General features: G+C 44.8%; 49 protein-coding genes, 9 tRNA genes, 1 rRNA gene, 1 pseudogene and 1 riboswitch (1 of these 61 running past the window's edge). Of the genes and pseudogenes, 52 read left to right on the forward strand and 8 right to left on the reverse strand.

What is annotated here, in order from left to right; all coding sequences use genetic code 11:
- The 11 genes from FPZ44_RS18985 to FPZ44_RS19035 all read left to right on the forward strand — a co-directional run.
- Positions 1–115, forward strand: a 23S ribosomal RNA gene (locus FPZ44_RS18985); the annotation flags it as partial.
- Between the two features lie 120 nt (positions 116–235).
- Positions 236–324: transfer RNA gene (locus FPZ44_RS18990), tRNA-Ser, on the forward strand.
- A 29-nt stretch (positions 325–353) separates the two neighbouring features.
- A tRNA-Met gene (locus FPZ44_RS18995) sits at positions 354–430 on the forward strand.
- A gap of 24 nt (positions 431–454) precedes the next feature.
- Positions 455–530: transfer RNA gene (locus FPZ44_RS19000), tRNA-Val, on the forward strand.
- 6 nt (positions 531–536) lie between these two features.
- Positions 537–612: transfer RNA gene (locus FPZ44_RS19005), tRNA-Thr, on the forward strand.
- A 9-nt stretch (positions 613–621) separates the two neighbouring features.
- Positions 622–698, forward strand: a tRNA-Asp gene (locus tag FPZ44_RS19010).
- Positions 699–747: 49 nt separating this feature from the next.
- Positions 748–823: transfer RNA gene (locus tag FPZ44_RS19015), tRNA-Phe, on the forward strand.
- Positions 824–833: 10 nt separating this feature from the next.
- Positions 834–919: transfer RNA gene (locus tag FPZ44_RS19020), tRNA-Tyr, on the forward strand.
- Positions 920–924: 5 nt separating this feature from the next.
- Positions 925–1,000: transfer RNA gene (locus tag FPZ44_RS19025), tRNA-Lys, on the forward strand.
- A 218-nt stretch (positions 1,001–1,218) separates the two neighbouring features.
- Complete coding sequence (locus FPZ44_RS19030) at positions 1,219–2,346, forward strand: PucR family transcriptional regulator (RefSeq protein WP_261378430.1); 1,128 nt, start codon at positions 1,219–1,221, stop codon at positions 2,344–2,346.
- Positions 2,347–2,544: 198 nt separating this feature from the next.
- Positions 2,545–3,666, forward strand: a complete 1,122-nt coding sequence (locus FPZ44_RS19035; protein ID WP_144992794.1) for an ABC transporter ATP-binding protein — start codon at positions 2,545–2,547, stop codon at positions 3,664–3,666.
- Positions 3,667–3,878: 212 nt separating this feature from the next.
- On the opposite strand, the gene FPZ44_RS19040 is transcribed toward FPZ44_RS19035, so the two are convergent.
- Positions 3,879–5,675 (reverse strand): fibronectin type III domain-containing protein, encoded by a 1,797-nt coding sequence (locus FPZ44_RS19040; RefSeq protein WP_144992796.1) that lies wholly within the window; start codon positions 5,673–5,675, stop codon positions 3,879–3,881.
- Positions 5,676–6,122: 447 nt separating this feature from the next.
- Between FPZ44_RS19040 and hprK the strand changes: the two genes are divergently transcribed.
- The 29 genes from hprK to FPZ44_RS19185 all read left to right on the forward strand — a co-directional run bounded on the left by hprK (position 6,123) and on the right by FPZ44_RS19185 (position 37,515).
- A complete protein-coding gene (gene hprK / locus FPZ44_RS19045) occupies positions 6,123–7,061 on the forward strand; it encodes an HPr(Ser) kinase/phosphatase (protein WP_144992798.1) in 939 nt (312 codons plus the stop codon).
- Positions 7,062–7,174: 113 nt separating this feature from the next.
- The gene (lgt, locus tag FPZ44_RS19050) at positions 7,175–8,203 is read left to right on the forward strand and encodes a prolipoprotein diacylglyceryl transferase (protein ID WP_144993662.1); all 1,029 of its coding nucleotides are present in this window, start codon (positions 7,175–7,177) and stop codon (positions 8,201–8,203) included.
- A gap of 139 nt (positions 8,204–8,342) precedes the next feature.
- Positions 8,343–9,005 carry a pyrophosphatase PpaX gene (ppaX, locus tag FPZ44_RS19055; RefSeq protein ID WP_144992800.1) on the forward strand — a complete coding sequence of 221 codons (663 nt, stop codon included), beginning with the start codon at positions 8,343–8,345 and terminating at the stop codon, positions 9,003–9,005.
- Positions 8,992–9,567, forward strand: coding sequence for an acyltransferase (locus FPZ44_RS19060; protein WP_144992802.1), 576 nt, complete (start codon positions 8,992–8,994; stop codon positions 9,565–9,567). Before ppaX ends, FPZ44_RS19060 begins: the two co-directional genes overlap by 14 nt.
- 194 nt (positions 9,568–9,761) lie before the next feature.
- Entirely contained in the window at positions 9,762–11,012 is a 1,251-nt protein-coding gene (locus FPZ44_RS19065; protein ID WP_144992804.1) for a polysaccharide deacetylase family protein, read from the forward strand.
- Positions 11,013–11,407: 395 nt separating this feature from the next.
- Positions 11,408–12,622: an ATP phosphoribosyltransferase regulatory subunit gene (locus tag FPZ44_RS19070; protein ID WP_144992806.1), complete on the forward strand. Its 1,215-nt coding sequence runs from the start codon at positions 11,408–11,410 to the stop codon at positions 12,620–12,622.
- 26 nt (positions 12,623–12,648) lie between these two features.
- Entirely contained in the window at positions 12,649–13,287 is a 639-nt protein-coding gene (hisG, locus tag FPZ44_RS19075; protein ID WP_144992810.1) for an ATP phosphoribosyltransferase, read from the forward strand.
- 179 nt (positions 13,288–13,466) lie between these two features.
- Positions 13,467–14,771, forward strand: a complete 1,305-nt coding sequence (gene hisD / locus FPZ44_RS19080; protein ID WP_144992812.1) for a histidinol dehydrogenase — start codon at positions 13,467–13,469, stop codon at positions 14,769–14,771.
- 6 nt (positions 14,772–14,777) lie between these two features.
- Positions 14,778–15,401: an imidazoleglycerol-phosphate dehydratase HisB gene (hisB, locus tag FPZ44_RS19085; RefSeq protein WP_144992814.1), complete on the forward strand. Its 624-nt coding sequence runs from the start codon at positions 14,778–14,780 to the stop codon at positions 15,399–15,401.
- Between the two features lie 3 nt (positions 15,402–15,404).
- Positions 15,405–16,037, forward strand: coding sequence for an imidazole glycerol phosphate synthase subunit HisH (gene hisH, locus FPZ44_RS19090; RefSeq protein WP_144992816.1), 633 nt, complete (start codon positions 15,405–15,407; stop codon positions 16,035–16,037).
- A 55-nt stretch (positions 16,038–16,092) separates the two neighbouring features.
- Positions 16,093–16,839, forward strand: coding sequence for a 1-(5-phosphoribosyl)-5-[(5-phosphoribosylamino)methylideneamino]imidazole-4-carboxamide isomerase (hisA, locus tag FPZ44_RS19095; protein ID WP_144992818.1), 747 nt, complete (start codon positions 16,093–16,095; stop codon positions 16,837–16,839).
- A gap of 113 nt (positions 16,840–16,952) precedes the next feature.
- A complete protein-coding gene (hisF, locus tag FPZ44_RS19100) occupies positions 16,953–17,711 on the forward strand; it encodes an imidazole glycerol phosphate synthase subunit HisF (RefSeq protein ID WP_144992820.1) in 759 nt (252 codons plus the stop codon).
- A complete protein-coding gene (gene hisIE, locus FPZ44_RS19105) occupies positions 17,708–18,499 on the forward strand; it encodes a bifunctional phosphoribosyl-AMP cyclohydrolase/phosphoribosyl-ATP diphosphatase HisIE (RefSeq protein WP_144992822.1) in 792 nt (263 codons plus the stop codon). The genes hisF and hisIE overlap by 4 nt, the downstream gene beginning before the upstream one ends.
- Before the next feature lie 374 nt (positions 18,500–18,873).
- Positions 18,874–20,784: a tetratricopeptide repeat protein gene (locus FPZ44_RS19110; RefSeq protein ID WP_144992824.1), complete on the forward strand. Its 1,911-nt coding sequence runs from the start codon at positions 18,874–18,876 to the stop codon at positions 20,782–20,784.
- 136 nt (positions 20,785–20,920) lie between these two features.
- Entirely contained in the window at positions 20,921–21,880 is a 960-nt protein-coding gene (trxB, locus tag FPZ44_RS19115) for a thioredoxin-disulfide reductase (RefSeq protein WP_418789192.1), read from the forward strand.
- Positions 21,881–22,077: 197 nt separating this feature from the next.
- Positions 22,078–23,031 (forward strand): ROK family glucokinase, encoded by a 954-nt coding sequence (locus FPZ44_RS19120; protein WP_144992826.1) that lies wholly within the window; start codon positions 22,078–22,080, stop codon positions 23,029–23,031.
- A gap of 96 nt (positions 23,032–23,127) precedes the next feature.
- A complete protein-coding gene (rapZ, locus tag FPZ44_RS19125; protein WP_144992828.1) occupies positions 23,128–24,024 on the forward strand; it encodes an RNase adapter RapZ in 897 nt (298 codons plus the stop codon).
- 15 nt (positions 24,025–24,039) lie between these two features.
- Positions 24,040–25,038: a gluconeogenesis factor YvcK family protein gene (locus FPZ44_RS19130; protein ID WP_186786147.1), complete on the forward strand. Its 999-nt coding sequence runs from the start codon at positions 24,040–24,042 to the stop codon at positions 25,036–25,038.
- A gap of 7 nt (positions 25,039–25,045) precedes the next feature.
- Positions 25,046–25,978 (forward strand): DNA-binding protein WhiA, encoded by a 933-nt coding sequence (whiA, locus tag FPZ44_RS19135; protein ID WP_144992831.1) that lies wholly within the window; start codon positions 25,046–25,048, stop codon positions 25,976–25,978.
- Positions 25,979–26,120: 142 nt separating this feature from the next.
- Complete coding sequence (locus tag FPZ44_RS19140; protein WP_028594383.1) at positions 26,121–26,387, forward strand: HPr family phosphocarrier protein; 267 nt, start codon at positions 26,121–26,123, stop codon at positions 26,385–26,387.
- Between the two features lie 591 nt (positions 26,388–26,978).
- A complete protein-coding gene (locus FPZ44_RS19145) occupies positions 26,979–29,147 on the forward strand; it encodes an anthranilate synthase component I (RefSeq protein ID WP_144992833.1) in 2,169 nt (722 codons plus the stop codon).
- 205 nt (positions 29,148–29,352) lie between these two features.
- Positions 29,353–30,468, forward strand: coding sequence for an aminodeoxychorismate synthase component I (gene pabB, locus FPZ44_RS19150; RefSeq protein WP_261378455.1), 1,116 nt, complete (start codon positions 29,353–29,355; stop codon positions 30,466–30,468).
- Between the two features lie 114 nt (positions 30,469–30,582).
- The gene (locus FPZ44_RS19155) at positions 30,583–31,329 is read left to right on the forward strand and encodes an SIMPL domain-containing protein (RefSeq protein WP_144992837.1); all 747 of its coding nucleotides are present in this window, start codon (positions 30,583–30,585) and stop codon (positions 31,327–31,329) included.
- A gap of 309 nt (positions 31,330–31,638) precedes the next feature.
- The gene (locus FPZ44_RS19160; RefSeq protein WP_144992839.1) at positions 31,639–32,607 is read left to right on the forward strand and encodes an ABC transporter ATP-binding protein; all 969 of its coding nucleotides are present in this window, start codon (positions 31,639–31,641) and stop codon (positions 32,605–32,607) included.
- Positions 32,604–33,458, forward strand: coding sequence for an ABC transporter permease (locus FPZ44_RS19165; RefSeq protein ID WP_144992841.1), 855 nt, complete (start codon positions 32,604–32,606; stop codon positions 33,456–33,458). The genes FPZ44_RS19160 and FPZ44_RS19165 overlap by 4 nt, the downstream gene beginning before the upstream one ends.
- Positions 33,455–34,267, forward strand: a complete 813-nt coding sequence (locus tag FPZ44_RS19170; RefSeq protein WP_144992843.1) for an ABC transporter permease — start codon at positions 33,455–33,457, stop codon at positions 34,265–34,267. Before FPZ44_RS19165 ends, FPZ44_RS19170 begins: the two co-directional genes overlap by 4 nt.
- Before the next feature lie 102 nt (positions 34,268–34,369).
- Positions 34,370–35,416: an ABC transporter substrate-binding protein gene (locus FPZ44_RS19175; RefSeq protein ID WP_144992845.1), complete on the forward strand. Its 1,047-nt coding sequence runs from the start codon at positions 34,370–34,372 to the stop codon at positions 35,414–35,416.
- A gap of 235 nt (positions 35,417–35,651) precedes the next feature.
- Positions 35,652–36,188: an NADPH-dependent FMN reductase gene (locus tag FPZ44_RS19180; protein WP_144992847.1), complete on the forward strand. Its 537-nt coding sequence runs from the start codon at positions 35,652–35,654 to the stop codon at positions 36,186–36,188.
- A gap of 430 nt (positions 36,189–36,618) precedes the next feature.
- A riboswitch (cyclic di-AMP (ydaO/yuaA leader) is annotated at positions 36,619–36,743 on the forward strand.
- Positions 36,744–36,747: 4 nt separating this feature from the next.
- A complete protein-coding gene (locus FPZ44_RS19185) occupies positions 36,748–37,515 on the forward strand; it encodes a CAP domain-containing protein (protein WP_261378431.1) in 768 nt (255 codons plus the stop codon).
- Between the two features lie 146 nt (positions 37,516–37,661).
- Here FPZ44_RS19185 and clpP read toward each other — a convergent pair whose 3' ends face one another.
- The 5 genes from clpP to FPZ44_RS19210 all read right to left on the reverse strand — a co-directional run bounded on the left by clpP (position 37,662) and on the right by FPZ44_RS19210 (position 40,072).
- On the reverse strand, positions 37,662–38,261 hold the full coding sequence (clpP, locus tag FPZ44_RS19190) for an ATP-dependent Clp endopeptidase proteolytic subunit ClpP (protein ID WP_144992849.1): 600 nt from the start codon (positions 38,259–38,261) through the stop codon (positions 37,662–37,664).
- A 307-nt stretch (positions 38,262–38,568) separates the two neighbouring features.
- Positions 38,569–38,643: transfer RNA gene (locus FPZ44_RS19195), tRNA-Arg, on the reverse strand.
- A 111-nt stretch (positions 38,644–38,754) separates the two neighbouring features.
- Positions 38,755–39,072: a DMT family transporter gene (locus FPZ44_RS19200; RefSeq protein ID WP_144992851.1), complete on the reverse strand. Its 318-nt coding sequence runs from the start codon at positions 39,070–39,072 to the stop codon at positions 38,755–38,757.
- Complete coding sequence (locus FPZ44_RS19205; RefSeq protein WP_144992853.1) at positions 39,072–39,395, reverse strand: DMT family transporter; 324 nt, start codon at positions 39,393–39,395, stop codon at positions 39,072–39,074. The genes FPZ44_RS19200 and FPZ44_RS19205 overlap by 1 nt, the downstream gene beginning before the upstream one ends.
- An 80-nt stretch (positions 39,396–39,475) precedes the next feature.
- Positions 39,476–40,072: a TetR/AcrR family transcriptional regulator gene (locus FPZ44_RS19210; protein WP_144992855.1), complete on the reverse strand. Its 597-nt coding sequence runs from the start codon at positions 40,070–40,072 to the stop codon at positions 39,476–39,478.
- Between the two features lie 495 nt (positions 40,073–40,567).
- On the opposite strand from FPZ44_RS19210, the gene FPZ44_RS19215 reads away from it, so the two are divergent.
- The 6 genes from FPZ44_RS19215 to eno all read left to right on the forward strand — a co-directional run bounded on the left by FPZ44_RS19215 (position 40,568) and on the right by eno (position 48,125).
- Positions 40,568–41,623: a sugar-binding transcriptional regulator gene (locus tag FPZ44_RS19215; protein ID WP_144993670.1), complete on the forward strand. Its 1,056-nt coding sequence runs from the start codon at positions 40,568–40,570 to the stop codon at positions 41,621–41,623.
- Between the two features lie 42 nt (positions 41,624–41,665).
- Positions 41,666–42,670, forward strand: a complete 1,005-nt coding sequence (gene gap / locus FPZ44_RS19220) for a type I glyceraldehyde-3-phosphate dehydrogenase (protein ID WP_028594400.1) — start codon at positions 41,666–41,668, stop codon at positions 42,668–42,670.
- A gap of 469 nt (positions 42,671–43,139) precedes the next feature.
- Positions 43,140–44,321 (forward strand): phosphoglycerate kinase, encoded by a 1,182-nt coding sequence (locus FPZ44_RS19225; protein WP_144992857.1) that lies wholly within the window; start codon positions 43,140–43,142, stop codon positions 44,319–44,321.
- Positions 44,322–44,438: 117 nt separating this feature from the next.
- Positions 44,439–45,191, forward strand: coding sequence for a triose-phosphate isomerase (tpiA, locus tag FPZ44_RS19230; protein ID WP_144992859.1), 753 nt, complete (start codon positions 44,439–44,441; stop codon positions 45,189–45,191).
- Between the two features lies 1 nt (position 45,192).
- On the forward strand, positions 45,193–46,731 hold the full coding sequence (gpmI, locus tag FPZ44_RS19235; RefSeq protein WP_144992861.1) for a 2,3-bisphosphoglycerate-independent phosphoglycerate mutase: 1,539 nt from the start codon (positions 45,193–45,195) through the stop codon (positions 46,729–46,731).
- Positions 46,732–46,838: 107 nt separating this feature from the next.
- The gene (gene eno, locus FPZ44_RS19240) at positions 46,839–48,125 is read left to right on the forward strand and encodes a phosphopyruvate hydratase (protein ID WP_144992863.1); all 1,287 of its coding nucleotides are present in this window, start codon (positions 46,839–46,841) and stop codon (positions 48,123–48,125) included.
- 154 nt (positions 48,126–48,279) lie between these two features.
- Here the strand turns inward: eno and FPZ44_RS19245 are convergent, their stop codons facing one another.
- Both FPZ44_RS19245 and FPZ44_RS19250 read right to left on the reverse strand, forming a co-directional pair.
- A complete protein-coding gene (locus tag FPZ44_RS19245) occupies positions 48,280–48,975 on the reverse strand; it encodes a class I SAM-dependent methyltransferase (protein WP_144992865.1) in 696 nt (231 codons plus the stop codon).
- A 247-nt stretch (positions 48,976–49,222) separates the two neighbouring features.
- On the reverse strand, positions 49,223–49,666 hold the full coding sequence (locus FPZ44_RS19250; RefSeq protein ID WP_272482995.1) for an exosporium protein C: 444 nt from the start codon (positions 49,664–49,666) through the stop codon (positions 49,223–49,225).
- A gap of 206 nt (positions 49,667–49,872) precedes the next feature.
- Here FPZ44_RS19250 and FPZ44_RS19255 point away from each other — a divergent pair, with 206 nt between their 5' ends.
- From FPZ44_RS19255 to FPZ44_RS19280, 6 genes and pseudogenes are all read left to right on the forward strand, one after another.
- A complete protein-coding gene (locus tag FPZ44_RS19255; protein WP_144992867.1) occupies positions 49,873–50,205 on the forward strand; it encodes a PadR family transcriptional regulator in 333 nt (110 codons plus the stop codon).
- A complete protein-coding gene (locus tag FPZ44_RS19260) occupies positions 50,202–51,512 on the forward strand; it encodes a DUF4097 family beta strand repeat-containing protein (protein WP_144992869.1) in 1,311 nt (436 codons plus the stop codon). Before FPZ44_RS19255 ends, FPZ44_RS19260 begins: the two co-directional genes overlap by 4 nt.
- Positions 51,513–51,670: 158 nt before the next feature.
- Entirely contained in the window at positions 51,671–52,504 is an 834-nt protein-coding gene (pdxK, locus tag FPZ44_RS19265; protein WP_186786148.1) for a pyridoxine/pyridoxal/pyridoxamine kinase, read from the forward strand.
- Between the two features lie 150 nt (positions 52,505–52,654).
- Positions 52,655–52,891: a preprotein translocase subunit SecG gene (gene secG / locus FPZ44_RS19270; RefSeq protein WP_144992871.1), complete on the forward strand. Its 237-nt coding sequence runs from the start codon at positions 52,655–52,657 to the stop codon at positions 52,889–52,891.
- A gap of 401 nt (positions 52,892–53,292) precedes the next feature.
- Positions 53,293–55,569: pseudogene (rnr, locus tag FPZ44_RS19275) on the forward strand (ribonuclease R); the annotation flags it as partial.
- A gap of 1,574 nt (positions 55,570–57,143) precedes the next feature.
- A protein-coding gene (locus tag FPZ44_RS19280; protein WP_144992876.1) for an MgtC/SapB family protein crosses the window boundary here: on the forward strand, positions 57,144–57,671 show its 5' portion. Its footprint extends 315 nt past the window's final position; the window shows 528 of its 843 coding nt (coding positions 1–528); its start codon is at positions 57,144–57,146; the stop codon falls past the right edge of the window.

A 57,671-nucleotide genomic window follows, 5' to 3' on the forward strand; every position in this document is an offset into this window, starting at 1 on the left:
GATGAGATTTCCCAATTAGTAAGACCCCTTGAAGACGACGAGGTTGATAGGTTCGGGGTGGAAGCACAGTAATGTGTGGAGCTGACGAATACTAATAGGTCGAGGGCTTATCCTAATGAATATGAAGAAGCGTTTTAATCACTTTGCGATCAGTTTTCAAGGTATAACCTTGATTATCAACGAAGATTCACATATAATACGGTGGACAAGCCTTAATTAAGCCTTACCGATTTGTGGGGAGATACCCAAGAGGCCGAAGGGGACGCTTTGCTAAAGCGTTAGGGTGTTACAGCCGCGAGGGTTCGAATCCCTCTCTCTCCGCCAGTGAACCTTAATAGATACAACAATAATATGGCGGTGTAGCTCAGCTGGCTAGAGCGTACGGTTCATACCCGTGAGGTCGGGGGTTCGATCCCCTCCGCCGCTACCATATTACCTTTATTTCACAAAACATGGACGCTTAGCTCAGCTGGGAGAGCATCTGCCTTACAAGCAGAGGGTCGGCGGTTCGATCCCGTCAGCGTCCACCATAATATGCCGGTGTAGCTCAGTTGGTAGAGCGGCTGACTTGTAATCAGTAGGTCGTGGGTTCGACTCCTATCGCCGGCACCATTGTAATACGGAGCTGTGGTGTAGAGGCCTAACATGCCTGCCTGTCACGCAGGAGACCGCGGGTTCGAATCCCGTCAGCTCCGCCATTACATCCCTTTTTTGAGGGAATCGGTGTTTAAGACAATTGCATATTATGGTTCGGTAGCTCAGTCGGTAGAGCAGAGGACTGAAAATCCTCGTGTCGGCGGTTCGATTCCGTCCCGAACCACCATTGTAAATATGGAGGATTAGCGAAGTGGCCAAACGCATCAGACTGTAAATCTGCTCCCATCCGGGTTCGGTGGTTCGAATCCATCATCCTCCACCATTTACGAGCCATTAGCTCAGTTGGTAGAGCACCTGACTTTTAATCAGGGTGTCGTAGGTTCGAGTCCTACATGGCTCACCAGTTTTATCATTAACAACTTCAGTGAATAACTGAAGTTTTTTTGCGTTTATTTTTATATATTGTATTACAATTTTTATTATACTAACTATTTATATTCATAATGCGTCTATTGGGTATAAGCTAAATGGGATGCGTGATGATGTATGAATACTGGTTACTTGATATGCTAAAATAAAAGTAGATATAGATAGAACAAGAAGAATGGGCGGAGTGATCGAATGATGATAGAGAAGCCATCTTTGCAGTTGCATATTGAACGTATACTGGGTAGAACCTTGGAGCTGGTAGCTGTCCCGACATCCCTATGGAGGGAATGGACTCAATCTTCCGTTGCAGGCATTGATTCAATGTCGCCTTCAGGAGTTGTTATGCATCAGAGTGATGATGCATGGTACTTACTTTGGAAGCAGGGTACTGAACAATCTACTTTGATGAAGTTGGAGTCTAGTTCATTAAGTAGTCAAGAACAGCAGTGGATCGAGCTTGTACTTATGCTGGAACACGGTGAGCAGCTCGAGCAAAATATACTGACTGCGAGTGAAGAACAAGAAGCTCAACGAGTCGGTTCATGGATATTGTCTTCTATTCATGAGCGAGACTGGAAGGTAGAAATTCCTGAGCATATTCCTTGGAATAAACAACTTTTAGGTATGATCACGCCATTTCTTCTTGTTACGGAACATATTCATCGGGAAGGTCCGCGCTATCAACTGCTGAAGAAATTAGTAGATTCTTATTTTGATGGCCATACATTTCTCATACCATTATCAGAGCAGGAATGGCTTATTCTTGTCCCGTTGGCGTTAACAACAGCGGATTTAGAGGACGATGTAGATAACGGCGAATCTCAGGAAGAGTTATTAACTTCATACTGCCTAGGATTACATGAACTTCTCACTGCCGAATGGATCGGTGAAAGCCATATGACTGTAGATTACTCTTTTATTGGTCAAAAGGGCATTCCTGCTACAGTAGCTCATATGAGGGAAACGATATTCTTAGGACGTACTTTCCATCTAACAGAGCATATTCATTTGCCGTGGGAGCTGCACATAGAGCATCTGGCATACAGTATTCCTGATCATGTGCGAGCTGAATATTTAAAGCGAATTGTGAAAAAGACAGAAGTGTTCCATGATGCAGAGACGTTGGCAACCTTGGAAATGTATTTTCAACAAAATTGTAGTGTTAGTGAAACTGCAAAGCGCTTATATATTCATCGTAATACGTTGTTGTATCGACTTGATAAAATTAAGCAGGAAACTGGACTTGATATTCGCTCATTCTCAGACGCGCTGCTTATAAAGCTCGTGCTGTTACTGTATAAGGTAGCTCATTCACAATAACTCTGAAGTATGCGTATATACATTTTGTACAAATATGATTTGTAATCGCCTTCATTTTTGTGAATGTATCCAATGAGTGATGGATAGTTAGGGGTACTTTTTTGTGCACGTTGACTATAGTCAGGGGCCCGGCTGTGAATTATGATAGATATATAGTAAGAAACCGATTACATTGACAATCGTGGGGAGGAAATAATTATGGCAGGCGTACGCTTAGAACATGTATATAAAAAATATCCGGGGTCTGACAAGCCAACTGTTATTGATGTTAACCTTGATATTAAAGATAAAGAGTTCCTTGTATTGGTTGGTCCATCCGGTTGTGGTAAATCCACGACGCTTCGTATGATCGCAGGTCTTGAAGAGATCTCTGAGGGACAGCTTTATATCGGTGATAAGCTCGTTAACGATGTTGCACCTAAGGATCGCGATATCGCCATGGTATTCCAATCTTACGCTTTGTATCCACATATGAACGTATTTCAAAACATGGCTTTCGGTCTTAAGCTTCGTAAAGTTCCTAAGGATGAGATCGATAAGCAAGTTAAAGAAGCGGCTCGTATTCTTGATATCGAGCATTTGCTAGAGCGTAAGCCAAAAGCACTTTCCGGTGGTCAGCGTCAGCGTGTTGCCCTTGGACGCGCGATCGTTCGTAACCCACAAGTATTCTTGATGGACGAACCGCTTTCCAACTTGGATGCGAAGCTTCGTGGTCAAATGCGCTCGGAAATTACGAAGTTGGCTAAACGTCTTGAGACGACTGTTATCTACGTAACGCATGACCAAATTGAAGCAATGACGATGGGTGACCGTATTGTTGTTATGAAAGATGGCTATATTCAACAAGCAGCTTCTCCGGACCAATTGTACAATCATCCGTTGAATTTGTTCGTTGCAGGCTTCATGGGCTCTCCTACGATGAACTTCATCCACGGTAAGTTGAATGAAGAGGCTGGTGAGATTCGCTTCAAGACAGATGGCTTGAATGTTGTAATCCCTGCAGGCAAAGCACAAGCTTTGAAAGATAAAAACTATATCGGCAAAGAGGTTATCCTCGGCGTACGTCCAGAAGATATTCATGAAGAGCCTGTATTCTTGGAAGCTTCTCCAAATAGTATCTTCTCAGCTTCTATTGATGTGACAGAGAACTTGGGTCATGAAATGCTATTGTACTTGAAAGGCGTTGGCTCTGAAAACGTTATTGGACGTGTAGACGGCCGTTCTAACGCTCAAGAAGGTCAAAACGTGAAATTGGCTATCGATATGAACAAAGTTCATGTATTCGACAAAGAGTCCGAATTGAACGTTTTCGAAAACTAATTATGTAGGGTAGAGCCCAGGGTGTGTAATCACTCTGGGCTCTATTTTGTTTGTGTTAATTTTATGGAAGCAAGTGAAGTAGAAAGGCGAGTATAACGACGACGATAAATACCAAGGGCTGAATGAGATGGAGGCTAGAGTATTTGAATTCACTATAAGTTAACTGTAATTTTCATCTTTAAATTAACTATAAGAAAATGAAAACCGACTAGTTAATTTAAAGAGTTTAAGGATGAACGTACTGGGTTGGAGAAGCCGAAGTTAGCTACTTTATCCCAATTAATCGACCAAGTCATAACACCACGGAAGTTAGGATAGCCAGTTGGCTTTCTTAATACATAACTACCGCCATAGCTAATACCTTTCGTAATATACTTTAAAGCTTTGTCGATATCTGCCGGATTGGTGTAGCCTCCGCCGGCAGCACTTTGATTGGCGGGAAGACCAATAGCAACTTGATCTTCACGCAAGGCAGGGAACATGTTGTTAGGGTTGTTGCCAATAGGAAAGCCAGCTAGCAGCATCTCAGCCATTGCGACTTGAAAGTCTGTTGTGCCTTGGGAATAAGAGCGGCCATCTAAAGCTGTCATGGAACCTGTATTGTAGTGCTGTACATGAATAAAATTCATCCGATCCCTAAATGCATGGATAACAGGCAGATAAGCTCCCCATGGACCGCCATAGGCAACTAGCCCTCCTTGGACATACGCTGTCTCAGGAGCCATTGTTAGCTGGAAGGCAGCACTTTTTGTGGATAGGATTTCTCTTACTGCGGCTATAAGATTGACAATCTTAGGTGTAGTCGGACTTCGGAAGTTGGTATCTCCCCCAGCAAGGGCAAGAGAGCTACCCTCTAGGTCGATATCCAGACCGTCGAAGTTATATTCCGCAATAATCGCATTCATGGTACGAATGAAGTTTTGCTTGTCTGCTTCTGTATTCATTTCAACCGTGCCTTCTGCACCGCCGATGGAAATTTGAACTTTTTTTCCTTTTGCGCGGAGTTCAGCGATGTCGGCCTTGAACTGCTCTTTTGTAGCGTTGTAAGGCGTGAATGCCATCGTAGCGCGGTCCCCGACTGGTTCAGCGAAGGCTACGTTAATAACATCAAAGTTTGGAGAAATGTCCCGTAATCGAATGTTTGTGGAGCCATTGTTGAAGTTATGCCAGTACCCAACAAGAACTTTGCCTGCTACAGCAACGGTATCTTTTGTGGTAATAGAAGCGATCGTGCTGTTAGCAGAGCGATTATTTGCTTCATCTACAGCGCGGACGGCAATAGCATAAGTGGTGCTAGCGGTAAGGCTTGTGATCGTAAAGGTCGTTTGCGCAGATGTACCTGCAACCTGACCGTTAACGATCACCTCATATTGACTGACGCCGATATTGTCTTGGCTTGCATCCCAAGCAAGACTGATCGTGGTATTTGTGGTGTTGGTGCTGCGTAGATTAGTTGGAACGGTAGGCGGTTGATTGTCCACGACAGGCACAGCTGTGCGCACTTGAATCGTATTGCTGTCAGTGGACACATTACCAGCAGCATCTACGGCTCTGACGGTGTATGAGTATAGGGTATTAGGAGATAATCCAGTTATTTGATAAGGTGAGTTAGCAGAGGTCCCCACTTGTGTTGTGCCACTGTAGACACGGTATTGCTGAACACCTATATTATCCGTTGAGGCTTGCCAAGTGAGTGTGATCGTGGTGGTAGTTTGTGAAGGTGACTGTAGAGATGAAGGCGCAGTTGGTGGTGTGGTATCGACAGGAGCAGAGGATAGTTTCCATAGCGCTGGTGTATTAGGTGGCTCCCATCCATTCAATGAAGTGTGCGTTTGTGTACATTCATAGTTGATGTTTTGATACGTGACGACGGTTCCCTTTTGATAAACGGTATTAGGTGCCCAAGCTGAAGCACCGAAAGCCTGAAAGGGGATCAGCAACACAAAAAGCACAGCGACAATCATAACAGACAGTGGCCGAATTGCTCGGCGATGGATAGATGAATACATAACAAACCTCCTTCGTAAATTGAAATCAGGGAAAGATTTGATAACGATCCCTTCTGTTCGTACAAACAAGGAGTCAGGTTATTATCCTGTTCTCGTGCTCTCACCACCTTTCATTCAGCCCAAGGCATAGATGGATTCGTGATTTGTGAGGTTTGATCCTGCAAATGTCTAAAAAATAGGGCTTACGTAGGAAGTGTATGTTGGGGTATGCGTTGATTTCAATGCTGTTTTCCATTACGATGGTTACATTGAGACAGCTAATAGCTGCTGCTTAAAAAAGCTTGTATGAATAATAAGGTGAGATCATACATACGAGATAGAGCTCACAACTTTACCTACTTGAGCGAAATGATTAGTCATACTAAAACTATTTGGTTCCTGTGATCAGAAATGAATATTTCGTTCAAATTGTATAGATGTTGAGCAGGAGATAAGGAGTGAAAGTCGATGGCTAAAAAGGTGAAAGTGTCTGAGCTAGTAGAACAATTCCAAATGGAAGTGCTTGCTGGTGAACAAGGCATGAAGCGCCTTATCACGGTGGATGACTTGCATCGCCCTGGTTTGGAAATAGCAGGTTACTTTGATTATCATCCAACTGAGCGTATACAGTTGCTGGGCAAAACAGAGCTCACTTTCCTAGAAACGCTACCAGAGGAAACAAGGGTAGAACGGTTAAGAAGGTTCATATCTCCAGAGCTGCCAAGTATCATTATTACACGTGGTCTGGATGTGCCAACCGAGCTCGTGCAAATTTGCGAAGAGAACGAGGTTCCATTGCTGCGTTCCCCATTGGCATCAACGACCTTAGTAAGTCGAATTACGAGCTTCCTTGAAAGAAAGTTGGCACCAACGGCAACTATTCATGGCGTTCTGGTCGATGTCTATGGTGTTGGTATGCTCATTACCGGTGGAAGCGGAATTGGTAAGAGTGAAACAGCGCTTGAGCTGGTAAAGCGCAGTCACCGTCTTGTAGCGGACGATGCGGTAGAAATTCGTCAGACATCTGATAATCAGCTGCACGGTACGGCACCAGATTTGATTCGCCATCTATTAGAAATCCGCGGAATCGGAATTATTAATGTGATGACGCTGTTTGGGGCGGGTGCGGTTCGCAACAACAAGCGAATTAGCGTTGTTATTAAGCTGGAAACATGGCAGCAGGATAAACAATATGATCGTCTTGGGCTCGATGAGGAGACGACACGTATTTTGGATACCGATGTGCCGCTTGTTACGATTCCAGTTCGCCCGGGACGTAACTTAGCCGTTATTATTGAAGTGGCAGCGATGAATTATCGCTTGAAGCGCATGGGTTACAATGCAGCGCTGCAGTTTACAAACAAACTGACAGAGCAAATTAATGAAGATAGTGATGATTTCGATTGATTGATCGTTAAGGATGATTATCGTGGGTGTAGTGAGTATTCATATTTTGAAAAGTTAATTGAAGTAAGTAATGTGCAAGGAACTGAATCGAGGGAGAGTGAACAATGGATACGATCGCATCAACACTGTTGGATCCAATTGCCTTTAAGCTCGGACCAATTTCGGTATACTGGTATGGCTTAATTTTGGGCTCAGCGGCTCTGGCAGGCTTGTTAATTGCTATGCAAGAAGGCAAGAGGTTTAAAATTTCCCAAGATTTCTTTATGGATTTACTGCTGCTTGGTGTTCCATCGGCCTTGATCGGTGCAAGAGCCTATTATGTGGCATTTAAATGGGATGAGTACAAGCATGATCCGATCAAAGTATTTGCGATATGGGAAGGCGGTATTGCAATATACGGCGCGTTGATAGGTGCTGTTATTTGTGCGATTATTTATGTGCGTCGTAAAGGATATAATTTCTGGCGTATTGCGGATATTTGTGCTCCAGGTCTTTTGCTTGGACAGGCAATTGGACGTTGGGGGAACTTTATGAATCAGGAAGCTTATGGCGGTCCGGTTTCAGAAACTTTCTTACGCGATACCTTGAACTTGCCGAACTTTATTGTTAATCAGATGAATGTCCAAGGGACGTTCCATCATCCAACGTTTCTTTATGAATCCATATGGAACATCGTAGGTGTACTGCTTATATTGGCCATTCGTCGCCTTCGCTTCGTAAGAGCTGGTGAGATTTTTATCGGTTATTTAATGTGGTATTCGATTGGCCGCTTCTTTATCGAAGGCTTGCGTACAGATAGTCTTGCTTATCAAGGCTCTGAGTGGATGGCTTCGTTCATGAATACATTGTGGCAGCCAATGACAGCAGTATTCGAAGCTGGTTATCTTGATCCGAACTATGGGAATATACGTATTTCACAATTGATTGCCGTAGTACTTGTTCTCGTCGGCATTGTATTCATTATCTTCCGTCGTGTGACAGGGCGTGCTCAAGCACGCTATCTGGATCCAATTGTTTCTACGAAGGCTGATGCGGCAACTAGCACAGCTACAGACAAGTCAGCAGCAAAGACGGTTCAACATTCGGATCATGCAGTTGCAGAAAATAGGGCAAATGAAAAGAAGAAAAAAGATGAGCAATAACCATAACTAAAGAGCTAGACGTGTAAGGTGAAATAGAAGCTTCAATAGGCTCAGCTTAATTTAATATTAGGGCTCTATTGGGGAAAACATAGCAGTGAAATCTATTGCAGCAATGTAGTAAAAAGGAGAATGAAGCAGCATGATACGAACAGTTCTGTTTGATTTGGATGGTACGATTATCGATACGAATGAGCTCATTATTGAGACATTTATTGAAATCTTGAAGGATGTCGTACCGGCTCCGTTCAACAGAGAGCATATCATCCCTAGTATGGGATTGACGCTTGAGCAGCAGCTTCAAATCTTCACGAAGCAGGATGATGTAAATGACTATGTAAATGCCTATCGAACGTATAATCGTACTCGTCACGATGAGATGGTCAAACCATTTCCTCACGTAAATGAGGTCGTACATACTTTGGCAGAAGCGGGTATTCGGCTTGGCGTAGTTACGACCAAGGTGCGTGAATCTACTGGTCGTGTACTTCGGATGTTTGAGTTATGGGACAAGATGGGCACCGTTGTAACGGTACAAGACGTAACGCATGCGAAACCTCATCCTGAGCCTGTCTTAAAGGCGATCGAAGCATTGGGAGCTGATCCTGCGACTACGATAATGGTGGGCGATAGCCCTGCTGATATCCAGTCTGCAAATGCAGCGGGAGCCATTTCTTGTGGAGTTGCTTGGTCTTTGAAGGGAGAAGCGGAACTCAGAAAGTACGAGCCGCGTCATATCATTCATGACATGCGCGACTTATATGCGCTTGTTGGATTGGAGCGTAACGCAGGTGAGAAACGTTGAGCGTTATCCAGTAGAAGGTCCTAACAGCCTATGGCATATTTATCGTACAGTTAGTCCGTGGAAGGGTGTTAAGAACTTTATTTTCATTCAGTTGGCGAGATATTGCCCTGTTTTGCCGCTCAAAAATAGCATTTATCGTCGTATGTTGAAAATGAAGGTTGGCCAGCATTCTGCATTTGGATTAATGGTGATGGTAGATGTGTTTTTCCCTGAACGTATTTATGTAGGGCGTAATTCAATCATCGGATATAATACAACGATATTAGCTCATGAGTATTTGATAAAAGAGTATCGTCTTGGAGATGTGCGGATTGGCGATAACGTGATGATTGGTGCCAACTGTACTATTTTGCCGGGTGTTACAATCGGGGACAATGCTGTTGTAGCAGCGGGGTCCGTTGTCCATAAAGATGTTCTTCCAGGCCAAATGGTCGGAGGCAATCCAATGCGAGTGATTCGTGAAGCGGCTGCGCAGGGATTAGAGGCATCAGTTGAACAGAATGAATCTACGGAATTAACAGATAGATCTTCTGCTCAAAAAAACACAGTTGAATCAGCGTGATGCGAAAGACGTTTGCGAAAGCAAGCGTCTTTTTTTGCGCTTTTTATTTATGAACACAAAGGTGATGAAGAATAGCTTGTTTATTTTTTCAGTATGATAAATACCAAATATAAAATTAACTCGAAAACTAATGGTGTATTGTGGTAAATTTTATATATTGCTGACTATGAGAAAAGATAAGGAAGTTTGAGAGCATGAAGATAAAATATGTCGTCGCTGTATTCCTGATATTTATACTGCTGGCTATTGGATGTACGCCTCCCCTGAGAGCCTACACAGAGTATAGCGTTGAGTTTGCTGGTCATAATCACGCAGCGGGTAAGGCAATACAAAGGGATGATGAATGGTATATTCCTACACGATTGTTGATGCAAGCCTTTGGGAATCAAACGATAAAGACGGATAACGGAGAAATGCTGCGCATATATACGGCTGATGAGAAGGGAATGCAGCGGGTCGAAAAACCTATTTATTATCGGGATGAGGTTGTCGTGTTAATGTATCATCACATTACATCAAAGCCTAGACGATCCTGGGTGATTACACCTGAACAGTTTGAAGTTCAAATTCAAGAAGTGCTGCGAGCAGGGTTTGAGTTTATTACGATAGATCAATACATAGATTACATGCTGCATAATAAGCCGGTTCCACCCAATGCAGTACTATTAACTTTTGATGATGGATATGCTTCATTCTACACCGATGTTTTTCCGATTTTGAAAATGTACGGCATCAAGGCGACCAATTTTGTTATCATCAACACAATTGGGAATGACAAAAGTGACAGTGTAAAAAAGCTGACGTGGGAACAAATGCGTGAGATGAAGAAAGCAGGGATGAGCTTCTACAGTCATACTTACGATTCTCACAAATATGTTCCAATTAATAAGGAAGGGACAAAGGAGCGTCCCATGCTCATTCGTCCTATGTATCGCGAGGATTTGAAGCGTGTAGAAACACGCAGTGAATATTTAGCTCGGGTAAAGCAGGATTTGCTTATGGCAGAACAGAAATTGAAGCAAGAACTAGGCAATACCAACAGTGTGATTGCTTTTCCGTACGGAGCTTACGATAAGGATGTATTAGACATATGTAATCAGCTTGGTATCAATATATCATTTACGGTGAAGCCAGGTATTAACAATCGCGAGCAGCGCAATGGATTCCGAATTAATGGCGGCGATCAAAAGATTGAAGTAGCTGAGCTAATTGAAAGAATGGCGCATCGCGGGGAAGAACGTGCAGATGACAAGAGGGATGTGGTATGGCGGAACAGCATAAGCCGTGAAAGGGTTGTTTTTAAACAGTCTCCTATTTTACAGAACGATCAGGTATTCATCCCAATGAATGAAGTTATGGAACTGCTAAATATACAACCATCCATCAATCATCAAGGCCGAACAATTACATTGTCCCTGTCATCTGATGATAAGCGCTCACGATAGATAAGATTGGTCCGAATGGTAATAAGCATGGAGCAGGTTCTGTCTGTTCAATCCGTATTGCAAAAAAATGAGTGTGAGATATTTATAGACGGAAGAGAAGAGAATCAATCGAAATGGTTGATTCTTTTTTTATAGTGGTGCATTCACTTTGGAGTACAGACTGCTGGCTGTTGGAAGTACGTAGACAGTAGTCGTAATAGGTAAAATTTGTGTCTGGAAAGGATTGACGGTACATAGGGAAAGTGATAAGATTATCGATAATTTCCTTTTGTTTGCTAATAAATTAACTTGGTAGTACATTAACCCACTAAAGGATCATGGCGTTTGGAGAATGATAGAGATCCAGCCTGGAATCCTGTTAATAGTAGGGATCGAATAGAACGGCGGTGAAGCGTATGACGAAGCCTAAGATGTTTGAGAAACCCTCTGGTGTACGAGATTATTTACCTGAGATGGTGCAGAAGCTGCGCTATATGGAGCAACAAACCCTTCATTGTATGTCACGTTGGGGGTATGCTCAACTCATTACACCTACAATGGAGTTCTATGATACGGTCGGAACGGCAAGTTCGACATCCGATCATAAATTGTTTAAGTTGTTAAATCAACGAGGCACGACGATGGTGCTGCGCTCAGATTTGACGGCACCTATTGCACGCGTAGTCTCTTCGTTACTGGTAGATGAGCCGCTTCCGATTCGACTATCTTATCATGCGAATGTGTTCCGTTCCATGGAAGAAGAGGCTGGCCGTGAAGCTGAGTTTTATCAAACAGGTGCTGAGTTAATTGGCGATAGTTCTGCTGAAGCAGATGCAGAAGTAATTGCGTTGTCGATTGCTTGCTTGCAATCGATAGGAGTCGAGGCATTTCAAGTAGCTATTGGGCATCATAGCTTCTTGCATGCCTTGTTCGAGCATTTGCTGCCTGGTGATGTTGAAGTTCAGCAGTATTTAAAGCAATGCCTTTTGCAGCGAGATGTTGTTGGCTATCGAGAACACATCCAGACGCTGTCTATTGAAGCAGAGCGCATTGAGAAATTGGAAACCGTGCTGCGATTGCGCGGCAAACGAGATGTTATCGAGCAGGCCCGTCAGCTTGTGCCTACAGAGCCCGCGGCTCATTCAGCACTTCATCATCTTGAACAGCTATGGAGTGTTCTGGAGTCTTACGGCGTTGATTCTCATTTGATGCTCGATCTGACAATGGTCGGTGACTTTACTTATTATACAGGGACGATATTTGAGGGGTATGCAGCGGACCTTGGTTCGCCCGTTATGAGCGGCGGTCGTTATGACAATCTATTGCAGCAGTTTGGCCGTCCCGCACCTGCTACTGGATTTGCCATTAAGACGACAAGAATGCTGGATATGATCGAACTGCAAGCTGAGAATGAGAATGTTCCCATTCTGGTGCAGTATGACGATAACCATCGGTCTGAAGCGATTGCAGAAGCGACCCGATTGCGCAATGAAGGGGCCTGCGTCATTACACGCCGGATCGTGCGGGAGGAACAGCTTGCAGAAGTAGACCAACAGAACCTAGAAGCGCTGCATTGGAATGGACGGCGCCTGAAGCGTGTATTGACGTTTGCTGATTGCATAGTTAGCTAACTTTCAGATAAGAAAGGGAGAGCGTTATGAATGATTGGTTGAAGGTAGCGATGCCGAAGGGGCGCATCTATAAACAGGCTTCGACCTTATTCCGTGAAGCAGGGTTGCTTGTTCCTGAAGATGAAGATCAGTCTCGCAAGCTGATTATTGATATTCCTGAAGTGAAGATGCAATTCATTATGGCAAAGCCTGTAGATGTGCCTACTTATGTAGAGTATGGCGCTGCAGATATCGGAATTGTAGGTAAAGATGTGCTGCTCGAAGAGAAGCGAGACGTGTACGAACTGTTAGACCTAGGCATTGCTCGCTGTCGGATGTCGGTAATCGGCTTGCCAGATTGGAAGCCGTTAACGAATCCTCGTGTAGCTACGAAATACCCGAACGTTGCTTCACAATATTTTCGTGAACGTGGGCAGCAGGTTGAAGTGATTAAGCTGAATGGCTCTATCGAATTAGCACCATTAATCGGCTTAGCGGATCGGATTGTCGATATGGTGGAGACAGGGAAAACATTGCAGGAAAATGGACTGATCGAGCTAGAGGAAATGTTCGGTATTACAAGTCGACTTATTGCCAATCGCGTCAGTTACCGGATGAAAAACGAAGCGATTCAGCAGCTGTGTGATCGGCTGCAGGTGCATCGCAATGTTCAGGTAAAAGGATAGTCTTCATATGAGTGAATGGTTTAAATAGGTTTAAATACAATACCTTGTAATGACTAAGCAGGTATATGTTTAGGCATCATCTGGGCCATTCAGCTGTTAAAGGTAATTGGGTCGTTGCTGTGATATGACACAGAGAGTCAAACGTTCAAGGGGCTTACATGTGGGGGAGGGAAAGAAGAATGCAGATTGTTAAGGCGAGTGAATTCCGGCTAGAGCGGGAAGTAGACTATGGTACAGCCGAACAAGTGGCCGTTGTAAAGCGAGTGGTTCAAGATGTGCGCCAGAATGGCGATGCTGGACTGCTTCGTTATACGGAGCAGTTCGATAAGATGGTGCTGACTGCAGAGCAGCTACGAGTAAGCGAGGCAGAGATTCAGGCGGCTTATCAGGAAGTAGAGCCTGCGTTTGTGACGGCGATACAGGAAGCGTCGGCCAACATTCGTGCCTTTCACGAAAAGCAGAAACGAACGTCCTGGATGGATGTCCAATCGGACGGAACACTGCTGGGGCAAATTATTAAGCCGCTAAAGCGTGTCGGTGTCTATGTTCCAGGAGGGAAGGCGGCGTATCCTTCCTCTGTGCTTATGAATGTAATCCCCGCTCAAGTTGCCGGGGTAAAGGAGATTGTGATGGTCACCCCGCCGGCTACTGGCGGCGTTGCAGGGATCGACCCTTATATTCGGGTCGCGGCTGCTGAGGCAGGGGTGAAGGAGATGTATCGCGTTGGCGGCGCACAGGCGATTGCTGCTCTTGCTTATGGCACGGATTCTATCGCTCGGGTCGATAAAATATGCGGCCCCGGTAATATTTACGTCGCGTTAGCGAAGCGAGAAGTATACGGCACGGTTGATATCGATAGTATGGCGGGGCCTTCGGAAATAGTAGTATTGGCTGACGGTAGTGCCAATGCCGCTTATATAGCAGCGGACCTACTGTCGCAGGCGGAGCATGATGAAATGGCATCTGCTGTCTTGGTGACAAGCTGTCCAGAGTTAGCAAAGCGTGTACAGGCAGAGGTAATTTCGCAGCTAGCCTCGCTGCCGCGGCAAGCGATTGCTGCACAGTCGATTGAGCAGCATGGCGCGATTATTGTAGTTGAAGACTTGGAGCAAGGAGTAGATTTCGTAAATGAAATGGCTCCCGAGCATTTAGAAATTATGACGGAGGATCCAATGGAATGGTTAGGTCGTATTGAGAACGCGGGAGCTATTTTTATTGGTCCATATAGCTCTGAGCCCGTTGGAGATTATTTTGCAGGACCTAATCACATTATCCCTACAAACGGAACTGCGCGGTTCTCGTCACCTGTAGATGTGGATATGTTCTTAAAGAAATCTAGCTTAATCCGCTACAGCAAAGAAGCACTCTTGCAGCATGGGGAGAAAATTATGACGATTGCTCGTCACGAAGGATTAGAGGCACATGCACGTGCAATCGAAATTCGAATGAAACAGGAGCAATTCGAAAATAAATCACAGGGGTGAGGGACGATGAGTCAATCTGTATCAGGAGCCGAGACGGTAGAGCGTCAACGTACAGCATCTATTGAACGAGTTACAAATGAGACGAATATTAAGTTGCAATTGGCTGTCGATGGAGAAGGTAAGAGTGATTTTAATACAGGCGTGCCTTTTTTAAATCATATGCTCGATTTGTTTACGAAACATGGTCAGTTTGATCTTAGCGTGCAAGCGAAAGGCGATATTGAAATTGATGACCACCACACCGTTGAGGACATCGGTATTTGTCTTGGTCAAGCCTTGTTGAAGGCGCTTGGCGATAAGCGCGGCATTAAGCGCTATGCATCGGTATTTGTACCTATGGATGAAGCATTGGCTCAAGTTGTAATTGATTTAAGCAATCGTCCACACTTGGAGTATCGCGCGCAGTATCCATCTGCTCAAGTGGGTACGTTCCAGACAGAGCTGGTGCATGAATTTCTGTGGAAACTGGCACTGGAAGCGAGAATGACACTGCACGTAATCGTTCATTATGGCCACAATACGCACCATATGATTGAAGCGGTATTCAAAGCGCTTGGACGTGCGCTTGATGAAGCAACTTCTATTGACCCGCGTGTGAAGGGTGTTCCTTCCACGAAAGGGGTGTTGTAGCGCATGATAGCAATTGTTGACTATGGCATGGGCAACTTACACAGCGTCAGCAAAGCGATAGAGCGCCTAGGCAGAGAGGCGACTATTGTTTCCGAGGTCCAGCCATTGCACAGTGCAACGGGTATTATTTTGCCTGGTGTCGGGGCGTTCGGGGACGCAATGGATGCGCTGCATGCAACTGGTTTAGGCGAGGAACTGCGTAAACTCGTGCAGCAGGGGAAACCTTTGCTTGGCATATGCCTTGGTATGCAATTGCTGTTTGATAGCAGTGAGGAGTATGGTCAGCACAAAGGGCTGGGGCTGCTGCCTGGCAAAGTAGTGAGATTCCCGCAAACCGGCTATAAAGTGCCGCATATGGGCTGGAACTCATTGGCTTGGAAAAATCCTAATCATACCCTTGTGAAAGAGCTTGAGGAGGATTATGTGTATTTTGTGCATTCCTATCATGTGGAAGTGGAAGAGCCTTCTGATCTGTTGGCAACAACGGAATATGCTGATCGTGAAGTGACTGCCATAGTTGCTCGCGATAATGTGTACGGAATGCAGTTCCATCCTGAAAAGAGTGGGTCACTCGGTCTAAAGTTGCTGGAGCAGTTTCTAACGAAAGTCGTAGCGGTGTCTATTTCAAATAAGTAATGGGCTAATGACTCATCGAATAGATTAATGGGTTAAGAGGCGAGGAGGAGCGAATATGTCTGCTGCATTTACGATATATCCTGCGATTGATATTCGCGGTGGGAAGTGCGTACGTCTTGTCCAAGGGGATTATGGACAGGAGACCGTTTACAACGAACATCCGGCTGAAGTAGCACTAAAATGGAAAGCAGAGGGTGCTTCATGGATTCATTTGGTTGATTTGGACGGAGCTAAGGAAGGAAAGCCGATCAATGATGCAGTAATCGGCGAGATTGCGCAGTCTGTAGATATTCCTGTACAGGTAGGGGGAGGACTACGGACGGAAGCAGACGTGGAACGTTTGCTAGAGCTCGGTGTCCGTCGAGTTATTCTTGGGACGGCTGCGATCGAGGATCGCGTATTTGTGCAGAACGTACTGAAACGTTATGGCAGTCAGATTGCAATTGGACTGGACGCGCGCAATGGCTATGTAGCAACTCGTGGATGGTTGGAGACTTCTAATGTCCGTGCGGTAGACTTGGCACAGGAGCTGGCTGGCGAAGGTGCGGAAACCTTTATTTTCACTGATATCTCACGGGACGGCATGATGCAGGGACCTAATGTCGAGGCTATCGTCGAGCTTGCGCGTACATCCGGGCAGCAAGTCATTGCATCTGGTGGGGTAAGCAGCTTGGCTGATGTGGAAGCACTTGCCGCATTTGCGAATGAAGGTGTGAGTGGTGCAATTATCGGCAAGGCATTATACACAGGCGCGGTTGACTTATCGCAAGCGTTGAATGTGTCAGTTGTCCAAGGTAGTTGAGAGAGTAAAATGGAATTTAGATCGTTAATGAAAGCTGTTTGTTAAATTGTTAAATAGATGAATAGTCATACAATTATTGAGTTGTTGCGCTTAGAGGGGAGGAGAAGCCGGGGATGTTAGCGAAGCGAATTATACCTTGCCTGGACGTAAAGGACGGTCGTGTTGTAAAAGGCGTTAACTTTGTTCAGCTAAGAGATGCGGGAGATCCAGTGCAATTAGCCGCGCTATACGATGCTGAAGGTGCAGACGAGCTTGTTTTTTTAGATATATCGGCCTCTGTAGAGGGTAGAGCAACGATGATTGATGTTGTACGCGAAACAGCGGGAAGTATTTCGATTCCTTTCACTGTGGGAGGCGGCATTTCGAAGACAGACGATATGATGCGTTTACTGCGGGCAGGCGCAGATAAGATTGGAATTAATACTGCCGCAGTGCTTAGACCAGAGCTTATTGCAGAAGGTGCGAAACGGTTCGGCAGCCAGTGTATCGTTGTAGCGATTGATGCGAGGTTCAATGAGGAATGGCAGGACTGGGAAGTGTATACACATGGCGGACGTACACCAACTGGAATTCGAGCTATTTCATGGGCGCAGGAGGCTGCTCAGCTCGGAGCTGGAGAACTACTGTTAACGAGTATGGATGCGGATGGCACGAAGGATGGCTTTGATGTGAAGCTTACTCAGGCAGTCTCACAAGCCGTTACCATTCCAGTTATTGCATCTGGTGGTGCAGGCGCAGTGGAACATTTTGATGAGGTATTAACCTCGGGCGGAGCTGATGCAGCCTTGGCGGCATCTATTTTCCATTACAAAGAAATCTCGATTGCACAAGTGAAAGGGCGCCTGCGCGAAAAGGGAGTGACAGTGCGATGAAGCTTCAACAGATAGCATTAATCGAAGATAATGAGGCTTGGGTACAATCTCTTCGTTGGAATGAGCAAGGTCTTCTACCTGTAATTATACAAGATGCAGAAACAAAGGCCGTACTGATGATGGCTTATATGAATCGTGAATCGTTGGAGTTGTCATTGGAACGAGGAGAAACGGTCTTCTGGAGCCGTTCCAGGAAAGAGCTGTGGCATAAAGGAGCCACTTCCGGCAATACACAGCGTATTGTGGAGCTTGCCGTAGATTGTGATCGCGACACGCTGCTCATCCAAGTCAACCCGAATGGGCCAGCTTGTCATACGGGGACATATACTTGCTTTGATGAGGAAGAACGAACTGATTCCGGTAAAGACGAGCAGGGCGTATTCAAGCAGGAGGCGCCCAATAAGCAGCTAAAGGTACAAGTTCAACCAGTTGTGGCCGATGCTGTTGATGAGGAATCTGAATCTGTTCATGTTCTGGAACAGCTAGCTCGAACGATTGTGGAGCGGGAGCGTGAACGTCCAGAAGGAGCATATACAACTTATTTGTTCAATCAGGGACTAGATAAAATATTAAAAAAAATCGGTGAGGAAGCGGCCGAAGTCATTATTGCTGCTAAAAATAATGATGCCAAAGAGCTAACTAGTGAAGTGTGCGATTTGATGTTCCATCTGCTTGTGTTGTTACAAGAACGCAAAGTGAGCTTTAATACAGTTTTGTCTGAAATATCCCATCGACATGCCAAGCCTCGTCGTGATACCTATAGTGAATTGGGTAAAGTGAAGGAATAAACAATAAGTTGAGTAAAAGGAAGTAATTATGTTAGTCATTACTTATAAGCTATATGTAACAAACACAGACCTCTAGTCGTTCGAAAGCGGCTAATAGAGGATCTGTGTTTTTTTATCCCTAAAATCTACAAATGACCGATTGCGAAATATAGGGTAAGGGGGTATAATGATAATAATAATTATAAATTAAAAATAAGTATTAATTAAGTGTGTCAGGTAGCTGTTAGTTGTTGTTTAGATAAAGAGATGTAAAGGGGTGATGAGCCTTCCTTTCGGTTCCCTTACAGTAATTGAGGGAAATAACTGTCGTTGTGTTATACTGGAGATTGTACTATCCAAATTAACACTAGTTACAGTTAGGAGGTGCCTTGGCGATGGCAGATAATAAGCCACAATCAACCGGAACTGACCTTGTATCTACTGCGAAGATTGTTGCGTTTCCGGTGGATGGCGCAGCGTATGCAGAACGTGGAATGAAGGCGTTAGAGCGGCTGCGTTACGACAAGGCGTTAACATATTTTCGTAAGGCCGTACAATGTGAACCAGACAACCCTTTACATCAATGTAATCTAGCAGGCGTTCTTGCTGAGAGCGGGCAATTTGAGGAATCGAATCGAATCCTTGAACATGTCGTCCATCATGTGGAGCCTGAGATGACAGATTGTTTTTACTATATGGCAAATAATTGCGCGTATTTGGAGCAGTTTGAGCAGGCAGAATCTTTGCTGCGGCACTATTTAAAGGAAGATCCGTATGGAGCTTATGCGGAGGAAGCAGAAGAGATGCTGCAGATGCTGATGAATGATATGCGCCATTCTAACCAGCCTGTACTATCTAAAGCTGAGCGTCTTAAAGGAATGAAAGCACAGTTATCTGAATCATTTTCGTCCAAAGAGTTGGAGTTGGATGATGATGCGGTTGAGGAGCAAGAGAACCTCTACTCTGATAATGAATCCGAGATCAGCCATGAACGAGCTCGTGCTTTATTAGAAGAAGGCAAGTTCACTGAAGCGGAACGAATGCTGCTTGAAGTTCTGGAGCAGGATCCAGATTACTTGGCGGCTTGGAACAATCTAGCCCTTGCTTATTACTATATGGGACGCTTTGACGAGGCTGTCTCCACATTGGAAAATGTACTAGATCGAGATAGCGGGAATCTACATGCACTATGCAATCTTGTTATTTTCGAAAAACATGCGGGTAATGATGCTCGTGTAGCTGATCTTGTACAGGTCCTATCTAAGACGGAGCCATTCCATCAAGAGCACGCATTTAAGTTGGCTACAACGATGGGAAGTTTAGGTGAGCATAGTGAAGCTTATCGCCATTTGAAGCGAATCATAATAAAAGGGGCAGTTAGCGATGCAAGTGTATACCATTACGCAGCAGTAGCAGCATGCCACGTGAATCGTTATGATGAAGCTGGTCGTTGGTGGGCAACATGTCGAAGATTGGATAATGAGTCAGGTGTAGCTGCTTACTATATTGAGCAGCTGCAGCAAGTAGTGGATGGCAAGCTAGATCCTATGCCAAGCTATCATTATCGTATCCCTTATGAGGAAGAAAGACGCCGACAAGAGCAGAAGCTGAAGCGTCAGATGAATACGTTACATTTCAAGTCGCCAGAAGGATTGCAAGCTGTTGGACGAGATGATGCAGCAGCACTTGAAACGGCTTGGGAGCAGCAGTTGAAGACGGATCCGCTCGTGCGGTCCTCCTTGTTCTGGGCGTTGCGCTTTGGAGAAACAGGAACGAAGCTTCAAGCATTGCAGGCGATTCACATGCTTCATGATGAAGAAGCAAAGGAAGCATTGCACAGCTTGCTGCTTGATCCGGCACAAGAACTATATTTGAAGCAGGTTGCTTTTTATATGTTGCGCAAGATGGGTGTTGAAGGGCCGATTCAGTTCGAGCTGCAAGGTGAAGAGCTTAGCCAATCGAACAACCATTTAGCTAATCATCTGCCAGAGTGGAAAGAGGTGTGGCAGAAGGTTCTCACAACTACAGAGTCACACATGCAAGGACGATATAATGTATTTATGCTCCATGATGTTGAGACGATGTGGATTGAATTCCTGACACAGCTGTATCCTGACGTCCCTCGACTTCAAAAAGCGGAATCTTGGTCGGCTGCCCTAGAGTACCGAGTAGCGCAGCTGTATCAATGCGACGTTACTTTGGAACAATTGGCGGAGCGGTATGGGACATCTTCAGCCACAATAAGCAAGCATGTAAAGCGAATGGATGAAGTAAGTGAAATTGATACGATGAATGTTACGCAGTAGTAGTTAACTTACTGGGAAGTGTGTTGTGCCAGCTGCATATACGTACGTTCAATTATCAAGCTAGCTTTACGAAAATGCGATATTTCTGATAAACATGATATATGAGAAGAATATTTTTTAATAGGAGGAAGTTACAATGGAGAAAAAAATACACAAAGTTGTCGTAATCGGAACAGGTCCTGCTGGTTATACGGCAGCTATCTACTTGGCACGTGCGAACATGGAGCCGCTCGTTATCGAAGGTCCTCAACCAGGCGGACAGTTGACTACAACGACAGATGTAGAGAACTTCCCAGGCTTCCCAGAGGGCATTATGGGTCCAGAATTGATGGACAATATGCGCAAGCAAGCTGAGCGTTTCGGGACGACTTTTAAAACAGGCTGGGTTACAGGCGTAGACGTGTCTGAGCGTCCATTTAAGCTGCAAGTTGAAGGGATTGGCGAGATTGTTGCGGAGGCTGTCATTGTAGCGACAGGTGCTTCTGCTAAATATATGAACATTCCTGGTGAGCAAGAGAACTTGGGTAAAGGGGTTAGTGCATGCGCAACATGTGACGGTTTCTTCTTCCGCAATAAGAAGATCGTCGTTGTTGGTGGTGGAGATTCCGCCATGGAAGAAGCTAATTTCTTAACTCGTTTCGGCTCTGGTGTTACATTGGTGCATCGTCGTAACGAACTGCGCGCATCTAAAATTATGCAGGATCGTGCTCGTGAAAACAGTAAAATTAGCTGGGATCTCAATGTAACGCCAATCGAAGTAGAAGCAACGGGTATGGGTGTTACGGGTCTTCGTGTTAAAGACAACGAGACAGGTGAAGTGCGCGTTATTGAGACAGATGGTCTATTCGTAGCGATCGGTCATAAGCCGAACACAGACTTCTTGCGTGGTCATGTGAATCTTGATGAGAACGGCTATATCGTTGTTACGCCAGGAACAACAGAAACTAGCGTTCCAGGTATTTTCGCTGCAGGCGATGTATTCGATACGAAGTATCGTCAAGCGATTACGGCTGCAGGATCAGGCTGTCAGGCTGCCTTGGATTGCGAGAAATATCTTGAAGGTAATATGGTGCATGACTGGAGCAAAAGCTTGTAATGGCATAACTAGCATTAACAGGTAATATTTATGTTATAGATAGGTTTTTTATTTATGGATGACAATCAAGATTAGACGGAGTCGTAGTGGCTCCGTCTCTATGCGTTCAGCTAGTGGGTTCTCTTGACCTCACTAGTGGGTTCGCGTATATTGGGTACAGAAGTACCATACGATTATGAATAAAAGGTGGATGACGCATGTCTGAGCAAATCTACGTGGGTGTCGATTTGGGAGGAACGGCAATTAAGGTCGGACTCGTAAATGCAGAAGGAAATCTATTGCAAGTTTTTGAGGGTCCAACTGAAGTGCCGAAAGGTCCTGAAGCGGTAATCGATAACATCGAGAAATATGTTCGTCAGATCGTAGAGGAATCACCCTACGATTGGAGTCAGGTTGCTGGAGTCGGCGCAGGTGTTGCTGGGTTCACGAATGTGAAGGAAGGCGTTATCTTGCTAGCGCCCAATGTAGGATTTAAGGATGTGCCGATTCGTTCCATATTAGAAGAACGTTTGGGCAAGCCGATTAAAATTGACAATGACGCGAATGTAGCGGCATTGGGTGAAGTATGGAGCGGAGCAGGCAAAGGTATCGATTTCTGCGTATGCTATACACTTGGAACAGGTGTAGGCGGCGGAATCATTATCGATGGCAAGATTGTTCAAGGATTTAACGGACTTGCTGGAGAACTTGGACATATGTCGGTTATTCCAGATTTGGAAGCGATTCAATGCGGCTGTGGCAAGATGGGATGCTTGGAGACAGTGTCTTCCGCGACAGGCATTATTCGTATGGCTGATGATGCAGTTAAACGTGGAGATCGGACATCCTTGTCATTGCTGGAAGAAGCTATTACAGCAAAAGATGTATTCGATGCTGCTAAAGCAGGAGACGAAGTGGCAATTCGCATCGTAAGTCGTGCTGCTTACTATATCGGCAAGTCAATGGCCGCTGTAGCAGTGACATTGAATCCGCAGCGCTTTATTATCGGCGGCGGTGTATCTAAGGCGGGCGAATTCTTATTCGAGCAGATCCGTGAGTCGTTTATGAAATTTTCACCTGAGCCTGTTACGCGTGGTGTTACGATCGAAGCAGCTCAACTAGGAAACGATGCAGGAATGATCGGCGCAGCTGGATTGTTTATTCGTTCATAGTGTGATGTTTTGCAGTTGAATTTGATTTTGTATGCTATAGGTATGTGTTGAATCAGATTCGGTTCGTAATCGATTCGGACAAGGAGGGGACGAACGATGAATGAATCAACGGAAACAACTGCATTAGCGAAACTAGTCATTATTACCGGCATGTCTGGTGCGGGGAAGACGATCGCGGTGCAGAGTCTAGAAGATTTGGGTTTCTTTTGTGTGGATAATTTACCCCCTGTCTTAATTCCGAAGTTTGCAGAACTTATCGAGCAATCAAAAGGAAAGATTGGCAAGGTAGCGCTAGTTATCGACTTGCGTGGGCGGGAATTTTTTACGGCCTTATCGGAATCATTAAATCATATTCGAGATCATTATACGATTAGTTGTGAAATCTTATTTTTGGATGCCACAGATGGTGTACTTGTACGTCGATATAAGGAAAGCCGCCGACGTCATCCCCTTGCTCCAGATGGTATGCCGCTTGATGGGATCCATCAGGAACGCAAATTGCTTGAAGAATTGAAGGGTTGGGCGACTCAAGTCATCGATACTAGCAACTTGAAGCCTGCACAGCTTAAGGAACGCATTATTTCACGCTTCAACCATACAAATCAGCAAGTTATGCCGATTAACGTAACTTCGTTCGGATTTAAGTATGGAGTGCCGATAGATGCAGACCTCATATTTGATGTGCGCTTTTTACCCAATCCTCATTACGTAGATGCTCTCCGCCCTCGGACGGGGCAGGATGCTGAAGTGTACGATTATGTGATGAAATGGCCTGAGACCCAAGCCTTTCTTCAGAAGCTGTTGGATATGCTTAATTTCTTAATTCCACAGTATCAGAAAGAGGGCAAGGGACAAGTAGTCATTGGTATTGGATGTACAGGCGGCAAACATCGTTCAGTGGCTATCGCCGAATACTTGGGACGCATGATTGGTTCAAGTGATACGGAAGTCGTACGTGTGAGCCATCGTGACTCTGAGAGGGATCGTCACTAACAGGAGGTCGCTGCGATGACGCATAAGGATGGAGACTTGGAAGAAACGCGCAATCGACCGCGTATTGTCGTTATGGGTGGAGGAACTGGTTTATCCGTTATGCTGCGCGGACTGAAAGAAAAACCGCTCGATATTACCGCTATCGTAACAGTAGCTGACGACGGAGGCAGTTCAGGCATTTTACGCAGTGAGCTGCAAATGCCTCCGCCAGGTGATATACGCAACGTATTGACGGCACTGGCTGATGTTGAGCCCTCTTTGTCTGAGATGTTGAAGTACCGTTTTCATCAAGGCAGTGGCCTTGCAGGTCATAGCTTAGGTAATTTAATTTTGGCTGCAATGACGGATATTACAGGTGACTTTGTTGCTGGCGTCAGAGAGCTAAGCCGTGTCCTAGCTGTTAGAGGTCGTGTGCTGCCTGCTGCTAATCAAGCTGTTTTGTTAAAAGCGGAGATGGCAGATGGAACAATTGTAGAAGGCGAGTCCAATATCCCTAAGGTAGGCAAACGCATCAAGCGCGTCTTCATTGAGCCGCACGATGTTCGTGCGCTGCCAGAGGCGGTTCAGGCTTTGAAGGAAGCGGATGCGATTCTGATTGGACCTGGCAGTTTGTATACAAGTATTATGCCGAACTTACTAGTGCCCGAATTGGCAGAAGCCGTATTAAATTCGCAGGCAGTAAAGCTATTTGTGTGTAATGTGATGACTCAGCCTGGCGAGACCGACAATTACACAGTAGGTGACCATTTGGATGCGATTCAAGAACATATTGGTCATCAGTTATTTGACTATATCATCGTGAACGATGGTGAAATTCCGCCTCAAGTACAGGATAAGTATGCTGAGAAGGGCGCTCGCGCCGTTCATTTGGATCTTGAAGAGGTGAAAAGCCGTGGATATCAAGTTATTGCTGATTCCTTAGTGCTTTTCCGTACGTATTTGAGACATGATGCGGATAAATTAAGCCACCATATATATCAGTTGGTGGAAAATTGGATGTTACGAAAGAGGTGAATGGACGATGTCTTTCGCGGCACAGACCAAGAAGGAATTAACGCTAATTGAAGGGGACGGGTGCTGCGAGAAGGCGGAACTGTCAGCGCTTATGCGTATGAATGGTTCGGTCCAGTTATCTTCTAACCGTAAAGTAATACTTGATGTGTCGACAGAAAATGCCGCAATTGCGCGGCGTATATATAAACTAGTAAAGGCGCATTATCAAGTGCATACCGAATTGCTGGTGCGTAAAAAGATGCGCCTGAAGAAAAACAATGTTTATATTGTGCGGATACCTGCTTTTGTGCAGGAGATGTTAACAGATCTGCATATCGTTTCGGAAGGTTTTATGTTCACGGATGGTATAGATAAGCGAGCATTGGCAAACAATTGCTGTAAGCGAGCTTACTTGCGAGGAGCGTTTCTTGCAGGAGGATCGGTGAATAACCCCGAAGGGTCGTCCTATCACTTAGAGATCTACTCGATGTACGAAGAGCATTGCAAAGCGCTTGTCGATCTTGCCAATGGATTTGAGTTAAACGCTCGATTTATTGAACGGAAGAAAGGCTTCGTGTTGTATCTCAAGGAAGGCGAGAAGATTATCGAGTTCTTGAACATTATTGGCGCTCATCAAGCCTTGTTTAAGTTTGAGGATGTTCGCATTATGCGCGATATGCGCAATTCGGTAAACCGAATCGTCAACTGTGAGACGGCAAACTTAAATAAGACGATTGGCGCAGCCGTTCGTCAAATTGATAATATCAAGTTGATCAAGAGCAAAGTGGGGCTCGACAGCTTGCCAGATAAGTTGAAGGAAGTAGCTGAGGTTCGATTAGCACATCCGGATATTAATCTAAAAGAAGTCGGAGAACTACTGAAGGGGAAGGTCAGCAAGTCGGGGGTTAACCACCGATTGCGTAAGCTTGATGAATTGGCGGAGCGTATTCGTAATAGTTAGCGACTTAACGCTAGTGAAAACGCTATAATAATGCTATAATGTGATAAATTGAACAGATTTGTTGCAAGAAAAGTAACATTTAGGTATGTTAGAATAAAGATTACAAATAATAATCGGAATTTAAGTAGGGGGTATAGTACGCATGGCTCAACAACCAGTTGTTGTACGACTGAAGACAGGCTTACACGCTCGACCTGCAGCTTTGTTCGTTCAAGAGGCTAACAAATATTCCTCTGATATTTTTGTTGAAAAAGAAGATAAGAAAGTGAACGCGAAGAGCATCATGGGTATCATGAGTCTCGCGATCAGCTCTGGAACTTCTGTTACGATCACTGCTGATGGTGCTGATGCAGACCAAGCGGTAGCTGCTTTGGTTGCTTTGGTAAGCAAGGAAGAATTAGATAACTAATAGAACGATTAAATAGGCCCGTCTGTCTTGTGCAGGCGGGTTTCTTTATATTCATATCATATTCATATCGTAATCGGTATGGCGGATTCGGACATAATAAACCTAGTTGACTTAACGGCAATGCCGATCGAGGGAATGGATATAAAAGTAAGAGAAATGCGTAGTTGCTGGGTAGATCTTTGGTGAGCTTGCGTATATTTATGAAGGCGAAACCTAACGTAACTGTAACGTTTTCCTATGTACATCATGACTGATCTTATGACCATAATCAACCTTCTTTAGAAAAACTTTAGAATACAGCCCATATATATAGCTCCTCTATAAAATCAAATTATAGCGCGTGTTGTGCACGTTAAAATAAGGTGAAATCTACACAATCTATGGAATTAATGTGGAAACCGAGAAATGTTTGGTTTATTCGTTAATGGTATTGTGAGTCTGAGTTGGCGATGATATGATGAGGATAGTTTAGATTAGTTTAGATGAGACGAGACAGGTTGAGTTGAGCTGAGTGAAGAGTTAAAAAATGCATATCTTTTTCTCCACTGAGACTACCCTGTTCTCCTCTGTTCAGAAACGGAGGCCAACATTATGAGTAGTATTTTATCCCACATCACTTACAACCCTAAGCAGCAGTCCTACAAGACGAAAGGCAATATTCAGGTGTACCGTACCATTGAAATGGTAGAAGAAGAGCAAGCGATTCATAGCATTTTGAGCCAGATTGATGGTGCAAGAGGTGCGCTTTATTCCAGTTCTTATGAATATCCAGGAAGGTATTCGCGCTGGGATATGGGGTTTGTTCATCCTTCTTTGCAGCTGCGATCTTCAGGGCCGCGATTCTATATCGAGCCATTGAATGAGCGTGGCGAGGTGCTCGTGCCAGCTATTTATCGAGCGCTCTTGCAGCTTGATACGATCGAAGTGATAAGAACAACGGAGCGTATTGAGGGCAGCATATTAAAAACAGACACCCCTTTTAACGAAGAAGAGCGAACGAGCCAGCCATCTATTTTCCAAGTGCTGCGACAAATTAAGAACTTATTCTACTACGAAGATGATTCTTTTTTAGGTTTATACGGTGCCTTTGGTTACGATCTCGTCTTTCAACTTGAGCCGGTGGCCAGTAAGCATGAACGCCAAGAAGGTGACTCAGAAATTATCCTATTTCTTCCTGATGAGCTAGTTGTCGTGGATCACCAGATGTCTTGTGCCTATCGCATGTCTTACGAGTTCGAAGTCGATGGCCAGATGACTGCTGGGCTACCTAGAATTACACCTGCTGTTCCAACCCAAACTACTAATCCAAATGTGAATGTTGAATATAAATCAGGCGAGTATGCGGACTTAGTTCGTGTAGCCATCGAGGAATTTAGAGTCGGGAATATGTTCGAAGTTGTCCCCTCTCAAACATTGTATGAGCCTTGTTACGACAGTCCTTCGCAAATCTTTTTACGCCTAAAGGAATTGAATCCTAGCCCTTATGGATTTATCGTAAACTTGGGAAGTGAGATGCTTGTCGGTTCTTCCCCAGAGATGTATGTCCGCGTTGAGAACGGTCGGGTTGAGACATGTCCGATATCAGGTACAATCAAGCGTGGCAGCAACGCTATTGAAGATGCGAACAACATACGTGAACTTCTCAATTCTGCTAAAGATGAAGCGGAGCTGACCATGTGTACGGATGTGGATAGAAATGATAAGTCTCGTATTTGTAAGCCTGGTTCTGTCCGTGTTATCGGGCGCAGGCAATTAGAAATGTATTCCCATCTCATTCATACCGTAGATCATGTAGAAGGTTATTTAGAACCTCAGTATGATGCCTTGGATGCCTTTATGACCCATATGTGGGCAGTAACTGTAACAGGGGCGCCTAAGCGCGCGGCTATTCAATGGATTGAACAGCACGAGCAGTCGCCTCGTGGCTGGTATGGAGGAGCTGTAGGTGTATACAGTTTCAATGGTAATTTAAATACAGGATTAACACTGCGTACGATTCGCATAAGAAATGGAATGGCTGAGATTAGAGTTGGCGCTACGTTGTTATACGACTCAATTCCAGAGCTGGAAGAGGAAGAAACGTTAACGAAAGCTGCGGCACTAGTGAAAGCAATCCGTGGGTGGAATCAGAAGAAGGAAGCTCCCCCTGCTGATATTCAGGTCGGTAAAGGCAAGCGTATTTTGCTCGTCGATCATGAGGATTCCTTTGTGCATACGCTAGGTAATTATTTTAAACAGACGGGGGCAGACGTCATTACGTATCGCTCTTCGGCAGCTAGAGAGCAGCTCACGAAACAATCCTTTGATCTTGTTGTATTGTCACCGGGTCCAGGCAGACCAGAGCAATTTCAGCTGAGCGAAACGATTGAGCTATGTTTGCAGCGCAATATTCCGATATTCGGTGTATGTCTTGGTCTGCAAGGCATTGTAGAGTACTTTGGTGGCTCGTTGGGTACACTAGATTATCCGCAGCATGGTAAGGGTACTGTGCTAGATTTCGTTAAGCCGTGCCATCTATGGAACGGTCTAGAAAGTGGAATCGAAGTCAGTCGTTATCATTCGCTGTACGCTAATACGGTGCCGGAATGTCTAGATGTAACCGCGATGTCCGAGGATGGAGTAGTCATGGCAGTACGTCATCATTCACTTCCGATTACAGCGGTGCAGTTCCATCCGGAATCCATTTTATCGCTGCGTCATAATGCAGGAGTTCAGATGATTCAGAATGTTGTTGCTTCTTTGTCGGCACAAAAGGAATAACATTTCTCATTTTAAAAGAGATTTTAAGATGGGATGGACGAATGAAGTTGTAAAAGTAGTTTGTATGTAGACGTTTATACGATGCAAATAGTCAGGGTGCTGAGGCAAGGGGAACGGAACCTCTTGTTTCAGCGCTTTTTTGTTAGTTATTATAGTATTTAAGAAATTTGAAATTGTTGAATATTAGGAGTGTTTTTAGGTGGAGATGGAGCATGTACCTTACATCGTGATGGATTTCGATCAAGAAACGTTGGTATTTGAGCGTCCATTGCAAGTGTTGCAAACGAAGCGAATAGAAGAAGTGGAAGCTGTATTCGAACAAGTGCAGACAGCGATGAAGCAAGAGAAATATGTTGTCGGTTATGTTTCTTATGAAAGTGCGCCTGCTTTCCACGCTCATTACAAAGTAAAATCAACCAATAGCGATTTCCCTTTGTTGTGGTTCGGGATTTACGACAAGCCGACAGCAGTAAAATCGCATCAGCAGTTACCATACCAGGTGTCAGAATGGAAGCCCTCTACAGATTACGGCAAGTATGAGGACGGTATTAAACAAATACATAACGCTATCGCAAGCGGAGATACGTATCAAGTCAACTATACCATTCGGTTTCATTCTGAATTTGAAGGTGATGATCGCTCTTATTATGAGCATCTGAAGGCCGCCCAAAAAGGGAATTATTCCGCTTACTTAAATCTGGGTCGTTATCGGATTTTATCGGTTTCGCCGGAGTTGTTTTTCCGTTGGGACGGAGAAACCATTGTAACGAAACCGATGAAGGGAACAGCGCCGCGTGGAATTGGAATGGCTGATGAACAGCAAAAAGAGGAATTGGCTGCGTCCGAGAAGAACCGTGCGGAAAATTTGATGATTGTCGATTTGCTCCGTAACGATATTAGCAAAGTAGCAGCAGTAGGTTCCGTGAAAGTTCCAAAATTATTTGAAATCGAACCTTATCCAACTGTGTATCAAATGACATCTACAGTGGAAGCAAAGACAAAGCCGAACACTACTTTGTTCGAGTTGTTTAGCGCTATGTTCCCTTGTGGATCGATTACAGGGGCTCCTAAGATCAGTACAATGGGGATTATTGATTCGCTAGAGGACGAGCCTCGTCATATTTATTGCGGGGCAATTGGGATGATTACACCTGATCAGCAAGCGTTGTTCAACGTGGCGATTCGGACGGTGTTAATTGATAAGGAGACGAAACAAGCTGTGTATGGTGTTGGCGGAGGCATTACATGGGATTCTACGGTAGCAGATGAATATGAGGAAGTTATGGCCAAGTCTAAAGTGTTGTCTTATCGAGCGGAGTGATTGGGGAGAAATATAAATAGATTCCATCATTTTCATAACGTGGTGCAACATTTTACTTCTTTTTGCGTTTAGGAGACAAGAATCATAAACATTCTACACTTGGAGGGGTTTGTTATGCATCAACTTTGGAAGCGTACTATGGTGGCTGTGGCACTATGTGCCGCATTATTCGTGACTTCTGTGCAGCTTCAGCCGGGTACGGCTTCTGCCGCTGTGGCTACAGATGTGAACAGAAACGTTATTTCCGTTACAGGTCAAGGTAAGCTTGAGGTAGATCCTGATATTGCTTACGTGGTATTAGGCGTGGTTACCAAAGCTGACAAAGCAGATGAGGCTCAGAAGCTTAACGCTGAGAAGTTCGATAAGGTGAAAAAGGCGCTGACGAGTCATGGTGTAGATAACAAAGATGTGAAGACGGTCCAGTTTAGTGTTCAACCTCAATACTCCTATAAAGAGAATCAGGAGCCTAAAATAGTAGGGTATGAAGCAAGACATCAAGTAAAAGTGAGCTACCGCAAGTTGAGTCAACTTGGCGACCTTGTTGATGTGGTGTCTAAAGCAGGAGCAAATGATATTTCCGATATTTCATTTGGTATCGAGAACATCGAGAGCCTAGAGTTGCAAGCTTTAGAAAAGGCAGTGGCTAATGGTACGAAAAAGGCTCAGGCTCTAGCAAAAGCGAGTGGTCGTCAGCTTGGTCAAGTCCTTACAATTTCCGAAACAGGCAGTGATTTCTCAATACCACGATTAGCTGTAGCTGAAATGGCTAATGACCAAATGGCTAAGGTAGCGCCGAGTGCCCCTCAAGCAGGTCAAGTTAAAATACAAGTAAATGTACAGCTACAATTTGAGCTAAAATAACAATTCCAAATCGATCCAGAAACGAACCGCTTATGAGTGTCAACTCAATGGGCGGTTCATTTTTGTGCATTTTTCGGTTAAAATAGAGGATAGTTAGCCGTTATATGGGATAAAAACGTTATTTACGTGAAATTTCACGTATGGATATGTCGAAATTACGTAAAACTAGTTGTAACAGATGTCAAAACGATGTATATTGAATATGCAAAAAATTAATGTACACTTTGGAGCCATACCAATGGATATGGCTTTTTTTTATGATATAGCTATGTACGTTGTCTACGGATGACGGGAAGGGGTTGATTGTTTATGATTCATCTGGAAAATGTAGAAAAGCATTTTGCCGGGCAACCCGTTGTACATCCCTTGTCTCTGACAATTGATGAGGGGGAGTTTCTGACACTGCTCGGTCCGAGCGGATGCGGGAAAACAACGATACTTCGTATGATTGCCGGTTTCGAACAACCATCTTCTGGCGAAATTCGTCTCGATGGAGAAGATGTTACACAATTGCCGCCGAATAAGCGGAACTTAAACTTAGTATTTCAACATTATGCGCTCTTCCCCCATATGACGGTGGAGGAGAATATTGCGTTTGGTCTAAAAATGAAAAAGATTGATGCTGCTGAGCAGCGTGTTCGTATCGAGGAAGCGATTCGTCTGACGCAGCTTACACCGCTTGCAAAGCGCTATCCGCACCAGCTTTCTGGTGGACAACAGCAGCGTGTAGCAATTGCTCGTGCAATTGCAAATAAGCCGAAAGTTCTTTTGCTAGATGAGCCGTTGGGTGCGCTTGATTTACAGCTTCGCAAAAACTTGCAGGCTGAACTTAAGCAGTTGCAACGCAGCTTAGGTATAACGTTCGTTTATGTTACTCATGACCAAGAAGAAGCGATGATGATGTCTGATCGCATTGTTATTATGAACTCGGGACGTATCGAAATGATCGGTACACCTCGCGAAGTGTATGAACGCCCGGAGACGTTGTTTGCAGCTACTTTTATTGGCGAAAATAACATTTTCCATGAAGAAGAACGTTTATATACTGTTCGTCCAGAAAAGGTTCGTGTCAGTGAACAGCTGGAAGGAGCACGAAAAAACGGAATTATCCAAGATATTTTGTATTTGGGCAATATTCATAAGCTAGTCGTTCACTTGGATGATGAACAGACATCGGTTACAAGTGCATTGGACTTTACAGACAATCGCGAGTGGAAGCTTGGACAGCATGTAGGGCTGCACTGGAACGATCAAGATGAGGTGACAGTCGGTCGATGAATAAACGTACCTTCGGCCTTGTTGCACCTGTTGTATTGTGGCTATCCTTGTTTCTCATTATTCCAATGGCTGCTGTCGTTGTCGTCTCGTTCATGCAGCGGGATAATTTAGGAAATATTATTTGGAACTTTAACTTTGATAATTATGCTCGGTTCTTTGATCCGTTATATCTGGGTATATATTGGGATACGATCTGGGTATCGCTTATATCAACCGTACTCTGTCTATTGTTAAGCTATCCGTTGGCTTACTATATTACGACGGTCAGTGCTCGTGCACAGAAGCTTTGGCTGATTGCGATTACGATACCATTTTGGATTAACTTCCTTATTCGTACCTACGCATGGGTCATTCTGCTTCGCACACAAGGTATAGTGAACTCGTTATTGCTCGATATTGGGCTTATACGGGAGCCATTGCAATTGTTGTACACGGATGGAGCTGTAATCCTCGGTATGGTGTACACCTTTATTCCGTATATGGTACTTCCCATCTATGTTGCGTTGGAGCAAATGGATAAGCGCTTGTTGGAGGCAGCAAGTGACTTGGGCGCAAGCCGTTGGAAGTCATTTTGGCATATTACTTTGCCACAAACAAAGACGGGAATTATGACAGGCAGTGTGCTCGTATTCGTTACGACGACGGGGATGTATGTCATCTCGGATATTCTCGGTGGCGCGAAGTCACAAATGCTTAGTAACATTATTCAAAATCAATTTCTTGGGGCGCGCGATTGGCCGTTCGGCTCTGCGTTGTCGGTTATTTTTATCATTAGCTCGATGATTATTATCGGTCTCTTTAACCGTGCGATGCGTTCCAAGTATGATGCGTCGAGGGAGGCGAAAGCATGATGACGGCACAGTCGAAAAAGAAACATCCGTTGTTGTCGATCCACTCCTTCTTAATGCTCGCTTTTATTTATATTCCTGTGCTGCTTATTGTCGTGTTCTCGTTCAATGATTCGCGGATGAGCACCAATTGGAGCGGCTTCACATTTGATTGGTACATTAAGTTGTTCCAGAACGATAATGTGATGACGGCTGTAAAGAACAGCTTGTTTATCGCGCTTGTCTCGACAATCGTCTCGACAGTGTTAGGCACAATGGTGGCATTGGCGATTCGCAAGATGCAGCATAAAAAGACGTTGAACAGTTTGTTGTATTTGCCAATTATCGTTCCTGATATCATTATGGGCTTGTCGCTGTTGATTCTGTTCAGTCAGCTAAAGATTGACCTCGGGAAGATGACAGTAATTATTGCGCATATTACGTTCAGCATCTCCTATGTATATGTCATCGTCACTTCACGCTTAGCTAATTTGGGTAAGCAATGGGAAGAGGCGGCATCAGATCTGGGAGCAACGCCTTGGCAGACGTTCCGCTATGTTACATTGCCGACGATCTGGCCGGGTATTATTGCAGGAGCGCTTATTGCGTTCACGCTGTCAATTGACGACTTTATGATTAGTTATTTTGTGGCGGGGCCAGAATCATCGACCCTTCCGATATATATTTACAGCTCAGTAAAACGTGGCATCTCTCCAGAGATTAATGCGCTGTGTACGATTCTAATCGTAGTTAGTGTGACGCTAATTGTTGCGGCGCAATGGCTTGTTAACCGTGGTAATGGTGATAAGCGCGGCAATATGCTGCCATTCTAAAGTTACGGTCAGGTGCATGGAGCAGCTGTGTTTGCATTCTAACGAAGCAGGTCGTACGAAATTAAGTAACCAAAGTTACGGATCAGAAAGGGGTATTTTGAATTGAACAAAAAATGGATTGCACTTTTACTGACAGGAATACTGGCACTTACAGTTCTAGCTGGATGTACAGGCGGTTCCTCCCAACCAACATTGAACTTGTATGGATGGGCAGATAATTTTGATCCAAAAATGATAGAGAAGTTTGAAAAAGAGAACAACGTGAAGGTCAACTATACGTACTTCGCAAACAATGAAGAGTTGTTGGCAAAGATCAAAGCTGGTGGTGCTAACTACGACTTGATCCAACCATCCGACTACATGGTTGCTACGATGGTACAGCAGGGTCTATTGGAAGAGTTGAATAAGGATAACATTCCTAACTTCAAGCACTTGGCGGACAAGTTTAAGAACCCTGAGTACGATCCAGACAACAAGCATTCGGTTACGTATATGTCTGGTGTTACAGGTATCGCGTACAATAAGAAGTACATTAAAGAAGTGCCAGATAGCTGGGAAGATCTTTGGAATCCAGCTTACAAAGGCAAAGTGCTATTGCTTGACGACAACCGCGAAGTTATCGGCATGGCTTTGAAGAAAGCTGGCAAGTCCAACAGCTCTCGCGATGATGCAGAAATCAACGCAGCTGTGAATGATTTGCGTAAGCTTGTTCCAAACGTGTTGGCATTCGATACAGACAGCATTAAGCAGAAAATGATTCAAGAAGAAGCTTGGATCGGAACACTATGGTCTGGTGATGCGGCGTTTGCAGCAGCTGAAAATCCTGATATCGCTTATGTTGTACCGAAGGAAGGCAGCACGATTTTCTCTGATAATTTCGCTATTCCTAAGGGAGCGAAAAATAAAGAGTTGGCTGAGAAATTCATCAACTTTATGATGGATCCTCAAAACAGCGCAACGAACTATGAAGCTATCGGCTACAGCAATCCAATTGCAGCAGCGAAGCCTCATCATAGTAAAGAATACAATGAGAACCCGATGATCAACCTAACGGACGAGGAAATGAACCGTACGGAGTGGTTGGCTGACGTAGGTGACAAGATTCAATTGTATGATCGCCTTTGGACGGAATTGAAGAGCGGCCAATAATCTTTGAATCAAATATAGATGACGAAAGACACATCCGACCAATGGAGAACATTGAAAGGGTGTGTCTTTTTTTGTTTACATGGATCTGGTAAAAGATGCAGAATGGGGCCAGCCAGTTGGCCTTTGTTTCTACTCGCGTTATTCTAGCAGTGACAATTGCTTGGTTTCATATATAATAGAATGAAATGGATAAAGTATCCACATTTTTAGCGATGCTGACAGAAGGAGTGTTACCATGACTCAAATACTATTAATATCAGGAAGTCCCCGCAAAGGCTCTAATTCTAGCAAAGTCGTACGCCATTTGCAGGAACAATTAGTGGCAGCGGGTGCTACTTGTAATGTGTTCGATCTCAACACGGATAAGCTTCCGATTTATGAGTATGATCAGTCTCAGTATGAGCTTGAAAACGTGCGTAAACTTGTAGAACAGGTTCATGAAGCAGATGGCTTTGTCATCTGTACACCAGAATATCATGGAGCTATGAGTGGAGCTTTGAAGAATGCACTAGATTTTCTAAGCGGGAAGGACTTCTCAGGTAAACCATGCGCAATCGCTGCGACAGCTGGCGGAGGCAAGGGCGGTATTAACGCATTGAACAACTTGAGAACCGTGCTGCGCTCGCTGTATGTGAACGCACTGCCTCATCAAATTATCGCTGATCCGAATGTGTTTAACGAAGAGGGACAAGTTTCAGAAGAGCGCACAGCCAACGGCCTAGGCTTGCTTGCAGAGCAACTGCTTGCTGAAGTGAAGCTACGTAAATCATAGAGATAAAAGTCGTCCAGTCTGATTTTATCTGATTTTAAGGTTTCGCTCAGATTCGTTTAATCTAGCAACGTTATTCTGATAGTGGACCGAATGACAGATGAGTAGAGCAAAGGAGGGCTGCCGCACGACTTCATAACCTTGACACAACGGCTTGTCCGTTGGACAAGGAGTATCCGTTTCATCTTTTCTCATGGTTTACAGTTTACCCCTAGAACATATATATGGCCGTATCACCCTCGAGGTGGTACGGCATTTTTTTGTTTATAGAATAGTTTGCCTTAATGAAAATTAGTTTAAATATATTAGAAATTATTAGAAAAAAAGAGTGGTTTCGTGAAAAATGGATCGAACTATTTGTAATCTTTTTCAAACTATTACAATAACTTTTAAATGATCTCTGGTTACAATTATGTTACTATTTTTGTTGTAAGAAAAAAACAAGCCGAAGCCCATAGGGCGCGGGGGAACCACCAATGGGGTGAACCGCATAAGCGATAGGGGAGTCTCTTTCCCCGAACCCGTCAGCTAACCTCGTAGGCTACAAAGGGAGAGAATATTTTTGAAGAAACCATTTAAGCACGTCCATAAACTAGTGGTAGTAGGAGCTTTGGCACTTACTCCAGTATTGTCTGTAGGTACAGCAGCAGCTGCACCAGAGTGCCCAGCACCAGCAGTTAATACAAACGTAAAAGGTCAAACTATCGTTGTTAACGGTAACTCTATGACCGACTTGAACGAGTTGCTTTCCAAGTGGTTCCCGAACTGGAACATTGTTGTGAACAAGCCTGAAGCTAACAAGCCGAAGCCACAACCGCAACCAGAGAAACCGAAACCACAGCCAGAAAAGCCGAAGCCACAACCAGAAAAACCAAGCAAGCCAGAAACAAAACCGCAACAACCATCTAAGCCAACAACACCAACGAAGCCGGAAAACAACAACGGTAACCAAGGTACAGAAGCAAGCTCCAACGTACAGCAAGTTGTTGAATTGGTGAACAAAGAACGTGCAAAAGCAGGTTTGCCTGCATTGAAATATGATGAGAAGTTGTCTCAAGTTGCTCATTTGAAAGCAAAAGACATGATCGATAACAACTACTTCGATCACAATTCTCCAACTTACGGTTCTCCGTTCGATATGATGCGTTCCCAAGGTGTTTCTTACAACACAGCTGGTGAGAACATCGCTAAAGGTCAACGCTCTGCGGAAGAAGTTATGAAAGACTGGATGAACAGCCCAGGTCACCGTCAAAACATCATGAAAGACGGTTACACAAAGATCGGTGTAGGCTACTACAACGGTGCATGGGTACAAATGTTTATCGGCTAAATTAAGCTATATTAATCTTATGTATTTCATATAAGTGAAAGAGCGGCTTGTTACCAAATAGGGTGATAAGCCGCTCTTTTTGTTTTCATAATAAAGTGTATGCTACGAAAAATCCCCTTTCTATTCGAAAGGGGATTCACTCATTCTTATTTCGTTGGAGCAGCTGGCGGCTTTTCGAGAACTTTATCAACAAGGCCATATTCCAATGCCTCTGCTGCGCTCATGAAGTAGTCGCGATCTGTGTCGCGCTCAACACGCTCTAGCGGCTGGCCTGTACGCTCAGCCAAGATATGATTCAGCTTATCGCGCATCTTCAAGATGCGACGAGCGCGAATCTCAATATCGCTTGCTTGGCCTTCTGCGCCACCCAAAGGTTGATGAATCATCACTTCGCTGTTAGGAAGCGCGAAGCGTTTGCCTTTCTCACCAGCGGCAAGCAGGAACGCTCCCATCGAAGCAGCCATACCAACACAAATCGTTGAAACATTCGGCTTGATGTGCTGGATCGTATCAAATATCGCCATACCGGCTGTAATCGAGCCACCAGGGCTGTTAATGTATAAGTGAATGTCTTTCTCTGGGTCATCTGCTTCCAAGAACAGCAGCTGAGCGATAATCGCGTTCGCTACGACGTCGTTAACACCTGATCCCAAGAAAATAATACGGTCTTTCAACAAGCGGGAATAAATATCGTAGGCGCGTTCCCCTCGATTCGTTTGTTCCACAACCATAGGAATATAACTCACGTCTAACCCCTCCTCACAATGCATGTGCCACTGTAGTGGCATTATGCTCATTGAATCATTATTAACGGATTGAAGCGTTCATATAAGCGGATATGCAACAACAAATATGTACCCTTAAACGCCTCTTCATTAACTATACTCAAATTCAAATTAAAAGTCAAAGATGGTCAAACTTTTTGTATGAAAAAAACATCCTGATTCCACAGCTGTTGTACAGCGTAAACCAAGATGTTTATTCCTTCTCATATAAAATAGCTCTAATTATGCGTATGCGTACTTCATATCAGGGCTTCAAGTGTTCAAGAAATGGCGCGCCCGCAAGGAATCGAACCTTGATCTCAGGCTCCGGAGGCCTACGTCATATCCATTGGACCACGGGCGCTCGCCCTAAAAAATGATGCAAGGAATATTATAAAACAAGATACTTAATTGCGCAACTGCTTTCATATGAATACGGACTGAACGAGGCACCTAGTATATTGTTAGATGTACATTACGAGGTAGTCATCTTCATTCCGATAATACCTATAACGATACATAAAAGGAACATAAGTTGTGTACGGTTGTATTTTTCTTTGAACCAGAAAATACTGACCAGCGTAATCCCTACAGAACCAATTCCTGCCCATACTGCATAAGCGACACCAGCGGGGATGACGAGCATCGCCTGAGTAAGGCAATAGAAGGAAAGGGCGATACCGATCGTCATCACGATAAGCGGTGTTTTCTTTTTGAAGCCATCAATGTATTTCATTGCGATGACGGACACGATTTCCTCTAAACCTGCAATTACGAGTAATAACCAAGCCATTAGCTAGCCTCTCCCTTCTCAGTTGTCGAGAGCTTCATGCCCACAATTCCTGTAAGGAGAATGATTAAAAATAAGATTTGCGCAAAGCTGTAAGGTTCCCCTAAATATACGCCAATCGCATATGTCCCAACAGTACCGATACCTACGAATACCGTATAGGCAATAGCAACCGGAATACGCTTATACGCTTGAATCAGCAAAATGAAGCTGATGGCAATGAGAGCAAATACGCCGATCCATTCCATTGTTGATGATGCATATTTAAGTCCAGAGGCCCAAATGATCTCTAAGGCCCCTGCAATGATAACGAGTATCCAAGCCATTTATATGCACTTCCCTTTCTTCTAGTTGTTGGTAGTCTAGCTGGTTCGTTTGGGTAAAGCGCATATTGTGTCTGTTCAAATTAAGGCTGCTGTATACCAAGTGCGCGGCTCATAACAAGAAGAAGCTGAGCTTTCAGCGGTTCCATTTGAGCAACGCCTTGCTGCTTGTCTACAAAGTGCGCCGTCTCCGCAGTTTGCTCCATCATGTTAATTAGCATGCGTACGATTGTGAGTTCATGAGAACCTTCCGCAGCTTCGCCACGGTGTGCTGCTTCTTTAATTTGCTCGCTAAACCAAGCATAATACGGGTCGTAAATTTGCTCCCAGCGAGGAAATGAATGATGATAAGCAAGGCCAGAGTAGCAGAATAAAATGACTTCCTGAAATTCGTCAGCCATTTCAAAACTTACATCAATCATAACCTTGATCTTGTCCGTTAGCATTTGGGCTTGTTCTGTACGTGATATGATTTGCGCTAGTGCTTGTTGCAAAATATAGTCCGCAATTGCAGGTACCAGATCATTTTTAGTAGAGAAGTAAATATAGAACGTTCCTTGTGCGACTCCTGCACGTTTTACGATGTCGCCGACAGAGGTTTGTTGAAATCCTTTCTCTCGTACGAGATCGATTGCTGCATGAAGCAGTGCGCTGTGCTTTTCTTCCTTTTTTCGATTCATTAATGGAACACCTCCAAGTAAAATGACTGACGGTCATTCACAATTGTTAAGTATAGACTATGCCTTTGGATGAAAGCAAGTAATACGGGGCAATGGTGGAATGAAGATATATGAGTCGCGAAATGTAACCTTGCGATGCATATGTGAGAAAGCTGAGTATTTTATTCTGAAAATCTGCCTGTAATTGGATTGGTGCAAAATTATGAGTTTCGTTTACTAACTTAGATACATGGATTGCGCCATTTGATTTGGCATGTATTTTTTTAAGGAAAAAAGATTGACGCCGATGAACTAGGACAAGCCCGAAGAGCGCTATATGTATAAGATCTTGTCCAATTGCCCATTATAGATGCGGGATACTTGCAAGTTACCGTAATCTTCGGTAAAATGATGGTGGGACGAAAAATGCTCACGCGGGACGAATTGAGTCCCGGACGAAGTGGGGCAGTCCTTTCAACCATCTAACATAGTTCCGAGGAGTACGGAGTGAAAGAAATGCGTGAATGGCTAGAAATAAACAAACAACTTCTGCCTGATCTGATGGAACTATTGAAAAAGCGCTACGCGATCCTGCATGAGATTATGATGTCTGATGTCATTGGTCGCCGAACGTTAGCTTCATCTTTGCAAATGACTGAGCGCGTGTTACGAGCAGAAACTGATCTTCTAAAGGCACAAGGCCTTATCGAGACAGAGACAGCAGGCATGCGGATTAGCGAGCAAGGACGTAAGCTCCTTAGACAGATGGAACCATTAATGCGAGAAATTCTTGGCATGAGGCATTTAGAAGAAGCAATTCAGCAGAAGTTCGGCCTTAAGCAAGTTATCGTCATTCCCGGAGACTCCGAACAATCACCTGTGGTGAAGCAGGAATTAGGGCGAGCTGCCTGTGATGTGTTGAATCGTGAGATGAGACATGACGATGTCATTGCGGTTACTGGCGGATCAACGCTTGCTGCAGTGGCAGAGCAAATGACAGGTTCGACATCTCACAAGGGCAATTGGTTTGTACCAGCCCGAGGTGGCTTAGGCGAAAGCTTGGAGTACCAAGCGAATACGATTGCTTCCAAGATGGCGAAGCAGTTCGGAGCGCAATATCGATTGCTGCATGTACCGGACTTGCTAAGTGAGGAAGCGTATCAGTCGCTTAGATATGAACCAAATATTCGAGATATTTTAGGACTCATTCGACAAGCACGAATTATTCTTCATGGCATTGGCGATGCCTTGGTCATGGCAAGAAGAAGACATATGGATGCTGCCGTTATTGAGCAGATTCAGCAGGGTGGAGCATTAGCAGAAGCGTTCGGTTATTATTTCGATCGTGAAGGTAAAGTGGTGCACAAGATGCTGACATTGGGCTTGCGGCTTGAGGATATCTCAAGAACTGAGGTCGTCATTGCAGTAGCAGGCGGCAAGAGTAAGGCTGATGCCATTATGGCTGTGCTGGAGTTTGGTCACGAAGATATTTTGATCATCGATGAAGCAGCAGCGGCTGCCATCGTGCAAGCATGTGGTCTCGACGAGCCTAAGAGCCGTCTTGAACAATAGATAATACTTACATCCTTAACAGGGAAATGGGAGGAATCATCAATGGTTAAAGTTGGTATTAACGGTTTTGGTCGTATCGGTCGTAACGTATTCCGTGCAGCTCTTAACAACGCAGAGGTTGAAATCGTAGCAATTAACGATTTGACAGACGTTAAAACACTTGCACACCTTTTGAAATATGACACTACACACGGTGTTCTTGATGCTACAGTTGAAGCTAAAGAAGGCGCGCTTGTAGTAAACGGCAAAGAAGTTAAAGTATTTGCAGAGCGCAACCCAGAGAACCTTCCTTGGGGAGCTAATGGCGTTGAAATCGTTGTTGAGTCCACTGGTATCTTCACAGCGAAAGACAAAGCTGAGCTTCACTTGAAAGGCGGCGCTAAAAAAGTAATTATCTCCGCTCCAGCTACTAACGAAGACATCACTATCGTTATGGGCGTTAACGAAGATAAATACGATGCAGCTAGCCACACAATCATCTCTAACGCTTCTTGCACAACGAACTGCTTGGCGCCATTCGCTAAAGTATTGAACGATAAGTTCGGTATCGAAAAAGGTATGATGAACACAATTCATTCCTACACGAATGACCAATCCGTTCTTGACTTGCCGCACAAAGACTTGCGTCGTGCTCGTGCAGCTGCTGAGAACATCATTCCTTCCACAACTGGTGCTGCTAAAGCTGTAAGCTTGGTATTGCCAGAGTTGGCTGGTAAATTGAACGGTATGTCCATGCGTGTTCCTACACCTAACGTTTCTGTAACTGACTTGGTAGTAGAACTTAAGCAAGACGTAACAGTTGAAGAAGTAAACGCAGCTCTTAAAGAAGCAGCTGAAGGTCCTTTGAAAGGTATCTTGAACTACTCCGAAGAGCCATTGGTATCCAGCGACTACAATGGTGACCCAGCTTCCTCCACTATCGATGCTTTGACAACGATGGTAATCGGCGGAAACATGGTTAAAGTTGTTTCCTGGTACGACAACGAGTGGGGCTACTCCAACCGCGTTGTAGACTTGGCTGCTTACATCGCTAAAAAAGGTCTTTAATTCCATAAGCCAGACAATCAAAGAGGAGTAACCGTTTAGGTCTCCTCTTTGGTTAATTGGAGAGAGTTTTAAGAGCCTATTTGATACAACCAACCATAACCGAACCGTAATATACCAAATGACCAAGGATGGGCTGATGGGGCTATCCACTCATAACCTTATATATAGAATGATTATGAATATCGGTCGTGAAAAGAAATAATCAGATATAGATATACAGATAGATATAGATATAAAAGTGTAGAGAAACCATAGAACAGAACGACAAGTAAGAAACCATACTGTGTACCACAACAGATAGACAGAATAGAGAAGTATCCTATATAGAGATAAAATAGAACCGTACAAATAGAATTGTGATAGAACCGTGCAATAAAAGCTAGATATAGATACGTCCAATAAAGGACGAACACATAGAACCGTACAAAGTGCAGCAGCTAAATTGCCCTTGAATTAGGAGGATAAAGAGATGAATAAATTGAGCGTAAAAGATATCGAAGTGAACGGCAAACGCGTATTCGTGCGTGTAGACTTCAACGTACCTTTGGATAACGGCGTAATTACAGATGATACTCGCGTCCAAGAAACGCTTCCAACAATCAAGTTCTTGATCGAAAATGGCGCTAAAGTTATTCTTGCAAGCCACATGGGTCGTCCTAAAGGTGAAGTTGTTGAATCCATGCGTTTGACTCCAGCAGCAACTCGTTTAAGCGAATTGCTTGGTAAGCCTGTTAAGAAGCTTGATGAGTCTATCGGCGCTAACGTTCAAGCTGAAATTGCTAAAATGGAAAACGGTGACGTTGTTGTATTGGAAAACGTTCGTTTCCACGCTGGCGAAGAGAAAAACGATCCTGCATTGGCACAAGAATTCGCAGCCTTGGCTGACGTATTCGTAAACGATGCATTCGGCGCAGCACACCGTGCACACGCTTCTACAGAAGGTATCGCGAAGCTTCTTCCTGCAGTAGCTGGTCTTCTTATGGAGAAAGAATTGAGCGTTCTTAGTAAAGCTCTTTCCAACCCAGAGCGTCCATTTACAGCAATCGTTGGTGGTTCCAAAGTTAAGGACAAAATCGATGTTATCAACAAAATGCTTGAGATTGCTGACAACGTAATTATCGGTGGCGGCTTAACTTATACATTCTTCAAAGCACAAGGTCACGAGATCGGTAAATCTTTGTTGGATGAGAGCAAGTTGCAAGAGTCTCTTGGCTTTATCGAAAAAGCAAAAGAGCTTGGCAAAAACTTGTACCTACCAGTAGACGTTGTAGTTACGGATGATTTCAGTGCAGATGCTAACACACAAATTGTTGATGTAACGGGTATGCCAGCAGATTGGGAAGGTATCGACATCGGACCTAAAACTCGTGAAATCTATGCTGACGTTATCAAGAACTCCAAGCTTGTTGTATGGAACGGACCAATGGGCGTATTCGAAATCGAGCCATTCTCCCACGGTACTCGTGCAGTAGCGGATGCTTGTGCAGAGACAAGTGCTTACACAATCATCGGCGGCGGCGATTCCGCAGCTGCAGTTGAGAAGTTCAACTTGAAAGACAAAATGGACCACATCTCCACAGGCGGCGGAGCTTCCCTTGAGTTTATGGAAGGCAAAGTATTGCCAGGCGTAGTGGCATTGAACGATAAATAAGACGGTCTAGGGCGAATATAAGCCTCTAAGACTTACTAGCTAGACGTTACTTTCTGTAGGCGGTATAGCTATCCATGTAGTTAGTTATGCCATCCACGGCTAAAGGAGTGTAATTCAATGAGACAACCAATCATCGCAGGAAACTGGAAGATGTTCAAAACAGTATCCGAAGCAACTGACTTCATTACAGAAGCAAAAGGTAAAGCAGAAGTAGAAGGTGTTGAGAGCGTAATTTGCGCACCTTTCACGAACTTGCCAGCGCTTGTTGAAGCAGTTAAAGGTACTTCCATCAAAATCGGTGCACAAAACCTTCACTTCGAAGATTCCGGTGCATTCACAGGTGAGATCAGCGGCGCAATGCTTAAAGATCTTGGTGTACACTACGTGATCATCGGACATTCCGAGCGTCGTGCATACTTCGCTGAAACAGACGAAATCGTGAACAAGAAGACGCATGCAGCATTCCGTCATGGCTTGACTCCGATCGTATGTGTGGGCGAGTCCCTTGAAGAGCGTGAATCTGGTAAGACAAACGACGTATGCCGCGTGCAAACGGAAGAGGCTTTCAAAGGCTTGTCCGCTGAGCAAGCGAAACAAGTTGTTATCGCTTATGAGCCAATCTGGGCGATCGGTACTGGTAAGTCCTCTACAGCAGCAGATGCAAACGAGACAATCAGCTACATCCGCAGCGTGGTAACTGGCCTTTACAACGAAGAAGTAGCACAAGCAGTACGCATTCAATACGGCGGCAGCGTTAAGCCTGAGAACGTACGTGAATATATGTCCGAGAGCGACATCGATGGCGCATTGGTAGGAGGCGCAAGCTTACAGCCTGCTTCGTACATCGCATTGGTGGAGGGAGCGAAGTAAGATGTCCGCACCTAGACCTGTAGCTCTTATTATTATGGACGGCTTCGGTCTTCGTGGTACTGCAGAAGGTAATGCAGTAGCTCAAGCGAAGAAGCCAAACTATGACCGCTACATGAGCCAATACCCGAACACTACGCTAGTCGCTTGCGGTGAAGCAGTAGGTTTGCCGGAAGGGCAAATGGGTAACTCAGAAGTAGGACACTTGAATATTGGTGCAGGCCGCATCGTATATCAAGATTTGACTCGTATTACAAAGTCGATTCGCGAAGGTGAATTCTACGATAACCAAACACTTATCGGAGCAGTGAAGTATGCGAAAGCAAACAACAAGGCGCTTCATATTTACGGCTTGTTGTCTGATGGCGGCGTTCACAGTCATATTGACCACACGTTTGCGATGCTTGATCTGTGCAAGAAGGAAGGCTTGGAGGAAGTTTACATTCATGCATTCCTTGATGGACGTGACGTAGCGCCTGACAGCGCTATTGGCTACCTTGAGCAGTTGAAAGCGAAGATTGAAGAAATTGGCGTAGGTAAAATTGCTACGGTACAAGGTCGCTACTATGCGATGGATCGTGACAAGCGCTGGGAGCGTTTGGAGAAGTCCTACCGTGCAATGGTATACGCTGATGGACCTAAATACCATGATCCAATCGAAGCGGTGAAGAAGTCTTATGAGCAATCGATCTTCGATGAGTTCGTAATGCCGACAGTCATCGTAGATGAGCAGGATCAACCGGTTGGTCTTGTGAAGAGCGAGGATGCGGTTGTATTCCTGAACTTCCGACCTGACCGTGCTATCCAGTTGTCACAAGTGTTCACGAACAGTGATTTCCAAGGCTTTGACCGTGGAGAGAACCATCCTACAGGATTGTACTTCGTCTGCTTGACGCTCTTCTCAGAGACAGTCGGTGGATTCGTAGCTTACAAGCCGAAAGAATTGGATAACACGTTCGGTGAAGTACTTGTACAGCATGGCAAGAAGCAGCTCCGCATTGCGGAAACGGAGAAATACCCGCACGTAACCTTCTTCTTCAGTGGTGGTCGAGACGTCGAATTGCCAGGTGAGAAGCGCGTGTTGATCAATTCTCCAAAAGTTGCGACTTATGATTTGCAACCAGAGATGAGCGCTTACGAGGTAGCGGAAGCTGCTGTAAACGAAATCAACTCTGATCAGTTCGATGCAATTATTTTGAACTTCGCTAACCCTGATATGGTTGGGCACTCCGGAATGCTTGAGCCAACGATCAAGGCAGTTGAAGTAACAGATGAGTGCATGGGCAAAGTTGTTGAAGCAGTACTAGCTAAAGGCGGCGTAGCAATCATTACAGCTGACCACGGCAATGCAGATATGGTATTCGACGAGAATGGCCGTCCTCATACGGCGCATACGACGAACCCAGTTCCGTTCATTCTTACATCTAACGATGTTGAATTGCGTGCAGACGGTATCTTGGCTGATATCGCGCCAACGATGCTTGAGCTATTGAGCTTGCCAAAGCCAGTTGAAATGACAGGCAACACGTTGTTGAAGAAGTAAGCTAAGCAAAAGGGCCCTGATCCTATAGGTATATGCTTTGCTTATATAGATTATGTTACAATAGACGACAAATACTATTTCATTGTTAAAAGGAGATGTAATTCATCATGACTATGATTATTGATGCATACGCACGCGAAGTCCTTGACTCCCGTGGTAACCCAACTGTAGAAGTAGAAATCAAATTGGAGAACGGCGGCTTCGGTCGTGCAATCGTACCTTCTGGTGCTTCCACTGGTGCTCACGAAGCAGTTGAGCTTCGTGACGGCGCTAAAGATCGTTACGTTGGTAAAGGCGTTGAGAACGCAGTTAAGAACGTAAACGACATCATCGCTCCAGAAATTATCGGTATGGACGCGCTTGAGCAAGTTGCTATCGACAAGCTTATGATCGAGTTGGACGGAACGCCTAACAAAGGCAAACTCGGCGCTAACGCTATCTTGGCAGTATCCATGGCAGTAGCTCGCGCAGCTGCTGACGCTTTGCAAGTTCCTTTGTATACTTACCTTGGCGGATTCAACGCTAAGCAATTGCCAGTACCAATGATGAACATCATCAACGGTGGTGAGCACGCTGACAACAACATCGACGTTCAAGAGTTCATGGTATTGCCAGTTGGCGCTCCTAACTTCAAAGAAGCACTTCGTATGGGTGCAGAAATCTTCCACAGCTTGAAGTCTGTACTAAAAGGCAAAGGCTTGAACACAGCTGTAGGTGACGAAGGTGGATTCGCTCCTAACCTTGGTTCCAACGAAGAAGCTCTTCAAGTTATCATCGAAGCAATCGAAGCAGCTGGCTACAAGCCAGGTCAAGATATCTTCTTGGGTATGGACGTTGCTTCCACTGAGTTCTACAAAGACGGTAAATACACACTTGCAGGCGAAGGCAAATCCTACACATCTGCTGAGTATGTTGACCTTCTTGCTTCTTGGGTTGATAAATACCCAATCATCACAATCGAAGACGGTATGTCCGAAGATGACTGGGATGGTTGGAAGTTGCTTACTGAGAAATTGGGCGACAAAGTTCAACTCGTTGGTGACGACTTGTTCGTTACAAACACAGATCGTCTAGGCAGAGGTATTGAGCAAGGCATCGGTAACTCTATCTTGATCAAAGTTAACCAAATCGGTACATTGACTGAAACATTCGATGCTATCGAAATGGCTAAGCGCGCTGGTTACACAGCAGTTATCTCCCACCGTTCTGGTGAGTCCGAAGATAGCACAATTGCTGACATCGCGGTTGCTACTAACGCTGGTCAAATCAAAACAGGTGCTCCGTCCCGTACGGACCGTGTTGCGAAATACAACCAATTGCTTCGCATCGAAGACCAATTGGGTGGCGCAGCTCGCTACGACGGCTTGAAATCCTTCTACAACTTGAAAAAATAAGGTGCTGCCACGTTAGCGGCGCATCTATAAATAATAAGGGGCTGTCCCATAAAGCAGATTCATCTGCTTTATGGGGCCGGCCCCTTATTTGCATATACGGGATGTAGCGCCTAATCATTCATGCGCTTCTTATATGCATTCATTTTCCATTCATTTATCTGCGTTCAATTGAGGGTTGTTTATTCAAATACTCGATAAGGCGACGTTGCCGACTAGTAGCTCCTGCAACAAGAATACCTAATCCATATTGCTTTGCCACGTGATAATAAGACAAAGGAAGTTCTGTTTGTTGCAAGAAATCTTCCACGGCCGTTAGAACACCGTTGCGTGCTCCGCCTTCTGTAATTGCATTGCAAAATGATGCGTTCATTCCATCCTCTGTAAGTTGGGAATGCCCACGTCTTACACCAAGATTGGCGTATTCGTGGCGGAATGTCTCTGGAATAGTCTCAGGAAAGTAATACATATCTCTACGCGCATAAGGCCATTCCACGTCATGAAAAAGAACGACAGGAAACGGATCTATTTTCGTTAGCAATTGAAGCTCATGATAAACCGTGTACCAGTTATGATCGCCATCAATAAGCACGACATCACATTGTTCGATCTTTGGAAGTGCATGCAAACTTATATCTAAAAGTGGCTGAAATCGTTCTCCATGTTGTTCTTGTACAGCTTGGACATCGAACATAGGGGATGGATCGATAATCGTAAGGCGACGGCGGCTAAATGAAATATAACGCAGCAAATTGTGCGTATTCCATCCTTGGGCACTGCCAATCTCAACGATGTGGCGTGGTCGGAGAAGGCGAAGAATTGGATGTATATATCCTTCCCAGAAATATTTCAACGTCACAGCCTCCTTCTCCTAATGATGATTGCCCTAGGTATTTATAAGGTAACGGGAAAGAGAAGCTAATGTAGGATCAGCATTTACGGAATATCGTATGTTGGAACTCACTTATTGGTGTAAGTAATGAATGAGACATGTAGGGTAACCCCCACAAACTATTCGTGGGGGTGTATGAAATAGGAACGTAAGATATGTCAATTGGTAACGATTGAACAGCAAGAAACGGCAACTGAAGCGATTGATTCTAGCTTCTTGTTTTAACAGCCAGCCCACTAAACGAAATTGGGCCGACAATAACGGCTTTTGTGTTAGCGGTTTGATTTTCCGCGGTTACCGTGTAAACATGGCTGCCTGATTTAACATTTCTATCGATGGCTTGGAAGGTAACGATATAGTTCTGCTCAGAACCAGATGATTCAATCCCTTGGAGCGTATTATAAATTTCTCGTCCATCACGGAAGATTCTAAAGAGGACTTGAGCAATTCCGGTAACACCTCTGACACCGACAGATGCTACTAATTCAACTCGATTGGGTTGAGATTTGACAGATGGGATTCTAATTCGAATTGTCGCCAACTGTGTTCTTCCTGGTGAACGTCTAATCGTAGTTGCACTTCCTAGGTTAAATCTACTCCTCGGCTGCGAGGTAGCTTTATCCAGAATACGCACCGCACTTACCAAACCCAAATGAATCAACTCCTCAGTAATTGATAGTTTAAAATATGTTAAATAGAAAAAGAGTGATTGGACGATTCAAATTCAGGCTTGCACACATTAGGCAGTAATTATGGAGTTGTTTTTTTGGATTTGTTTATGTAAAATAAGGAAAACCACTATTATTCAATGATTACTACTGAATGATAATGGTATCCTGATTGAGGTTGGAGAAATAGATGAAGGAAATTGTTCAATTTAAAAAGGGAGTACTTGGTTTATGTGCTATGTTGCTCATCCAAGAGAGGGATCGTTATGGGTTTGAGCTAGCGCAAACCATATCCAAGCATGTAGAAGTAGCAGAAGGGGCTATATACCCGGTGCTGCGCAGGCTTGTTGCCGATGGCCATTGCTCCACTTATTTGCAGGAATCAACAGAAGGGCCGCCGCGCAAATATTATCGTCTTACGCCAGAGGGTAAGTTTTATATGGAACAGCTAGTCCGTGAATGGGGCGTATTTGCTTCCAATATTAATAGGTTAATCGAATCATACGAGACGGAGGTTGAATGATGAACAAGCAAGAGTATTTGGCATTGTTACGATTCTATTCTCAACAGCTAGCACCAGAGGTACAATCTGATCTTATATCTGAAGTGGAGGCTCATTTTATATATGGTGAGCAGCAGGGCAAGACGGAGGAGCAAATCGCAGAGGAGCTTGGTGATCCGATTGAAATGGCGAAAGAAACGGTAGGTCCTACCTACAAGGCCCCGGACTTATCTGCCTTTCAAGAAATGAATCGAACGGACGACGAACCACGACATTATTCTTATTCCTACTCTAATAATTATTCTAGTTATTCTGCTGAGGAGTATCCGCCTCAGAACCTAGGCCAGCCGAAAGCTAAGAAATCTTTGCTTGCTCTTTTATCGGCATTTACTCTTATCGTGGTGGGTGGAGGTCTATTAGTATCCATCGGTATTGATCGGTTTATAGATGGACCTAATGAAAAAGTAGTAGCCTCATCAACAGTTGAATCGATATTAGAGGATGTTGATAAGCAATTTGAAAAATTGGAAGATTTAGAGGATATAGTAGAAGCTTCAACTACTTTCGCTTGGGATGAAGAGAACTATGATTTCGAAGGTAGCAACTATGAGGGTGTAATACATATGGGAAATTCGCCAGCTTGGAAGGATCTTATTATTGATACGGATCTTGGTCAAGTCGACATTCAGTTCAAACAAGGGGATCGCAATGAGATTGCTTGGAAAGCTTTTACGGCACCTAGTGTAGGAGAACTGATGGAAGCTACCCAGCTTAAAAATGAACAAATCATTTTTGAGTTAGATGAATCAGGTATGTACGATAATTATCGTTATTCTTTTGTTGTTACTTTGCAGGACGATTTTGAACTCCGCAAACTACAGCTTGAACAGGAGTTAGGAGATATCAATCTTAAGGGTGGTAAGTTCGAGAAAATTGAGCTCCAAATGGATAATGGTATATTGCGTGCTAGCGATATCGTCAGTGGTTCTATGAACGTAGAATTGGATAATGGTTCTACTGAATTTGAGAGAATCGCTTCTCCCATTAAGCTAGAATCTGATAATGGCGAAATAAAAATTTTGGAATCGACACATCCTGTAAATATTAAACTTGATTTAGGTAGTGTGGATCTTGGGATGAAGCAGCCCCATGATGTTGATGTGAAGTCGGATATGGGCGCGATCCAAATTGAGGTTCCACAAGGAGCTAAAGGAAAGTATGAGGCCAAATCCGGATTGGGTGACGTGAAAGTTCCTGTATCAGACGATAATGGAACATTCCGTGTGAGCGCTAAAACAGATGCAGGGACGATTATTATAAAAGAGTAGGCTGGAATTCTGGAAATACATATTATAACCAAGCATGCGGAATGTATGGACAAATTGCTTCCATTTTGTAATGATACGTGTATGACAAATACACACCTAGCCATGGTGTGCCTAATACAGCTCGCAATTTGATTACATGACTGAAGGGAAGAACGAACATGGCAGCAATAAAACCAATTCGTAAAGTATTAACATTGGCAGGTTCTGATACTAGTGGTGGCGCAGGTATCCAAGCTGATTTGAAAACATTTCAGGAGCGCGGCGTATTTGGTATGACCGCTCTAACAACGGTTGTAACCATGGACCCTGACAAAGAATGGGCGCATGGTGTGTTTCCAATAGCACTATCGACAGTGGAAGAACAATTGAAAACGATTCTTTCCATCGGTGTAGACGGCATGAAGACAGGTATGCTTGGTTCCATCGACATTATTGAGCTTGCTGCACGTATCATTGAAAAGCACAACATTCCTAACGTTGTTGTCGATCCGGTTATGATCTGCAAAGGCCAAGATGAGGCTCTGCACCCAGAGACAAATGATGCATTGCGTGATATCCTCGTACCTAAGGCTACGGTTGTAACGCCAAACTTGTTTGAAGCGGCACAATTAGCAGGTACAGGACCGATCAAATCGCTAGACGATATGAAGCAAGCTGCAGCACGTATTCAAGAACTAGGTGCGAAATACGTTGTGGTGAAGGGCGGATCGAAGATTGGTTTGCCAACTTCTGTAGACGTTGTATATGACGGCAGCACGTTTGAAATTCTTGAAGCAGATCGTATCGAAACGACGTATACGCACGGTGCAGGCTGCACATACTCTGCAGCAATTGCAGCAGAATTGGCTAAAGGCTTCACAGTACAAGAAAGTATGGCAGCAGCTAAGCGCTTCATTACGGAAGCTATTCGTCATTCCTTCGCACTTAATCAGTACGTTGGACCATTGCGCCACAATGCCTTACGCTTGACTGAGCATGGGGAAGAGCAATAAGAAAGCCCTAATGAAGGAGACAAGCTTCAAGGAATCGCAAAGCTACAGAGCTTGTAACCTTTTGAAGGATATGGTACAATAAAAACACTGTTTTTATAGGCTTATCTCTTTCGAATTATGATGTGATAGGCAACCTTAGGAGGTGGAAGCATGGAAGGATTTTTGACTGTATTGCTTGTTATTTTTTCAATCGGATTGATTTGCACGGTACTTCTACAACAAGGGAAGAGTGCGGGTCTAGCGGGCGCCATCTCCGGCGGTGCTGAACATTTATTTGGAAAGACGAAAGCACGCGGAGCTGAGTTGTTCTTGCAGCGTTTGACGATGGGATTGGCAGCTGGATTCTTTATTTTGTCCCTTGTCGTTGCTTATTTCATGAAGAACTAATACATGACATATAAGAAGCCTTAATCCGATTAGATCGGGTTAAGGTTTTTTTATGCTATGAAAAGGCTATGAAGGCGTGCAAAAATGGATTCATCACATGTAAATAATGAGTGGTTGAATGATTAAGCATGTATAATAGAATTGATATAATTCTCCGTGAGGTATGATGCAGTGAGTGAATGGGAACAATCATCACAGTTGCGTGTACCACTAGGGGTACATTTTGAATGCTGCATTGAATGAATCAAGATGAGATATGGCTAGTTAAACGATCCCGTGCATTCGTCTTTTTATAAGCTTTATACCATTCGCCGGGATGGCTGCATTTGATTTCGTGTATACTAGGTTATATATGAATATACTTGTGGAAGTTGATGGAGCAAGTGTGAGGTGAACAACAGATGATAACGGCACAGCAGATATTAGAATTTATGCAGGAAACAGCATACAAACCGATGACGTATCAGGAGCTGGAAAAGCATTTTGAGATTGAGGATGCTAAGGAGTTTAAGGCTTTTCTGAAGACGTTGAACGAATTGGAAAATTCGGGACATATCATTCGAACACGCACGGATCGCTATGGGGTGCCAGAACGAATGAATTTGCTGCGCGGCCGCTTGCAGGCCCATGCAAAAGGCTTCGGGTTTTTAATCCCAGAAGAGACAGGCCATCCGGACGTATATATTCATGCGAATGATCTTCAGTCCGCGATGAATGGAGATACCATCCTCGTTCGTGTGACGAACAAAGGCCATGATGGTGCTCGTTTGGAAGGGGAGATTGTCCGTATTGTAAAACGGGCAGTTGAGCAAGTTGTAGGTGTATTTCAGAATCATGAGTCATTTGGTTTTGTTGTACCCGATGATCGTCGGATCAATCGCGACATCTTTATTGCTCGTGAAGCGATGGCAGGAGCGGTAAGTGGACAGAAGGTAGTTGTCCGTATTGTCAGCTATCCAGAAGGGCGAACAGCAGCTCAAGGGGAAGTTATAGAAGTCCTTGGACACAAAAATGATCCAGGTGTGGACATTCTATCCGTAATTCGCAAGCATCAATTGCCAGAAGCATTCCCAGATGAAGTAATGGCAGAAGCGGAAGCGGTGCCGGATTCCATTTCGGAAGAGGAAATTATTAGCCAAGGCCGTCGGGACTTGCGCGGATTCAATATTGTGACAATTGATGGTGAAGATGCGAAGGACTTGGATGACGCTGTTTATGTGGAGCGTCTAGAGAATGGAAACTACAAGCTGGGCGTGCACATCGCTGATGTAGGCTATTATGTACAAGAAGGCTCTGCCTTGGATCGTGAAGCGTACGCGCGCGGCTGTAGTGTGTATCTCGTTGATCGTGTTATTCCGATGCTGCCGCATCGATTATCGAACGGGATTTGCTCCTTGCATCCGCATGTGGATCGCTTAACGCTGTCCTGCGAAATGGAATTTGATGCAGAAGCGAAAGTGGTTCGGCATGATGTATTTCCGAGTGTGATTCGCTCGGTGGAACGGATGACGTACAATAATGTCCGTAAAATTGTTGAGGATCAGGATCCAGAACTGTGTGAGCGTTACTCTTACCTTGTCGATAACTTCATGTTAATGAAGGAACTGGCGATGAAGCTGCGTGGCAAACGTATGCGCCGCGGTGCAATTGACTTTGACTTCCAAGAGTCGAAGGTCATTGTAGATGAGGAAGGCAAAGCAATCGATATTGTGAAGCGTGAGCGTTCGATCGCGGAGCAAATTATTGAGGAGTTCATGCTTGCGGCAAATGAGACAGTAGCTGAGCATTTCCATTGGCTTCGCGTACCGTTCTTGTACCGAATCCATGAAGATCCGGACAGTGAGAAGCTGTTGACGTTTATGTCATTCGCAGCGAACTTTGGTTATGCGGTACGCGGTAAAGGCAATTCGGTTCATCCGCGCGCGCTGCAATCGTTGCTAGAAGAAATTCAAGGAACGCGTGAGCAGACCGTTATTAGTACGATGATGCTTCGTTCGATGCGTCAAGCGAAATATGATGCGGAAAGTACAGGCCACTTTGGCTTGGCGGCGGAATTCTATTCCCACTTTACGTCACCGATTCGCCGTTATCCGGACTTGGTTATCCATCGAATTATTCGTGAAGTAGCCGATAGTGGAGGCTCTTTGACACAGAAGCGTCATGAGCTGCTGCATGCGCGCATGCCTGACGTTGCTCAGCAATCATCTGAGCGAGAGCGGGTTGCGGTAGACGCGGAACGTGATACAGAGCAATTGAAGAAAGCGGAGTTCATGCTTGATAAAGTCGGGGAAGAGTTCGACGGGATTATCAGCAGCGTAACGAATTTCGGTATGTTTATTGAGCTTGAAAATACGGTCGAGGGTTTAATCCGTTTGAGCGATTTGTCGGATGACTACTACCATTTCCATGAACAGCATATGATGCTGCTTGGTGAGCGGACAGCCCGAATGTTCCGTATCGGTGACGAAATACGTATTGTGGTTGCAAACGTCAATATGGAGGACCATACGATTGACTTTGCACTAGTTGGTCAAGCTCAACGCTTTGGCAGCGGACGCCAAGGCCGTGAATTCGGCTTTGAGCGCAAGAAGCGCGGTCGCGGAGAGAACCGTGATGTTGGACGTGGCGGCCGCGAGTCTGGCCGCGGTGGACAAGGCGGTCGTGGAGATAGAGCTGGCAGCGGCGGACACAGTGGCCGCGGCGGCGAAGCGAGTGGCGGCACAGGCCGAGATGGACGCCGAGGCCAAGCAGGCGGAGCTAACGCAGGTCGCGGTGGACAAGGCGGTCGTGGAGATAGAGCTGGCAGTGGCGGACAAAGTGGCCGCAGTGGCGAAGCACGTGGTGGAGCTGCAAGAGATGGACGTCGTGGCCGCGATGGCGGAGTTTACGGCGGAGGACGTGGCGATCGTCATGATGCCGGTCGCGGTGGTCAGGGACAGGGACAAGGCGGTCGCAATGAACGCTTTGGTCGTGGTGATGATCAACGCGGTGGTAAAGGACGTCGTGATCACAATGACGGTCGAGATGGTCGTCTGCACGCGCGCAATGGACGAGGAGACGGGCACGGACCTGGAGCTGCTGAGCTGGATAATCAGGGAGGACGCTTCTTGTACGCTGGTGGTTCTACTCAACAAGGCGGATCCGGTCGCAATGCTGGACGTCACGGATATCAAGATGGATTTAATGATGCGTGGGGTTCAAGCAATCAAGATGGCAAACAGCATGATCACGAAGCTGGCGGCGCAAGACGCGAAGAAGAGGTATGGTATAACCAAGGGGAATGGCGTGAGCGCAATAAGCGCGGCCGCAATGGCCGCGAGAGAGGCCAGTCCAATATTAACCCTTATGCTAAACCATCCCAACGTCAACGCGGTCAAGGTGGCATTACCTTTGGCAACAATGAAGCGAGTGCTCGCGACAATGGGCGTAAGGAAAGAACAGATGCTCATGATGATGCGAACTGGGTAGATCGCCTTGTGAAAGATGCAGAGCGTGAGTCTGGCAGCAATCGCTTTGATTTTGGATCTGGCAAAGGTGGATATGGTCGTTCACGGGGTTCCTCTTCAACTGGCCAAGAGGGCGGTAGAGACTCAGGCTTTGACCGAGGTGGTGACTACCGTTCAGGTCGTGGTCAACTAGGCGGCGGCAAGCGCGGCAGACGCAGTATATCTGAAAGTGGTGTATTCGTCGGTGAGGATTCGCCTCAAGCCGCACGTAATCGTTCTGGTGATGCAGAGCAGGCGGCACATAAGCGCGGTAAGTCGAAAAACAACACGGCAAAGTTCGTGCGGAAGAAGCGATAACAGCAAACGCTGTATATTTTTCGATGTATGATTAGTGCTTAGTATGCTGCTGCTTGCAGCAAGGGATCAGTGAAATGTCTGCTCCAATGTTGGTAAAATGGACGTTCACTAATTTATCTCCTCACTCATGCATCGATTGACAGTGTCTTAATTAGATTGATGCAGATTGTTTTCGGGTATATAGTTAGTGACCTTAAGTAATAAGATGATTGATGTGAAGAACCTTCTGTTCCACTTCTGTCGTGGTGTCGAAGGTTCTTTGCATATCGTTATAAGCTTTTTATGTATGCAGGAAATACAATGAAAATGTTGAAAGTCTTATGAACAACCTAGTGACTGTCTGTTTAAAGTAATACAGATGCTAAATAATTAAAGGTATTAACCATTACGATCATATATATGGATGCAATTATACATATAATAAGAGTGAGGAAAGGAGCGATGCAGCAATGAACCCATGGGTTATAGATTGGTGGCCGTTGACACAGCGACTCGTACTGGCTGCACTGCTAGGTGGTATTATCGGATTGGAGCGGGAGCGCAGCCGCCACGCAGCAGGTGTACGTACGCACATGCTCGTAAGCATGGGCTCTGCACTTATTATGCTGTTATCTTTATACGGCTTCTCCATGTTCGTGGACGAAGATAATGTACGAATGGACCCGGCTCGTCTATCTGCGCAAGTGATAAGCGGTATTGGATTCCTTGGAGCAGGGACGATTATTCGAGACGGATTATCTGTAAAAGGACTTACGACAGCGGCATCGATCTGGGTCGCGGCTGCGATTGGATTATCGGTTGGCGCGGGGTTTTATTATGGTGCTTTACTGACATGTGTACTTACGATTATTGCGCTTTGGCTGATGAATAAAATGGAGTTTCAGGGCCGTGCGGCGAGTTTGCATTATACATTCCGCATTCGTGGCATGGATGATGGAACGCTGCTGTCTTCGATTCGTGAGATGCTTGCTTCGATG

This window comes from Paenibacillus agilis (assembly GCF_007786455.1).
Taxonomy (GTDB): Bacteria; Bacillota; Bacilli; order Paenibacillales; family Paenibacillaceae; genus Paenibacillus_B; species Paenibacillus_B agilis.

Coding starts and splice junctions, on each gene's coding strand:
- FPZ44_RS19120 (WP_144992826.1), top strand. CDS start 22,078: ATGTCTGAGCAAATCTACGTGGGTGTCGATTTGGGAGGAACGGCAATT.
- whiA (WP_144992831.1), top strand. CDS start 25,046: ATGTCTTTCGCGGCACAGACCAAGAAGGAATTAACGCTAATTGAAGGG.
- hisD (WP_144992812.1), top strand. CDS start 13,467: ATGCAGATTGTTAAGGCGAGTGAATTCCGGCTAGAGCGGGAAGTAGAC.
- trxB (WP_418789192.1), top strand. CDS start 20,921: ATGGAGAAAAAAATACACAAAGTTGTCGTAATCGGAACAGGTCCTGCT.
- pabB (WP_261378455.1), top strand. CDS start 29,353: ATGGAGCATGTACCTTACATCGTGATGGATTTCGATCAAGAAACGTTG.
- FPZ44_RS19210 (WP_144992855.1), bottom strand. CDS start 40,072: ATGAATCGAAAAAAGGAAGAAAAGCACAGCGCACTGCTTCATGCAGCA.
- pdxK (WP_186786148.1), top strand. CDS start 51,671: ATGGCAGCAATAAAACCAATTCGTAAAGTATTAACATTGGCAGGTTCT.
- tpiA (WP_144992859.1), top strand. CDS start 44,439: ATGAGACAACCAATCATCGCAGGAAACTGGAAGATGTTCAAAACAGTA.
- FPZ44_RS19070 (WP_144992806.1), top strand. CDS start 11,408: ATGACGAAGCCTAAGATGTTTGAGAAACCCTCTGGTGTACGAGATTAT.
- FPZ44_RS19030 (WP_261378430.1), top strand. CDS start 1,219: ATGATGATAGAGAAGCCATCTTTGCAGTTGCATATTGAACGTATACTG.
- rapZ (WP_144992828.1), top strand. CDS start 23,128: ATGAATGAATCAACGGAAACAACTGCATTAGCGAAACTAGTCATTATT.
- FPZ44_RS19130 (WP_186786147.1), top strand. CDS start 24,040: ATGACGCATAAGGATGGAGACTTGGAAGAAACGCGCAATCGACCGCGT.
- FPZ44_RS19140 (WP_028594383.1), top strand. CDS start 26,121: ATGGCTCAACAACCAGTTGTTGTACGACTGAAGACAGGCTTACACGCT.
- hprK (WP_144992798.1), top strand. CDS start 6,123: ATGGCTAAAAAGGTGAAAGTGTCTGAGCTAGTAGAACAATTCCAAATG.
- secG (WP_144992871.1), top strand. CDS start 52,655: ATGGAAGGATTTTTGACTGTATTGCTTGTTATTTTTTCAATCGGATTG.
- FPZ44_RS19110 (WP_144992824.1), top strand. CDS start 18,874: ATGGCAGATAATAAGCCACAATCAACCGGAACTGACCTTGTATCTACT.
- FPZ44_RS19145 (WP_144992833.1), top strand. CDS start 26,979: ATGAGTAGTATTTTATCCCACATCACTTACAACCCTAAGCAGCAGTCC.
- FPZ44_RS19165 (WP_144992841.1), top strand. CDS start 32,604: ATGAATAAACGTACCTTCGGCCTTGTTGCACCTGTTGTATTGTGGCTA.
- hisIE (WP_144992822.1), top strand. CDS start 17,708: ATGAAGCTTCAACAGATAGCATTAATCGAAGATAATGAGGCTTGGGTA.
- FPZ44_RS19155 (WP_144992837.1), top strand. CDS start 30,583: ATGCATCAACTTTGGAAGCGTACTATGGTGGCTGTGGCACTATGTGCC.
- hisA (WP_144992818.1), top strand. CDS start 16,093: ATGTCTGCTGCATTTACGATATATCCTGCGATTGATATTCGCGGTGGG.
- FPZ44_RS19035 (WP_144992794.1), top strand. CDS start 2,545: ATGGCAGGCGTACGCTTAGAACATGTATATAAAAAATATCCGGGGTCT.
- hisB (WP_144992814.1), top strand. CDS start 14,778: ATGAGTCAATCTGTATCAGGAGCCGAGACGGTAGAGCGTCAACGTACA.
- FPZ44_RS19170 (WP_144992843.1), top strand. CDS start 33,455: ATGATGACGGCACAGTCGAAAAAGAAACATCCGTTGTTGTCGATCCAC.
- hisH (WP_144992816.1), top strand. CDS start 15,405: ATGATAGCAATTGTTGACTATGGCATGGGCAACTTACACAGCGTCAGC.
- FPZ44_RS19160 (WP_144992839.1), top strand. CDS start 31,639: ATGATTCATCTGGAAAATGTAGAAAAGCATTTTGCCGGGCAACCCGTT.
- FPZ44_RS19260 (WP_144992869.1), top strand. CDS start 50,202: ATGATGAACAAGCAAGAGTATTTGGCATTGTTACGATTCTATTCTCAA.
- hisG (WP_144992810.1), top strand. CDS start 12,649: ATGAATGATTGGTTGAAGGTAGCGATGCCGAAGGGGCGCATCTATAAA.
- FPZ44_RS19225 (WP_144992857.1), top strand. CDS start 43,140: ATGAATAAATTGAGCGTAAAAGATATCGAAGTGAACGGCAAACGCGTA.
- FPZ44_RS19255 (WP_144992867.1), top strand. CDS start 49,873: ATGAAGGAAATTGTTCAATTTAAAAAGGGAGTACTTGGTTTATGTGCT.
- gpmI (WP_144992861.1), top strand. CDS start 45,193: ATGTCCGCACCTAGACCTGTAGCTCTTATTATTATGGACGGCTTCGGT.
- eno (WP_144992863.1), top strand. CDS start 46,839: ATGACTATGATTATTGATGCATACGCACGCGAAGTCCTTGACTCCCGT.
- FPZ44_RS19200 (WP_144992851.1), bottom strand. CDS start 39,072: ATGGCTTGGTTATTACTCGTAATTGCAGGTTTAGAGGAAATCGTGTCC.
- FPZ44_RS19065 (WP_144992804.1), top strand. CDS start 9,762: ATGAAGATAAAATATGTCGTCGCTGTATTCCTGATATTTATACTGCTG.
- gap (WP_028594400.1), top strand. CDS start 41,666: ATGGTTAAAGTTGGTATTAACGGTTTTGGTCGTATCGGTCGTAACGTA.
- hisF (WP_144992820.1), top strand. CDS start 16,953: ATGTTAGCGAAGCGAATTATACCTTGCCTGGACGTAAAGGACGGTCGT.
- FPZ44_RS19040 (WP_144992796.1), bottom strand. CDS start 5,675: ATGTATTCATCTATCCATCGCCGAGCAATTCGGCCACTGTCTGTTATG.
- FPZ44_RS19215 (WP_144993670.1), top strand. CDS start 40,568: ATGCGTGAATGGCTAGAAATAAACAAACAACTTCTGCCTGATCTGATG.
- FPZ44_RS19180 (WP_144992847.1), top strand. CDS start 35,652: ATGACTCAAATACTATTAATATCAGGAAGTCCCCGCAAAGGCTCTAAT.
- FPZ44_RS19205 (WP_144992853.1), bottom strand. CDS start 39,395: ATGGCTTGGATACTCGTTATCATTGCAGGGGCCTTAGAGATCATTTGG.
- ppaX (WP_144992800.1), top strand. CDS start 8,343: ATGATACGAACAGTTCTGTTTGATTTGGATGGTACGATTATCGATACG.